Origin of the sequence: Luteimicrobium subarcticum, assembly GCF_002798015.1 — a bacterium.
In the GTDB taxonomy this organism is placed as follows: domain Bacteria; phylum Actinomycetota; class Actinomycetes; order Actinomycetales; family Cellulomonadaceae; genus Luteimicrobium; species Luteimicrobium subarcticum.
The window spans coordinates 287484-344313 of record NZ_PGTZ01000007.1; the positions used below are offsets into that span (position 1 = coordinate 287484).

The following is a 56830-nucleotide window of genomic DNA, read 5'->3' on the forward strand; positions in this document are numbered from 1 at the left end:
GGTCATGTGGTCGGAGCACTGCTCCTACAAGTCGTCCAAGGTGCACCTGCGCAAGTTCGGCGACGCGACGACCGACGAGATGAAGCAGCACCTCCTCGTCGGCATCGGCGAGAACGCCGGCGTCGTCGACATCGGCGACGGCTGGGCGGTGACGTTCAAGGTCGAGTCCCACAACCACCCGTCGTTCGTCGAGCCCTACCAGGGCGCCGCGACGGGTGTCGGCGGCATCGTCCGCGACATCATCTCGATGGGCGCGCGCCCCGTGGCCGTCATGGACCAGCTCCGGTTCGGCGACGTCGACCACCCGGACACGGCGCGCGTCGTGCACGGTGTGGTGTCGGGCGTCGGCGGCTACGGCAACTCGCTCGGCCTGCCGAACATCGGCGGCGAGCTCGTGTTCGACGGCTCCTACCAGGGCAACCCGCTGGTCAACGCGCTCTGCGTGGGCGTGCTGCGCCACGAGGACATCCACCTCGCGAACGCGTCCGGCGTGGGCAACAAGGTCGTGCTGTTCGGTGCGCGCACCGGCGGCGACGGCATCGGCGGCGCGTCGATCCTCGCGTCCGAGACGTTCGAGGACGGTGTCCCCGCGAAGCGGCCGAGCGTCCAGGTGGGCGACCCGTTCATGGAGAAGGTCCTCATCGAGTGCTGCCTGGAGCTGTACGCGGCGCAGGTCGTCGAGGGCATCCAGGACCTCGGTGCGGCCGGCATCTCGTGCGCCACCTCCGAGCTCGCGTCCAACGGCGAGGGCGGCATGCACGTCTGGCTCGACGACGTCCTGCTGCGCGACCCGTCGCTCAACGCCGGCGAGATCCTCATGTCGGAGTCGCAGGAGCGCATGATGGCGGTCGTCACGCCGGACAAGCTCGAGGCGTTCCTCGCCATCACCGGCAAGTGGGACGTCGAGTCGTCCGTCGTGGGCGAGGTCAACGACTCGGGCCGCCTCACGATCGACCACCACGGCCAGCGCATCGTCGACGTCGACCCGCGCACGGTCGCGCACGAGGGCCCGGTCTACGACCGCCCGTACGCGCGCCCGGCGTGGCAGGACGGCCTCAACGCCGACTCGCTCTCCGGCTCGTCCGCGACCGCGCACTACCCGCGCCCGTCGAAGCCGGACGACCTCCGCAAGACGGCCCTGCGCCTGCTCGCGAGCCCGAACCTCGCGTCGAAGGCATGGGTGACCAACCAGTACGACCGCTTCGTCCAGGGCAACACCGCGCTCGCGCAGCCCGACGACTCGGGCGTGATCCGCGTCGACGAGGCCACGGGCCTCGGCGTCGCGATCGCCACGGACGCCAACGGCCGCTACGCCAAGCTCGACCCGCGTACGGGGGCGCAGCTCGCGCTCGCCGAGGCGTACCGCAACGTGGCCGCTTCCGGCGCTCGTCCGCTCGCGGTCACCGACTGCCTGAACTTCGGCTCACCCGAGGACCCCGACTCGATGTGGCAGCTCGTCGAGGCCATCGAGGGCCTCGCGGACGCGTGCCGCGAGCTCGGCGTGCCCGTGACGGGCGGCAACGTGTCCCTCTACAACGGCACGGGCGAGCCGGGCCAGGTCGACTCGTCGATCCACCCGACCCCTGTCGTGGGCGTGCTCGGCGTGCTCGACGACGTGGCCCGCGCGACGCCGTCCGGCTGGCGCACCGAAGGGCAGAGCGTCTTCCTGCTCGGCACCACGCGCGCCGAGCTCGACGGCTCCGCCTGGGCCGACGTCGCCTACGCCCACCTGGGCGGCGTGCCGCCGCGCGTCGACCTCGCGGCCGAGCGAGCGCTCGCGGACGTGCTCGTGCAGGGGGCGCGCGACGAGTTCGTCGAGGCGGCCCACGACCTGTCCGAGGGCGGCCTCGTGCAGGCGCTGCTCGAGTCCTCGCTGCGCTTCGGCGTGGGAGCGACGGTGTCGCTCGACGGGCTGCTCGCCCGGGACGGCGTGACCGCGTTCGAGGCCCTCTTCTCCGAGTCGACGGCCCGTGCGCTCGTCGCGGTGCCCGCGGGCGAGGAGGTCCGGCTCGTGGACGCGTGCACCGCGCGCGGCGTGCCGGTCCTCAAGCTCGGGACGACCGGTTCGGCGGTCGAGGCCGACGCCGGCGCCGCTGAAGGCGGCGCGGACGCGTCGCTCGTCGTCGACGGACTCTTCACGATCCCGCTCGCCGACGCGCGCGACGCGTTCGAGGGCACGCTCCCGCGCCTGTTCGGCTGAGCGCACCGACCGGTTCGAGGCAGGGAGGGGTACCACCGTGGGTCTGTTCGGCCGGCGTCGTCCGCAGGACCCGGCGTCCTGGGACGAGCTCTGGGAGGTCCTGACGCCGCTGGGCGGCCGTCTCGACCCGGTGGTCGTCGCCCGGTGGCGCGATCACGTGGCCCGCTCGGCGCCGGCGGTGATCGAGGCCGCCGGGGTCCAGGTCGGTCATGCGTACCGGCTGCTCGGCACCGAGGCGCACGCGCGGCTCGTCGGACCGGGCGCGTTCGACGGGGTCGACCGCCCGTTCGCGGCGGGCCGGTTCGCCCGGGTGGTGGACGCCGTGGTGGTCGCGGGGCCGGACGCCGTCGCGCGCGTGGCCGCCGACCCGGAGGCGATCCGGTCGTACTCGGCCGGTGTGCCGCTCCTCGACCCCGTCGAGGCGTACCGGCCCGGCGGCCAGGTCGCGCTCGGCATCGAGCTGCTGCGCGTGCTCGAGCTCGCGCGCCTCGCGACGGGGGCGGAGCTTCGGGCCCCGCGCGGCATCTTCTCCTGGACGCTCACGCCGACGTCGTTCGACCGTGCCGCGCTGCGGGAGTGGCCGTCCCTCCGTGGTCGGCGGCCAGACGCGGCGCTGCGTGGGATCCGCGACCCCGAGGAGCCCTGGCTCGAGCTCGACGCCTCGAACCTGGACCCCGCCCCGGACCCTGCTGCCGTCCCGGCGTACCGGGAGGCGGGGCCGGCCCCCGAGGGCGACGGGCCGACCGACTGGTACGCCCTGGGATCCCTTGCGGCGGAGCGGATCGTCGCCGCACTGGGTCCGGACGTGCTCGTCGGGCGTCCGACGGCCGTCGTCATGCTCGAGGTCGTCCGTCCCACGGCGGACGAGGACGGGCCGCAGGGCGGCGGCTCGCCCGACGACGACGCACCGTCCGACTGGGGTGGGGGCGCGCTGCTCGTGCCGGTGCGGGTCGACCTCGCCGACACGCTCGTGACCGACGACGACGCGAGGGTCGGCGTGCTCGTCCGGGCGTCGGCGCGCCGCCTGCTCCGGCTCGACGAGGTGGTGTCCGACGCGACCCGTCCGGTGCTCGAGACCCTGGCAGCCGGCGGCGCGCCGGTATGACCGAGGACGTTCCGCCCGGCCGCGGTGCCGACGCGTTCGTCGCGCCGCTCCCTCGCCGGAGGTACGGCCGGGGGGCTCGCTGGCGGAGCCGGGCGGACGTGGTGCGAGACCTCGTGCTGGGCGCCGTCCTGCTGCCCGCCGTCGCCGTGACGCTGGCGCGCGCCGTGGGGCTCGACCGTCGGACCCCGTTCGCGCAGGTCGTGAGCATGACCCCGTGGTGCGGCGCGCTGGCGCTGCTCGTGCTGCTCGTCGCGCTGGTGCTGCGCGGGTGGTGGGTGTGCAGCGTGGCCGCGGCGGTGGTGGTCGCGCAGGCCGTGTGGCTCGCGCCGCTCGCGGTGGCCCCGAGGTCGCGGCGGGGTCGGACGTGCGCGTCATGACGTTCAACGCGTTCCTCGGCCGTGCGGACGCCGGCACGATCGTGCGCGCGGTGCGCGCGCAGCACGTCGACGTGCTGGCGCTGGAGGAGGTCACGCCCGACCTGCTCGACCGCCTGCGCGCCTCGGGGCTCGACAACGTCCTGCCGCACTCGGTGACGAGCAAGGTCTCCGCGGCCGCGCCGTACTCGGGGACGGGGATCTGGTCCACGCTGCCGCTCGAGGACGTGGACGCGGGGGCGGCGACGTGGTTCGCGATGCCGTCGGCGACGGTCACGGTGGGCGGCGTCCCGGTCCGCGTGCTGGCGGTGCACACCGCGTCGCCCGCGCTCGGCCAGACGTCGGTGTGGGGCGGCGACCTGCGGCACGTGCGGGACGAGCTCGACGCCGGCTCGGGGTCGCAGCTCGCGCTCGGGGACTTCAACGCGACGCGCGACCACTCGGAGCTCCGCGACGTGCTGGGGGACCGCTTCGTCGACGCGGCGGACCGGGCGGGTGCGGGCTTCGCCCCGACGTGGCCGGCGAACCGGTGGTACCCGCCGGTCGTCGCGATCGACCACGTGGTGACGGACCGGTCGACCGCGGTGGGCGACGTGCGCGTCGTCCGGATGGTGGGCTCGGACCACGAGGCGCTCGTCGCGACGGTGTCGCCCGGCACCCGATGACCCCGTCGGGGTGACCTGGGTCACAGGGGGCTCGTAGACTCGGGGGAGAGGCCGACGGGGGCGTCGGCCGGCTCGCCGGCTCCTTCCGGCGGGCGGGGACGGTCGGGCGAGGTGGTCCGTGTGAGCGCTCTGCGGGCGTGGTGGCGCCGCCTGGGCGGGCGCGGCCCCGTCCCGGGACGCTGCGCGGTGGACGTCGTCCTGACGGATCCTCTCGAGACGCTCGCCGTCCAGACCCGGCTGGCCGAGCTGTCCGCCGAGATCCGGCGCATCGAGCTGGCCCCCGACCTGTACGCGCGGGCGCACCACTGGCGGGCCGCCGTCATCGCGTACGACGTGGCGCTGCGGGACGCGTGCCGGCTCGCGGGTGTCGTGCCGACCGAGCCGCCGACGCCGCTGACCGCCGACACCGCAGGCGCGCGGGACGCGCGCCTGAACGAGGAGCTCGAGCTCGCCGCGCACGGGTGGAGCTGGTAGCCGGGCGTTGCATCCGTCCGCCTGGCGGGATCCCCGGCGCAGTTTGTTGACCAAATCGATCAAGATTCTTACGGTCGTACCAGGTCATGAGCTCCAGCCCCTCGGCCCCGGCCGGCTGGACGGCAACCCCGCTCCGCGGCGGGGTGCCCCGGGTGATGACCCGGCCCGTCCTGCGTGACGGGCAACCAGCGCGCGGCCCTCGGGCCAGGAGGTGAACGATGACCCTGCTCGACCGGTGGGACCTCGCCCCGACCCTCTGTCGGCGCCGGTAGGTCGTCCCGGCCGGCCCCGCGCGTCACACGCCGCCGGGCTCCCACCCCCAGCTCCCCCCGCTCCCGCCCCGCACAGGCGACGGGCCGATCCGTCGCGCCCCCGACCTGCCGACCCGGAGGATCCCCATGCCCGTACACCGCACCCTGCACCTCGGCGTCGACCTCACCGACGCCGGCGCACACCCCGGCGCCTGGCGCGCCGGCGGCTCCCGGCCGCCCCGGCCCTTCGACCCTGCCCGGCTCGTCGACCTCGTGGCGACCGCCGCGACCGGGCTGCTCGACTTCGCCCTGTTCGAGGACTCGTTCGCGCTGCAGCCGCGTCGCGGCGCCTCCTACCAGGGTCGCCTCGACGCCGCCCTCGTCGCCGCTCGGCTCGCACCGCGGTCCCACGGCATCGCCCTGGTGCCCGCCGTCGACGTCACCCACACCGAGCCGTTCCACGTCGCCAAGGCCATCCAGACCATCGACCACGTCTCCGAGGGCCGCGCGGCGTGGCAGGTCGCCTGGTCGACGTCCCCGGAGACGGCTGCCGCGTTCGGCCGGCGCACCGCGCCCGACGTCGTCGAGGCGCTCACCGAGGCGGAGGACGCGATCGAGGTCGCCGGTCGGCTGTGGGACTCGTGGGAGGACGACGCCGAGATCCGCGACGTCGCGACCCACCGGTACGTCGACCGCGACAAGCTGCACTACGTCGACTTCGAAGGCGTCCGGTTCGCCGTGAAGGGACCGTCGATCACCCCGCGCTCCCCGCAGGGCCGGCCGCCCGTCGTCGTGGTCGTCGACTCGCCGCTCAGCCTCGACCTCGCGGCCCGCCGCGCCGACGTCGCCCGGGTACGGGTCGAGGACGTCGACGAGGCCGTCCAGGTGCGCCGGACCCTGCGGGACACCGCGACCGACGCCGGTCGGCGACCCGACGAGCTGCGCGTGCTCGTCGACGTGGTCACGGTGGTGGGGGAGGACCTGCGCAGCGCCCAGGAGCGACTCGACCTCCTCACCGAGCTCGCGGCGATCGACGCGGAACCGGGGGCGGCCCCCGTCGCCGGCCCCTTCGACGGTTCGCTCACGCACGTCGGGACCGCGCTCGACCTCGCCGACCTCGTGGCCGCCTGGTCGGCCGCCGGTGCCGCGGACGGCTTCACGATCCGGCCCGCGTCGCTCGCGACCGACCTCGCGGCCGTCGTGCACGGCACCGTGCCCGCCCTCCAGGCGCGCGGCCTGTTCCGGACCGCGTACCCCGGGACGACCTTCCGCGACACCCTCGGCCTGACCCGGCCGGCCAGCCGCTACGCCACCACGACGAGCTGAGCGAGGACCGATGACCCGCCGCGAGACCCGCAAGCAGATCCACCTCGGTGTCCACTTCCCCGGGGTGAACAACACGACCGTGTGGACGGACCCCCGGTCCGGCAGCCAGATCGACTTCGCGTCGTTCGAGGCGCTGGCCCGCAAGGCGGAGGAGGCCAAGCTCGACTTCTTCTTCCTCGCCGAGGGCCTGCGCCTGCGCGAGCACAAGGGGCGCATCCACGACGGCGACGTCGTGGGCCGTCCCGACACCCTGCCCGTCCTCGCCGCGCTGGCGGCCGTGACCGAGCGCATCGGGCTCGTCGGCACCATCAACACGACGTTCAACGAGCCGTTCGAGCTGGCCCGCCAGTTCGCGACGCTCGACATCCTCTCGGGGGGCCGGGCGGCCTGGAACCTCGTGACGTCGTCCGACGCGTTCACGGGCGAGAACTTCCGCCGGGGCGGCTACCTCGATCACGCGGACCGCTACACGCGGGCCGCCGAGGTCGTCGAGGTGGCCCGCGACCTGTGGGACTCGTGGGACGACGACGCCGTGGTGGCCGACCCCGCCACCGGGACGTTCCTGCGGGACGGGGCGGTGCGGCCCTTCGCCCACACCGGACCGCAGGTCGACGTCCGGGGGACGTTCACCACGCCGCGCGGCCCGCAGGGACACCCGGTCCTGTTCCAGGCGGGCGACTCGTCCGACGGGCGCGACTTCGCCGCCTCGACGGCCGACGTGATCTTCTCGATGCACTCGACGTTCGACGACGGCCGCGCGTTCTACGAGGACGTCAAGGGCCGGCTCGTGGCGCGCGGACGAGACCGCGACAGCCTCAAGATCATCCCCGCCACGACCGTCGTCGTCGGCGACACCGACGCCGAGGCGCAGGAGCTCGCCCGCGAGATCCGACGGGCCCAGGTCCCCGGCCACACGGCCGTCGCGTTCGTCGAGCAGGCATGGGGTCGCGACCTGAGCGACCTGGACCCCGACGGCCCGCTGCCCACGCAGGAGCCGGACGACGAGAACCAGTCGATCACCCGCGGCCGGGCGCGCCACGGCGACCCGCGCCGCCTGGTCGAGCAGTGGCGGTCCCTCGCGGAGACGAACCGCTGGTCGGTGCGCGACCTCGTCGTCCACCTGACCTCACGGGGCGGGTTCGTCGGGACGCCCGCGCACGTCGCCGACGAGATCGACCGCTACGTCCAGGAGGACGCCAGCGACGGCTTCATCCTCGTGCCCCACCTCACCCCGCACGGCCTCGACGACGTCCTCGACCGTGTCGTGCCGCTGCTCCAGGAGCGCGGTGCGTTCCGCGCCGAGTACGAGGGCCCGACCCTGCGTGACCACCTCGGTCTCGCCCGCCCCCGCGTCCACCAGACCGTCGCTCTCTGAGGAGGCACCATGACCACCATGACGCCCGCCGCGGCGACCCTCAGGACCGCGCCGCGCCCCAGGACCGCGGTGCCCGGCACCGGCTCGCCGGGCGACCTCGAGCGCGACTGGCAGGCGTGGCGCGCCGCACGCCACGCCGCCCTGCGCGACCCGCGTGGCCCGCTGTCGATCGTCGCCCACCACTGGCTGCCCCCGGAGCCGACCGCGCTCGCCGGGGTGCCCGGGCTGTGGTGGGCCGACCGGCACAGCACGCACGTGACGGTCGGCGACCCGGGTGGCGGACCGGTGCTCCTCGACGCCGAGACGTCGCGGCCCGTGACCGGGACGCGGCGCGTCGTGGTCGCGGAGGCGGGGTCCGCGTCACCGTTCCTCGTCGCCCCGGACGGGACGGGCACCCCGGACGACCCGTCCGGGCTCGTCGCCGTCGAGGTGGCCCTGCGCACGGGCCGGGCGCTGGTCCGCCTGCGCGACCCCGGCTCCGACGCGCTCGCCGCGGCGACCGACCGCGACCCCGTCGAGACGTATCCCTTCGACGCGGCGGCCGTCGTGGACGTGGGCGTGCGCTGGTACGACGTGCCGCGGCCCGCGACCGTCGGTGCCGCGAAGCCCGGGCTCGTGCACCACGTCGAGGTCGTCGGTTCCGTGGACCTCGCCGGACCCGACGGGCCAGTGACCCTGGAGGTCGTCCGCGGCCACCGGGGCGGCGTGACGCTCGCCTTCACCGACACCGCGGACGACGTGCCCGGGTGGCGGGCCGTGCACCTGACCGCGGCCGCCCTCCTCGCGGAGCGTTCCACCGGGCGCCTCCGCATCGACCTCAACCGCGCCTCGGCCTACCCCAGCCACTTCAACGACCACGGGACGTGCCCTCGGCCGCTCGAGGGCAACGCGCTGCCGTTCCCGGTCGTCGCCGGCGAGAAGGACCCGCGGTGAGCGCGCCCGTCCTCGAGGTGCGCAGCGTCCCGCTCGACGACCCCCTCGTCGTCGTGCTCCTCGACGAGCTCTTCCACGAGTACCGCACCCGGTACTCCGACGTCCTGGGCGAGCTCGCCGACGACCGGCACGTCGCCGTGTTCCGGCGTGAGGGTGCCGACGAGTTCGTCGCGCCGGACGGCGACCTCGTCCTGCTGATCGAGGGCGGAGCGCCGGTCGCGGGCGGGGCGCTGCGGCGCCGCACCGAGCCCGAGCTCGGCGACCCGGACCGGCGCCGCCCGGGGTCGGCGCACGACGCCGACGGGCGTCCGCTCGTGCGCACCGCGGAGCTCAAACGCATCTGGACGCACTCCGGCCACCGGCGGCGCGGCCTCGGTCGGCGCGTGCTCGTCGAGCTCGAGACGCGGGCCCTCGCGCTCGGGTACCAGCGCGTCTACCTCACGACCGGGCCGCGCCAGCCCGAGGCCGTCGGCCTGTACCTTGCGGCCGGCTACACGCCCTTGTTCGACCCGGCCGCCGTCGTCGCCGACGCGGTGCTCGGCGCACGTCCCTTCGAGAAGTGGCTCTGAGCCCCGCACCACACCCTCCACGAAAGGAACCTCATGGCCGCGATCTTCGGCCTCGACCTCATCGACGCGACCCCCGGCGCGGACCCCGAGCAGATCAGCGCCCGGCTCCAGGAGGTCGTGCGCAACGCCGTCCTGTTCGAGGACCTCGGCTTCGACGGCTTCGCCGTCGGCGAGCGGCACCACGCGCCGTTCGTGTCGTCGTCGCCACCCGTCGTGCTCTCGCACATCGCGGCCCGCACCTCCCGCATCCGGCTCCTGACCGGCGTCACGCTGCTGTCCGTCCTCGACCCGGTCAGGGTCGCGGAGGACTACGCGACGCTCGACCACCTGTCGGGCGGGCGGCTGGAGATCATCCTCGGCAAGGGGAACGGGCCCGAGCAGGCCGAGCTGTTCGGGATCGGTCGCACCGAGGCGTGGGACACCCTCGAGGAGAACTACCGGCTGCTCCGCCGGCTGTGGTCGGGAGAGCCCGTCACCTGGGACCCGCCCGAGGGTCTCCCGACGATCCGGCGCACGCCGCTGCGCGACGCCACGGTGTTCCCGCCGCCGCTGCAGCGCCGCATCCGGGTCTGGCACGGCTCCGCGACCGCCGAGCGGTCCGTCGAGCTCGCCGCCGAGTACGGCGACCCGATCTTCTCCGCCAACGGGTTCAACCCGGTCGAGTACTACGCCCGTCTCGTGCGGCACTACCGGTCCGCCTGGGAGGCCCGGGGACGCGACCCCGAGCGGGCGCTCGTCGGGGCCGGGCACGGCGCCGTCCACGTCGCCCGCCGCTCCCAGGACGCCGTCGAGGCGTACCGGCCGGTGTACGAGGCGCTCGCCGAGCGGCTGCGCGCGGCCGACAACCACCACCTCGCCGGCACCGCGACCCTGTACGACTCCTACGAGGACTACCTCGAGCGTGGCTCCGCACTGGTGGGCAGCCCCCAGCAGGTCCTCGACAAGGTGCTCCGGTACCACGAGGCGTTCGGCAACAGCGCCATCACGGTCGGCGGCCACGACCCCGGGGTGGGAGGCAGCGCGTGGCGCGACAGCCTCGAGCTGTTCGCGTCCGACGTCGCCCCCGAGGTGCGGCGCCTCCTGCCCGACCTGCCCACGCCCGACGAGAGCGCGGACGTCGCCGCCGCCGTGCCCGTCGCCGCCTGACCCAGAGACCCCAGGAGAAGACCCGTGACCTCCCCGAAGCCCGTCCCGCTGTCCGTCCTCGAGCTCGCGCCGGTCAGCGTGGGCCAGACCGGCGCCGACGCGATCCGTGCGGCGCTCGACGTGGCGACCGCCGCCGACGCCGCCGGGTACCGGCGCATCTGGTTCGCGCAGCACCACCTGTCGCCCGGGGTCGCGTCCGCGCAGCCCGCGGTGCTCGCCGCGCTCGCCGCCGAGCGCACCACGACGATCCGCGTGGGGTCGGGTGCGATCCTGCTCGGCACCACCAGCCCGCTCGTGGGCGCCGAGCAGCTCGGGACGGTCGCCGCCGCCCACCCGGGCCGGGTCGACCTCGGCGTCGGCCGCGCGTTCACGCCGCCGTCTGCCGGGGGACCTGTCGACGCACCTGCGGAGGCGCCGGACGGTGCCTCGGCAGGTGCGCCGGACCGCGGCCGGGTCGTCGACGGGCTCGTCGTCCCGCGTCCCGTGCGGTTCGACCCGAGGGACCCGACCGTGCGTGCCCGCCTGCTCGCGCAGGTCGCCGCCGTCGGTGCGCGGGACGCCGGTGACTTCCGTGCCGAGCTGGAGACCGTGCTCGCGCTGCGGGACGGCACGTTCACGTCGCAGGGTCTGCCGTTCACGAGCCCGCCCGTCGAGGGCGCCGAGCTGGACCTGTGGGTGCTCGCGTCGAGCGGTGGGGAGTCGGCGCGCGTCGCCGGCGAGCTCGGCCTGCCCCTCGCGGCGAACTACCACGTGAGCCCCGGCACGGTGCTCGACACCGTGGCCGCCTACCATGAGGCGTTCCGTCCCGGGGTGCTGGACGCCCCCTACGTCGTCGTGTCGGCCGACGTGCTCGTGGCGCCCACCGGCGACGAGGCCCGCGCCCTGGCCGAGCCGTTCGCGACGTGGGTCCGGTCCATCCGGTCGGGTGCGGGCGGCGCCGTCGCCTACCCGGCGCCGGGCACGTCGGTGCCCTGGACGGAGTGGTCCGACGCGGACCGCGACCTCGTCGCCGACCGCGTCGACTCGCGCCTCGTCGGCTCGCCCGACGAGGTGGTGGCCCGCCTCGAGGCGCTGGCCCGGGCGACGGGAGCCGACGAGCTGCTCGTCACCACCGAGGCGTTCGACCCCGCCGACCGCGTGCGGTCCTTCGAGCTGCTCGCGGCCGCGTGGGCCGAGCGAGCGCCCGTCGAGGGTGCCGCCGACGCGGGCGACCGCGTCGCTGCCGGTGCCGTGCTCGTCGACGTGCGCAGCGCCGCCGGACGCGCCGCGACCGGGGCGATCCCCGGCGCGCGCATCACGGACCGTCACCGCCTCGACTCCCTGTTCGACGAGGCAGGCACGCCGCTCGTCGCGCTCGACACCCCTGTGGTGGTCGTGTGCGGGTCCGTGAACGGCTCGGGTCCGGTCGCCCGCGAGCTGCGCCGTCGCGGGTTCACCGACGTGACCCACGTCGACGGCGGCTTCCCGGCGTGGCAGGCGGCCGGGCTGCCGACGGTCTCGCCGGACGAGCCGGCGCCCGCCCCGGAGCCCGTCGCCCTGGCGCACGCCACCTCCCAGCACGTCCCCGCCTGACCCCGAGAACCCACCGCACGGAAGGCCGCACCATGCCCGTCGAGTTCCTCGGCATCGCCACCACGAGCGACGCCTCCGAGACCACCGCACCCACCACGAAGCCCGTCGACCTGCACTACCTGGAACGCCTCGTGCGTGCCCACGAGGACACCGGCTGGACCCGCGTCCTGTTCGCCTACGGGTCGAGCGGCCTGGAGCCGTCGGCGCTCGCGGGCTGGGTCGCGGCGCGGACGGAGTCGATCGAGCTGCTGCTCGCGCACCGCCCCAACGTCTCGTACCCGACGTTCGCGGCGAAGACCTTCGCGACGCTCGACCAGGTGTCGCAGGGCCGCCTGTCCGTCCACTTCATCACGGGCGGCAGCGACCACGAGCAGGCGCGCGAGGGCGACCGCCTGACCAAGGACGAGCGCTACGCCCGCACGGGGGAGTACATCCGGGTCGTCAAGAAGGCGTGGTCGAGCGCCGAGCCGTTCGACCACCACGGCGAGTTCTACGACTTCGACGACTTCGTGCTCGACGCCAAGCCGTTCGAGGGACGGGTGCCGACGATCTCGTTCGGCGGGTCGTCCGACGCGGCGTTCCGGGTGGGTGCCGCCGAGGCGGACATCTACGCCGTGTGGGGCGAGCCCCTCGCGAGCACCGCCGAGCAGATCGCCCGGGTGGCGGCCGAGGCCCGTGCGGCCGGTCGCGCCACGCCCCCGCGCATCCACGCCGCGTTCCGGCCGATCATCGCGCCGACCGAGGAGCTCGCGTGGGAGAAGGCGCACCGCATCCTCGGGCGGATCGAGGAGCGCAAGGCGTCGGCGGGCGACCTGCTGCGCCGGTTCCGTCCCGGGCCGCCGGAGAACGCGGGCTCGCAGCGGCTCCTCGAGATCGCCGAGCAGGGGGAGCGGTTCGACGCCGCCCTGTGGACCGCGACCGCGAAGGCGACGGGCGGCGGCGGCAACTCGAACGCCCTCGTGGGCACCCCGGAGACGGTCGCCCAGGCGCTCCTCGCGTACTACGACCTCGGCGTGAGCGTCATCTCGGCGCGCGGCTACGACCTGCTCGACGACGCGATCGACTTCGGCCGGTACGTCATCCCGATCGTCCGGGAGGAGGTCGCGAAGCGCGACGCGGCGCGCGCCCTGGGCGCCGGCGACCCGCTCGACGCGGCCGAGCCGGCCGCCTGAACGAGACGCACGAACGGGCCCGGCCGCGCGAGCGGCCGGGCCCGTTCGTCGTCCGGCGTCGTCAGCCCTTGGTCGCGTCGACCAGCAGGTCGAGACGCGAGTCGGCGCCGAGCGTCACGCCGTGGACGTCCTTCTGCGTGCCGAGGATCGACGTGAGCTCGTGCACGGGCACCTGGTGGTGCTGCTCCACGATGCGCTCCTGCGCCTGGGCGAGCAGCGCCGCGCGCTGCGTGTCGTCACCGGCGGCGAGCTGGCCCTGGAGCAGCTTCTCGAGCGTGGGGTCGTCGACGCGGTAGTAGTTCGACGCCGCGGACGAGTACGACGTCCGCAGGATGTCGCCGTCGGCCCGCGACGAGTTCCCCCACGCGGCGTCGAAGTCGCCCGACTGGAGCTTCTGGAGGAAGTCGGGCACAGGCGACGACTCGAGCCGCACGTCGATCCCCACGGCCTTGAGCTGCTGCTGGACGAGCTCGAGCGACGTCTGGTTGGGGGCGAAGTTGCTGATCCACTGGATCGTCAGCGTCAGCGGCTTGCCACCCTTGGAGCGGGCACCGTCGCTCCCGGACGTCCAGCCGTCGGCGTCGAGAACCTTCTTCGCCTCGTCCGGGTCAGCGCCGAGGTGCGCGCTCTCGTCGGCGTACCCGGGGGTCGTGGTGCCGAGCGGGCTCGTCGCGACCGCGAACAGGTCGTCGAGCGCGGCCTGCTGCACCTGCTTCGGGTCGATCGCGAGCGCGACGGCCTTGCGGAGCTCGGGGTCCTTGCCGAACGTGCTCGACTCGTTGAACGTCAGGCCGAACACGACGCCCGGGTTGGCGCGGTGCACGACGGGCAGGCCGGCGGAGTCGAGCTGGGCGACGTCGTTGGGCTGGACGCCGCCGACGACGTCCGACTGCCCGGACGTCAGGGTGCCTGTCCGGACGCCGGCCTCGGGCACCACCCGGAACGTCACCGTGTCGAGGTGCGCCCCCGTCGTGTTGTCGAACGACGCGGGTGCCCACGCGTACCCGGCGCGCTTCGTGAGCACGGCCTCGACGTTCTTCGTGTAGTGGTCGAGGACGAACGGGCCGGACCCGACGACCTTGGTGCCGTCGGCGCGGTCGTCGTACGGCGTCCTGAGGGTCGACTCGGCGAGGATGCCGAGCGCGACCTGCGACGTGGCCTGCGGGAACGCGGCGTTCGGCGTCGTGAAGTCCACCTCGACCGTGTGCTCGTCCTTCGCGACGACCTTGTCGAGCCCGACGAACGAGCCGATCGCGTTGAGGGACTTCGCGCCGTTCTTCACGATGTCGTCGAAGGTGTCCTTCACGGACTGTGCGGTCAGGGGGGTCCCGTCGGAGAACGTCACGTCGTCGCGCAGCGTGAACGTGAACGTCCGGGCGTCCTTGCTGGCCGTCCAGGACGAGGCGAGCCACGGCTCGAGGGAGCCGTCCTTCGGGTCCTGGTACAGCAGCGAGTCGACGAGCTGGCGGGTGACGTACAGGGTGTCGTTGCCGGATCCGGTGCCCGACGGGTTGAGCGAGATGGGGTCGTTCTGGACGGCGAACACGAGGTCTCCGCCGTCCGTCGCGCCCCCGGTGCCGCCGTCGCTCGCGGACGACCCGCCGCTGCAGGCGGCGAGGGCGAGGGCGGTTGCCGACGTCGCGGCGACGAGCAGCGCGGTGCGGGGGCGCCGGGTGCGGCGCGGGAGGTGGGTCATCGGTGTCTCCTGGGTGGTTCCGTCGGGGGTCGTCCCGAGGGTGCTGCGGGTGGGTTCAGGGGTGCGCGAGGGCCCGGGTGCCGGGGATCGCCTCGAGCAGCTCGTGGGTGTACGGGTGCTGCGGGTGGTGCAGCACCTGGTCGGCGGGGCCGTGCTCGACGACGCGCCCGTTCCGCATGACGGCGACGTCGTGCGCGACCTGCCGCACGACGGCGAGGTCGTGCGTGATGAACAGGTAGCTGACGCCGAGGTCGGCCTGGAGCCCGGTGAGGAGCTCGAGGACCTGCGCCTGCACGCGCACGTCGAGGGCTGACACGGGCTCGTCGAGGACGACGACGTCGGGGTCGACCGCGAGGGCTCGGGCGATCGCGACGCGCTGGCGCTGGCCCCCGGAGAGCTCGGCGGGCCGGCGCCCGAGGACCGTGGACGGCAGCGCGACCCGGTCGGCGAGGTCGACGGCACGGGCGTGGCGGCTGCGGCGGTCCCCGATGCCGAACGCGCGCAGGGGGTCTGTGACGATCCGCTCGACCGACAGCCGGGGGTTGAGCGACGCGTACGGATTCTGGTGGACGAGCTGGACGCGGCGGCGCACGGCGCGCAGCGCACCCCCGCGGGCGGCGGTGACGTCCTCCCCGTCGAGCAGGACGCGCCCGCCGGTGGCGTCTGCGAGCCGGACCGCGACGCGTGCCGTCGTGGACTTGCCGGAGCCGGACTCGCCGACCACGCCAAGGGTGCTGCCGCGGCGGAGGGTGAGGTCGACGTCGTCGACGGCCCGGAACGTGCCGCCGCCGACCGAGCGCGGGCGCGGGAACTCCTTGACGATGCCGCGGAGCTCGAGGACGGCGCCCGACCCCGCGCGGTCGGGTCCGGACGGCGTGCGGTCCCTGGTCACAGCGCCGGCCGGCCGGGTGCCCGCCGGGCGACCTGCGCGCCGGTGGGTCAGGCTCGGCGCCGCGTCCAGCAGGGCGCGCGTGTACGGGTCGCGGGGGGCGCCGAGGATCTCGTCCGGCGTCCCGGCCTCGACGACCTGTCCCTGGGACATCACGACGATCCGGTCGGCGCGCTCGGCGGCCACGCCGAGGTCGTGGGTGACGAGCAGCACGCCGGTCCCGGAGCTCGCGGTGAGGTCGTCGAGCCGGTCCAGGATGCGGCGCTGGACGGTGACGTCGAGCGCGCTGGTGGGTTCGTCGGCGATGAGCAGGGCGGGCCGTGCGGCGAGCGCGACGGCGATGAGGGCGCGCTGCCGCATGCCGCCGGACAGCTCGTGGGGGTACTGGTCGGCGACGCCGTCGGGCAGACCGGCGGCGCGCAGGGCCTCGTCGGCGGCGGCCGCGGCGGACACCCGGTCGGCGAGCCCGTGGATGCGCAGCACCTCGGCGACCTGGCGGCCGACGCGGTGCACGGGGTTGAGGGACACGGTCGGGTCCTGGGGCACGAGGCCGATACCGACGCCGCGCACGGACCGCAGCACGCGGGCCGGGGCGCGGGTGAGGTCGGTCCCCTGGAACGTCACGGTCCCGCCGGTGATGCGCGCGCCGGGGGCGAGCAACCGGACGACGGCGTGCGCGGTCGTGGACTTGCCGGAGCCGGACTCGCCGACGAGGGCGACGGTCTCGCCGGCGGCGACGGTGAGCGCGACGCCCCGCACGGCGGGGACGTCGCCGCGCGGGCTGGAGTACGTGACGTGCAGGCCGTCGACGGCCAGGAGGGGAGCGGTCACTGCGGGTTCCCTTCGGTGTCGAGCGCGCGGGCGAGCCGGTTGCCCGCGAGCACGGTCAGAGCGATGACGAGCCCGGGGAGCGTGGTGAGCCACCACTGGCCGGCGAGGTAGTCGCGACCGGCGGCGACGAGGGAGCCCCACTCGGGCTGCGGGGGCTGGGCGCCGTACCCGAGGAAGCTCAGGGACGACACGGCGAGGATCGCGGTGCCGAGCTCGAGCGCCCCGAGGACGAGGACGGGCCCGAGGGAGTTCGGCAGCACGTGCACCCCGAGGACGCGCCACCAGCGCGACCCACCGGCGCGCGCCGCCTCGACGTACGCGGAGGTGCGCACGCGCAGCACCTCGGAGCGCAGGATGCGGGCGACGGTCGCGATGCTCGTGGCGCCGACGGCGAGGGCGACGTTCGTGGTCCCGAAACCGAGCGCGGTGACGACGGCGAGCGAGAGCAGGAGCCCGGGGACGGCGAGCAGGACGTCGGCGGTCCGCATGAGCACCGCGTCGACGGCTCCGCCGACGAACCCGGCGAGCAGCCCGACGACGGTGCCGCCGACGAGCCCGACCGCGATCGCGAGCAGCGCGGCGTGCAGCGTGGTGCCCGTGCCGTGCACGACGCGGGTGTACAGGTCGCGGCCGAGCTGGTCGGTGCCGAACCAGTGCGCGGCGGACGGCCCGGTGAGCCGGTCGTCGGGGTGCGCGGCGAGGGGGTCCCCGGACGCGAGGAGCTGCGGTGCGAGGGCGGCAGCGGCCACCGCGACGAGCCAGAGGACCGCGACGAGCAGCCCGGGGCGGTGCAGGACGAGCCGCAGACCCCAGCGCAGTCGTACCGCCGGCCGGGCGGCCGTGCCGGAGCCCGCGACCTCCGGGGCGGGGAGCGGGGCGCGCGGGCCGACACCGGTCCCGGACGCGTCGGGGGTCCCGGTCGCGGGCGGGACGGTGGTGGCGGGGGCCGCGGCGGCGGGTCGGGCGGCGACGATCTCGGTCATCGTGGTGCTCCTGCGTCGGGGGGTCTCGCCGTCAGGCGGGCTGGGGGACGGCGGCGGGCGTGCCGTGACCGCGGGGCGTGCGTCGCCGGCGCCACTGCTCGACGCGCGGGTCGAGCACGGGGTAGACGAGGTCGACGGCGAGGTTCACGAGGACGAACACCGTCGCGCCGACGAGCACGACGCCCTGCACGACGGGGACGTCCTGGGACTGCACGGCGGTGGCGGTGAGGCGTCCGAGGCCAGGGCGTGAGAACACGGTCTCGGTGACGACGGTCCCGCCGAGCAGCCCGCCGACGAGGAGGCCGGCGGCGGTGAGCGCCGGGAGGGAGGCGTTGCGCAGGGCGTGCCGGAGGTGGACGCGGGCGGGGCTCGCGCCCTTGGCGCGGGCAGTCTCCGCGTACGGCTCGCGCAGGGCCGCGGTGAGGCTCTTGGACAGGAGCTGTGCGATGACGGCGCCCGTGGGCAGGGCGAGCGTGACGGCGGGCAGGACGATCGACGCGAGGCCGTCGTCGCCGATGGCCGGGAACAGGGGGAGGCGGAACGAGAAGCACTGCAGCAGCACGAGCCCGAACCAGAACCCGGGGACGGCGACGCCGAGGGGAGGCAGCCCGAGCAGGGTGCCGGCGAGCCGACGGTTCCGCGTCAGGGTGGCGGCGACAGCGAGCCCGCCGCCGAGGAGCACGGCGAGCAGGAGCCCTGCGGCGGCGATCTGCGCGGTCGGCCCGATGGCGTCCCCGAGGAGCGTGGTCACGGGTTGGCGGGTGCTCACGGAGCGGCCGAGGTCGCCGTGGAGGACGTCGCCGAGCTGGTGGACGTACTGGACCAGGAGGGGCTGGTCGAGCCCGTACTCGTGGCGCACGGCGGCGAGCTGCTCGGGCGTCACGTCGGAGGGGTCGGTGCCGAGGAGCAGGGACACGGGGTCGCTGGGGAGCGCCCACAGGACGAAGAACGACACGGTGTAGGCGGCCCACAGGACGAGCAGAGCCTGGCCGAGCCGGCCGGCGACGTAGCGCAGCATGGGGTGCTCCGTTCAGATCGCGGTGTGGTCGCCGATCCGGTGGTAGGTGCGGTCGTGGTAGACGAGCGGGCCGGTGGCGTCGCCGCGCGTGCCGTGCTCGAGGGCGCGGAGCGAGACGAGGTAGCTCGACCCGACCGGGGTGCGCTGGACGACGCGAGCCCGGACCCAGGTGAGGGCGCCGTCGACGACGGGCTCGCCGGTGGGCAGGGCCGACCAGCCTCCGGCGGCGAAGCGGTCGGTGCCGCTGGTGGCGAACCGGGCGGAGACGTCGTCCTGGTCGTCGGCGAGGAAGCTCACCGCGAGGGTGCGTGCGCGGGAGAGCGCGTCCCAGGACGACGAGGTGGACGCGATGGAGAACGCGAGCAGCGGCGGGGTCGCGGACACCGAGATCACGGAGGTGGCGGTGAAGCCGACGGGGCGGCCGGTGGCGTCGTCGACGAGCGCCACGACGGCCACGCCGGCGGGGTGCTGCCGGAACACGGTCTTGTAGGCGTCGGGGGAGAGCTGCGGCTCGTCCTGCTCGGCGAGGAGGGCGTCGAGCCCGGCGAGGTCGGGGGTGAGGGGTTCGGCGGTCATGGGCATTGTGTAGCAAGACACTCAAGTTTTCTCGCCGTGCGGACGGATTCTTCTCACCCCGTGGACCTCCGTTGCGAAACACGGGACCGGCGGCCCCTCCCGGCCGAGCGCGCTAGCGTGAGCGTCCATGAGCACCGAGAGCGCCGGGGGACCCGGCTCGAGCGTCCGTCCGCCGCACGCCGTCGCGCTGGAGATCGCCGTCCAGGACGTCGCAGGGGTCCTCGCCGCCCGGGCCGCCGGGGCGCAGCGCGTCGAGCTGTGCGCCGCGCTGGGAGCCACGGGCGGTCTCACCCCCAGCATCGGTCTGCTCGACCTGGCCCTGACCGCGGCCGAGGACTTCACGGACCACGACCCGATCGAGGTGCACCCGCTGATCCGGCCGCGGGCCGGGGGCTTCGTGCACGACGCGAGCGAGCTGGCCGTCATGGTGGCCGACGTCCGGGCTGCGGTGGACGCCGGTGCGCACGGCGTCGTGGTCGGCGTGCTCACCGCGGACGGCGAGGTGGACGCCGGGGCGTTGCGGCAGCTCGTCGCGGCCGCAGAGGGGCGCGAGGTGACCTTCCACCGCGCGCTCGACATGGTCCCTGACCCGCTGCACGCGCTCGACGTGCTCGCCGCGCTCGGTGTCGCGCGCGTGCTGACGTCCGGCGGGGCCCAGCGGACGGTCGACGGCCTCGAGCGGCTCGCGCACTGCGTCCGGTACGTGCACGACGAGCACCTCCCGCTCCAGGTGCAGGCGGGCGGCGGCGTCCGCGTGGCCGACATCGCCGCGATCGTGGGGGCGGGGGTCGACGCCGTCCACCTGTCCGCGAAGACGGTGCGGGTCGACGCCGGTGGCCCCGGCGGCGGGTCGGGCGACGGCTACGAGGTGACGGACGAGATCCTCGTGGCGGCCGCTCGGGACGCCCTGGACGCGGCGCTCGAGGGCTGAGCCGCCCGGACCGCCCGGACCGCCCGGCGTGCCGTGAGCGGCGGGGAGAGGTTCGGCCTGATTTCAGTTAGGTAACTTTCCTGTTGAATTGGTAGTCGGCCCTCAGCGCCGTTTGTTAGCGTCCCTGCCACACCTCGCGACGGCGCGTGGACCTGTGGCCGCCGTCCACACCACTGGAAAGGGACCAAGGATGATCCGAAGCACGCGACGCAAGAGCGTCGTCGGTGCCGTGGCGCTCGCGTCCGGCCTCAGCCTCCTGCTCGCCGGTTGCGGCGGCGGCAGCAAGGGCAGCGAGAACACGCCCGCCTCGGCGGGCAAGGCGACCGGTGTCGCCAACTCCACCCGCGTCCTCAACGTGTGGGCCGGCGAGTACACGCCGATGGTCGACAACTTCAACCCCTACTCGCCCACCGTGCTGCACGCCGCCATGGGCCCGATCTACGAGACGCTCTTCTACTTCAACAAGGCCGGCTCGGGGGCGCCGAAGCCGCTGCTCGGCGACTCGTACGAGTTCAACGCGGACGGCACGCAGCTCACCATCAAGGTGAAGTCGGGCGTCAAGTGGAGCGACGGCACGCCGTTCACGGCCAAGGACGTCGCGTACACGTACAACTTCTCGCTCTCCAAGCCGGCCTACCTCAAGTCCGCCGAGGCGACCGACGACACCACCGTCGTGCTGTCCTTCGACGGTCCTCAGTTCACGAACGAGTTCTCCCTCCTCGGTGCCACGGTGATCATCCCGGAGCACATCTGGAAGGACGTCAAGGACCCCGCCAAGTTCACGAACGACGACCCGGTCGGAACCGGCCCCTACGTCGTGAAGAAGGACTCCTTCTCCTCGCAGGCGTACACGGTCGTCGCCAACCCGAACTACCGCGACGCAGGCACGCCGAAGATCAAGGAGGTCCGGTACGTCGCCGTCGACGGCGACCCCCAGGCCGAGAACCTGCTCAAGCAGGGCAAGATCGACTGGACCGGCATGTTCATCCCCGACGTCGACGCGGTCACCGCGACCGGCGCCGGGTACATCAACACGCCGCAGGACCCGACGACGATCTACACCTGCTCGTCGGAGGCCGAGGGCTGCAAGGGTGCGCAGACGGACGTCGCCGTCCGTCAGGCGCTCAACCTCGCGATCGACCGCAAGCAGATCAACGACAAGGCCTTCAAGGGCCTCGGCGGCACGATCTCGCCGACGTTCGCGCAGATCGGTCGCGACGACCAGTGGATCACCAACCCGGACTGGAAGGAGTCGCCCCAGTCCGCGGACGCGGCTGCGGCGTCGAAGATCCTCGAGGAGGCCGGCTACACCAAGGATGCCGACGGCTTCTACGCCAAGGACGGCAAGGAGATCGACCTCACGCTGAAGTCCCCGACGGACTGGACGGACTACAACCAGGCCGCCGAGCTCGTCGCGTCGCAGGCCAAGGCCGCGGGCATCAAGATCACGGCGAGCACCATCTCCCAGCAGGAGTGGTCGGACGCGCGCACCTCGGGGAACTTCGAGCTCCTCGTCGGCGGCGTCGTCGGGACGTCCGTCGCCGACCCGTTCCAGATCTACAAGGACTGGTTCTCGGGCGAGTCGACCACGAAGGTCGGCACGGCCCTCAAGCCGGGCACGTGGAACTTCACGCGCTACTCCAACCCTGAGGTCGACGCTGCCGTCAAGGCCGCTGCGTCCACGCAGGACGAGGCGAAGAAGAAGGAGGCGTACGCGACGATCCAGAAGAACATCGTCAACGACGTCCCGTACATCCCGGTGATCATCAACGCGACGCAGACCTTCTACAACACGAAGGACGTCTCGGGCTGGCCCACGCAGGACGACCTGTACGCCTTCCCGCCGTCGTGGGGTTCGGGGTCGGCCGGTGTGATCCTCGCCAACCTCGTCCCGCTGAGCTGACCTGAGAGTCCGACGCCGAGGATGAGCCTGACGACGATGGGAAGAACGCTGTCATGAAGTACTACGGGCGGCGGGTGGCGTTCTACGCGATCACCCTCTGGGCCGCCATCTCCCTGAACTTCTTCATCCCACGGATGCTGCCGGGTGATCCCGCAGACATCCTCCTGGCGAAGCTCGCCCGCAACGGCGACGTGAGCCCGGCGGTGGTGCAGAACGTCAAGCTCATCCTCGGCGGCTCGGACGAGTCGCTCTGGACGCAGTACTGGACCTACATCAAGAACCTGTTCCACGGCGATCTCGGCATCTCCGTCTCGAAGTTTCCCGAGCCGGTCTGGGACCTCATCCGGGACGCCCTGCCGTGGACCATCTGCCTCGTCGGGATCGCGACGATCCTCTCGTTCGCGATCGGCATCGCCGGCGGGGCGTGGATCGGGTGGAAGCGCGGCACCGCGTGGGACGCCTTCATCCCGTTCACGACGCTCCTCCAGTCCATCCCGTACTTCTGGCTCGCGCTGCTCCTCGTCTACTTCGTCGGGATGCAGATGGGCTGGGCGCCGGTGGCGTGGGGCTGGGACGTCCAGACCTACGACCATCCCGAGCTGTCGTGGCCGTCGATCGTGGACGTGTTCCAGCACGCCGTCCTGCCGGCCACCACGATCATCCTCAGCTCGGTCGGAGGCTGGCTCGTCGGGATGCGCAACATGATGGTCTCGACGCTCTCCGAGGACTACATCGTCACGGCCGAGGCCAAGGGCCTGCGTCCGCGGCGCGTCCTGTGGACGTACGCGGTGCGCAACGCCGCGCTGCCGTCGTTCGCGGGCTTCGGGGTCACGCTCGCCTTCGTGGTGTCCGGCTCGCTCGTCATGGAGCAGGTGTTCAGCTACCCGGGCGTCGGCAAGCTCATGATCACCGCGGTGCAGAACGCCGACTACACGCTCATGCAGGGCGTCTTCCTCCTGACCACGGTGACCGTGCTCGCGGCGAACTTCGTCATGGACATCATCTACGGCTTCATCGACCCGAGGACGCGGCACCATGGCTGACCACAACGACACCATCGGCGAGGACGTCCGCGAGTCCGAGTTCGTCACGCCCGCGGCCACCACGGTCGCGTCCGCGGAGGTCGTGGCCGACGGCCTCCCGACCGAGCAGGAGCTCGGCGAGGTGGTCGGCGACGGCTCGCTCGCCGCCACCATGACCGGTCAGGCCAGCGTGGTCGCACCGCGGAGCCGGATGCGCGACATGCTGCCGTCCGTCTCGCCGAAGCTCGTCATCGGGCTCGTGATCGTCGGTGCGATCGTGCTGTTCGCGATCATCGCGCCGTTCTTCACGCTCGACCCGAGCAACACGGAGTACGACGGGCTCCTGCGGCCGGGCGAGCAGGGGCACCTGCTCGGGACGACCGCGATCGGCAACGACATCTTCGCCCAGCTCGCGCACGGTGCCCGGGGCTCGCTGCTCATCGGGATCGTCGTGGGCGTCATCGCCCTCGTGTTCTCGGTGGTGTTCGGCATCTTCGCCGGCTACCTCGGCGGGTGGGCGGACGAGGGCCTGTCGCTCGTCACCAACATCATGCTCGTCATCCCGGCGCTGCCCCTGACGATCGTGCTCGCCGCGTACTCGTCGAGCCGGTCCATGTGGCTCGTCGCGGGGGTGCTCGGCCTGACGTCCTGGGCGGGCTCCGCGATCGTGCTGCGATCCCAGGCGAAGTCGCTGCGCATCCGCGACTACGTGCTCGCCTCGCGGGTCTCGGGCGAGAAGTCGATCCGCATCATCGCGGTCGAGATCCTGCCGAACCTGCTGCCGCTCGTCGCGGCCCAGTTCATCTTCGCGATCATCTTCGCGATCCTCGGCGAGGCCGGCCTGTCGTACCTCGGGCTCGGTCCGACGGGTGCCGTGACCTGGGGCATCATGCTCTACCAGGCGCAGCAGGGTTCGGCCCTGACCCTCGGGGCGTGGTGGTGGTTCGTGCCGCCGGGCCTGCTCATCGCGGTGCTCGGCTGCGGCCTCTCGCTCATCAACTTCTCCATCGACGAGATCATCAACCCGAAGCTGCGCAACGCCCCGAAGGCCGTCAAGCGGGTCCGCAAGGCCCGCAAGACGGAGGGCGAGGCCGGTTCGGCGACCCTGGAGGCCGGCGCATGAGCCCCGACACCCTGACCACGTCCCGCCCGGTCGAGCAGACCGGTCCGCTCAGCCTGCCCGGCCACGCCGAGTACCTGCGTGGCCTGGAGCCCGTGCTCACCGCGACCGACGTCACGATCGACTACCTCGTCGAGCCGCCGGTGCACGCCGTGAAGAACGTGTCGCTGACGCTGCACCGCGGCGAGATCCTCGGCCTCGCGGGCGAGTCCGGCTGCGGCAAGTCGACGTTCGCGTACGGGCTCGACCGGCTGCTCAAGGCGCCGGCCGACCTGCGCTCGGGGGCCGTCACGTTCCACGACCAGTCCGGCACCGACATCGACGTGCTCGGCCTGTCGGGCGAGCAGCTCCGCGCGTTCCGCTGGGACAAGATCTCCATGGTGTTCCAGGGGGCGATGAACTCGCTCAACCCGGTCATCAGCGTCAAGAAGCAGCTCTTCGACGTCTTCAGCACCCACCGGCCCGGCATGTCGAAGAAGGAGATGCTGGCCGAGTCGCAGGAGCTTCTGCGCATGGTCGGCGTCGACCCGCAGCGCATCGACAGCTTCGCGCACGAGCTGTCCGGCGGCATGCGGCAGCGCGTCATGATCGCCATGGCGCTCGCCCTGCGGCCGCAGGTCATGATCATGGACGAGCCCACGACCGCGCTCGACGTCGTGGTCCAGCGCGGCATCCTGCGCGAGATCATGCGGCTGCGCGAGCAGCTCGGCTTCGCCGTCGTCTTCATCACGCACGACCTACCGCTCCTGCTCGAGATCTCGGACCGCATCGCCGTGATGCTGCAGGGCGAGATCGTCGAGCTCAACACGTCGGCCGACATCTACCGGTCTGCGCAGCACGAGTACACGCGCAAGCTGCTGTCGTCGTTCCCCAGCCTCACCGGGGACCGCGGCTCGTTCATCCGCACGGGAGAGGTGGTCTGAGATGACCGGCACGCTCGAGGTCCGTCACCTGACCAAAGACTTCAAGGTCCGTTCAGGATGGCGCTCGTCGACCCTGCGCGCGGTGGACGACGTGTCGTTCACGCTCGAACCGGGCAAGACGATCGCGCTCGTCGGCGAGTCCGGCTCGGGCAAGTCGACGGTCGCGCGCATGCTGTCGAAGCTCGAGACCCCGACGTCGGGCGAGATCCTGCTCGACGGCACGCCGAGCGCGCGGCGGGGGATCGGCCTCGCGCGGTACCGCAACGACGTCCAGATGGTGTTCCAGGACCCGTTCGCGTCGCTCAACCCGTTCCACACGATCGACCACCACCTCGAGCGCCCCATCAAGATCCACGGGACGGCGAAGGGTCGCGACGCGATCGAGGCCGAGATCGACCGCCTGCTCGAGCGGGTCAACCTCAACCCTCCGCGCCAGATGGCGGCGCGCCGCCCGCACGAGCTCTCGGGCGGCCAGCGTCAGCGCGTCGCCAGTGCGCGTGCGCTGGCGCCGGGCGCGCGGTTCCTCATCGCGGACGAGCCCGTCTCGATGCTCGACGTGTCGATCCGGCTCGGGCTGCTCAACATGTTCGCGCGGCTCCAGCGTGAGGAGAACCTCGGCGTCCTCTACATCACGCACGACCTCGCGACGGCGCGCCACTTCTCCGACGAGATCCTCGTGATGTTCCGCGGGAAGGTCGTCGAGCGGGGTCCGTCGGACCAGGTGATCCTCGACCCGCAGCACGACTACACGAAGCTGCTGCTCTCCGCGGCACCGCAGCCGGAGAACCACGGCAGGCTCCGTGAGGAGGTGCGAGCCGAGCTCGCGGCCGCCGCGGCGGGCGACGGCGGCGCGACCCGCGACCGTTTCGGCACCGCCGGGCTCGACAAGGGCTGAGGCAACCAGGCCACCAGACCACCGGTCCTGCCGGAGACGCACCCCGGCAGGACCGGTCCCTCGGAGGGCCCCCGCGCGGTGTCGGCGCGCTCTCGTCGCTAGCCTCGGGACGTGCATCCCCATCTGTTGCGGATCGCGGGCGCCGACGCCGCGACCTCGCGTGCCGTCCGCCGGTCCCTCGCCGCGCTCCGCGCGGAGATGCAGCTCCCCGACGCGTTCCCGCCCGAGGTCACGGCCGCCGCCCGTGAGGCCGCGGTCCGCGACCTGACGTCCGAGCCGGGCCGCGACGACCTGCGCGACGTCCCGTTCCACACCATCGACCCGGCCGGCTCGATGGACCTCGACCAGGCGATGTTCCTCGCACGGGTCGGCGACGACGGCGCGACGGATCGGCCGGAGACCGGCCCCGACGAGAGCGCCCCGGCCTTCGTCGTCCGGTACGCCATCGCGGACGTCGCCGCGTTCGTCGATGCCGGCGGCCCGGTCGACATCGAGGCGCACGAGCGCGGCAGCACCCTCTACGGGCCCGACGGACGCATCCCGCTGCACCCGCCCGAGCTGTCCGAGGGGGCCGCGAGCCTGCTCCCGGACGTCGACCGCCCGGCCGTCGTCTGGCGGATCGTCCTCGACGGACACGGCGAGATCGTGTCGACCGACGTGCGTCGCGCGGTGGTCCGGTCGGTGGCCCGGCTGAGCTACGACGCGGTGCAGACCGTCCTCGACGGCGGCGCCGCGACGCCACCCACAGCACGGACGCCACCCACAGCACCGACGGCTCCCCCCGCGGCAGCGCTCCCCGACACCGTGCGCACGAGCCTCGGGCTGCTGCGCGAGATCGGCGCCCTGCGGATCGCGCGTGAACGCGACCGCGGTGGCGTCTCCCTCGACGTCCCCGAGCAGGAGTTCGTCGAGCGTGACGACGGCACCACCACGCTCGAGCTGCGCGAGACGCTCCCGGTGGAGAGCTGGAACGCGCAGGTGTCGCTCCTGACCGGGATCGCGGCGGCACAGCTCATGCGGCGCGGTGGCGTCGGCATCCTGCGGACGCTGCCGCCGGCCGACGCGCGCGACGTCGCCCGCCTGCGCCGCACGGCCCGGGCGCTCGGCATCGACTGGCCCGCCGACGCGTCGTACGGGGACGTGCTCGCGACGCTCGACTCGTCCCGGCCGCACGACGCGGCGTTCCTCACGGAGGCGACGTCGTTGTTCCGGGGGGCGTCGTACGTCGCGTTCGGTGGTGACGGCCTGCCGCAGGGCGTGCCGGGCGACCAGCCCGTCGGGCACGCGGCGATCGCAGCCGAGTACGCACACGTGACCGCCCCGCTGCGGCGGCTCGTGGACCGGTTCGGCACCGAGGCGTGCCTCGCGGTCGCCGCGGGCACTCCGGTCCCGGCGTGGGTCCGGACCGGACTGGCGGCCCTGCCGAAGATCATGGCGCGCACAGGACAGCGGGCCGGGTCGTACGAGCGGGCGTGCCTCGACACCGTCGAGGCGGCGCTGGTCCAGGACCGGGTCGGCGACGTGTTCGACGGGGTGGTCGTCGACGTCGCCGAGCCCGGGCCGAGGACGAACGGGATGCCGACGACCGCGAAGGACGGGGCGACCGCGCCGGACGACGGCGTGCAGCGCGGACAGGTCGTGGTCGCCGATCCGGCCCTGCGTGCGCCGGTGACCGGGCGGGTCCTCCCGCTGGGCGAGCCGGTCCGGGTGCGGCTCGCCCGGGCGTCGGTCGAGGAGCGCGTGGTCGCGTTCGAGCTCGCCGGGCCGCACGACTAGCCTCGGACGATGCCTCCTCGTCGCCGGACCGACCCCGCCGCCGGGCGCGCCGCGCTCGCTGCGTACCGTGCCGCGACGGAGGGCGGCACGGCCCCCGCCCGCCAAGACGTCGCGACGGCGGTCCGGTTCACGCTCGAGGAGCTGGCGGACGTCGCACCCGGTCACGCCGTCGAGGTGCGCGTGCCGCCGTGGGGGGCCGTGCAGGCCGTCGACGGACCGCGGCACACGCGCGGCACCCCGCCCAACGTCGTCGAGACCGACCCCGCGACGTGGCTGGCCCTCGTGGGCGGAGAGCTCGGCTGGGACGAGGCCGCCGCGGACGGCCGTGTCCGCGCGTCGGGCGAGCGCGCGGCGGAGGTGGCGCGCCACCTGCCGCTGCAGGCCGCTCGACCCCGCTGACCTGCGGTGCGGCGGCGCCGGTCGCGGTACGGGGTGCCGTCGCGCTGATCGTGCGGCAACGTACCCACTGGTAACCCCGGTCACACAGCCCGTTCATCCGGGCGTCACGCACGTGACCTGGGATGAGGGGGCGCGTGCTCGTCCGGGCCGCGCGCGACGCTGCGAGCGAGGGAGCCGATGTGGACGTCGGACGAGTGACGAGGGGGCGGCGTTCAGCGTCGTCGGTGACGGCGATGGTGGCCGCGGTGGGGCTGGTGGGCGGTGCGGTGGTCGCCGTGGCCGCGGGGGTCGCCGCTGCCGCCGACGACGGGGGAGCGGGGCACGTGGTCGTGTCCGAGGCGTACCTGTCGGGCGGGAGCGCGAACGCGCCGTTCCGCACGAAGTTCGTCGAGCTCTACAACCCGACGTCGGCAGCGGTCGACGTGTCGGGGTGGTCCGTGCAGTACCGGTCGGCCACGGGGACCGCTGCGTCGACGTCGTCGGTCCCGCTGACGGGGAGCATCGCCCCGCACGCGCACTACCTCGTGGCGGGCGGGTCCAACGGCACCGTGGGCGCGGAGCTGCCTGCCCCGGACGCGTCGGGCGCGGCGCTCAACCCGTCGGGGTCGGCCGGCACGATCGCGCTGGTCACGACCACCGACAAGGTGACGCTGCCGACCGGCTCGGTCGTCGGCGACGTCGCGAGAGGTGCGAAGGTCGTGGACCTGCTGGGGTACGGCACGTCGAACACCTTCGAGACGGCCGCGGTCACCGGGCTGCCGTCGAGCAACGCCACGCCGGGCTCGCTCACGCGGACCGACCCGTCGTCGGACGGCGACGCCAACGCGGCGGACTTCGCGTTCGGGTCGGCGGTGACGCCGGAGAACAGCGCGTCGTCCCCGACGACGCCGACGTCCACGCCGACCGACACCCCCACCCCCACGCCGACGCAGACGCCGACTCCGACCGCGACGAGCACCCCGACTGCAGGACCGGTGCGCACGATCGAGGAGATCCAGGGCACCACGGACACCAGCCCGCTCGTGGGCGAGACCGTGACCACGCGCGGTGTCGTCACGGCGACCTACCCGACGGGCGGCTACAACGGCCTCTACATCCAGACGCCCGGGACGGGCGGTGACCTCGACCTCGCGACGCACACGGCGTCCGACGGCCTGTTCGTGTACTCCACGGCGGCCGCAGCGGCGCTGAAGGCGGGCCAGTACGTCGAGGTGACGGGCAAGGTCAGCGAGTTCAGCGGGCTCACCGAGCTCAACGCCACGTCGTGGAGCGTGGTCCCGGACGCGGTCCCGGCGGTCAAGCCGGCGACGGTCGCGTTCCCGTCGTCGGACGCGCGGCGCGAGTCCCTCGAGGGCATGCTCGTCGCCCCGGCCGGCAGCTACGTGGTCGCGGACAACTACTCGACGAACTACTACGGGTCGTTCACGCTCGCCGCGGGCACCACGGCGTTCGTGCAGCCCACGCAGGCGGGCCGTCCGGGCAGCGCCGAGGCCGCGGCCGCGGTGGCCGACCGTGCCGCACGCGCGGTCGTCCTCGACGACGGTGCGACGACGAACTTCTCGTCGGCGGCGAACGCGTCGAAGCCGCTGCCGTACCTCACGGGCGGCAAGCCGGCGCGCGTGGGCGCGGCGGTGACGTTCACGTCCCCGGTCGTCCTCGACTTCCGGTACTCGCTGTGGGCGTTCGAGCCGCTCACCGAGCTCACCCCGGCGAACGCGGACGCCGTGCAGCCGGTGACCTTCGCGGACACGCGGACGCCCGCGCCGACCGTCGCGGGGAACCTGCACGTGTCGAGCTTCAACGTCCTGAACTACTTCACGACGACGGGCGACCAGCTCACCGGGTGCACGTACTACAAGGACCGTGCGGGCAACCCGATCACGGTGAGCGGTGGGTGCGCGGCGCGCGGGGCGGCGAACGCCGAGAACCTGCAGCGGCAGCAGACCAAGATCGTGCACGCGATCAACGGCCTGGGCGCCGACGTCGTCTCGCTCGAGGAGATCGAGAACTCGCTCACGACGGCCGGCCTCGCCCGGGACGCCTCGCTCGCGCAGCTCGTGGACGCGCTCAACGCGGACGCTGGCGCGGGCACCTGGAAATACGTCCCGTCGCCCACGACCGTGCCGACCGGCGAGGACGTCATCCGTGTCGCGTTCATCTACAAGCCGGCCGTGGTCGCGCCGATCGGGGACTCGAAGATCCTCGTGGGTGCGTCCGCGTTCGACCTGGCCCGCGAGCCGCTCGCGCAGACGTGGCGCCCTGTGGGCGGCACGAAGGCCGACGACGTCGTGGTGATCTCGAACCACTTCAAGTCGAAGAGCGCGGACGCGTCGGCTCCTCCCGGCGACCTGGACTCCGGTGACGGCCAGGGCGCGTTCAACGCGACCCGGGTCGCGGAGGCGCACGCGCTGCTCGACTTCGAGTCGTCGTTCGCGGCGGCCGCCGGGACCGACAAGGTGCTCATGGTCGGCGACTTCAACGCCTACGGCCAGGAGGACCCGGTGAAGGTCCTGACCGACGCGGGCTTCACCGACCTGGGCGCGACGACGGGCAAGCAGACGTACCTGTTCGGCGGGTACGTGGGGTCGCTCGACCACGCGTTCGCGTCGCCGGCGCTCGCGAAGGTCGCGCAGGCGGACGTCTGGAACATCAACTCGGTCGAGCCGATCGCCAACGAGTACTCCCGGTACAACTACAACGTGTCGAACCTGTACGACACGACGGCGTTCCGGTCGTCCGACCACGACCCGATCCTCGTCGGGCTCGACCTGCCGCTGAAGGAGCCCGTGCAGGTGCGGGTCAAGGCGCCCACCGCGGTGCCGTTCTGCTCGGGCGGGAAGGTGTTCCTGTCGACGTCGGTCGTGGCGGGTGAGCCCAAGCAGGCGCTCGACATCCGGCTGACGACGCCGTACGGCGACAAGAAGTTCACGAAGGTCGCCCCGCTGACGTCCGTGGCGAACGTGTTCGCGACGGGTCTGGCGTCGGTCCCGGCGGGGACGCTCACGGTGGCGGCGTACTACTGGGACGGCACCGGTCACTACCAGGTCGTGACGAAGGACTACCGGGCCAAGGACTGCTCGTGACGTTCTGACGGTCCGGCCGTGTGATCCCGGTCGCACCCGCGCGGTGCGACCGGGACGACGGGGGGACGACGGCCGGGACGTCCAGCGGGGCGGGATAGGGTCGGCGCGTGAGCACCGAGCCCGTCCCGTCCCGCCCTGCCGCCGACCCCGGCTCCGAGGGAGCCGTCGAGCAGGAGGGCGCGGCGACCGAGCTCCCGGCCGGCGCGGAGGTCGAGGCCGCCGACGTCGACGTCCGTGACGTGGTGGGCTCCGGCGCGGTGCGCCGTGCCCCGAAGTACAAGGCGTTCCTGTGGGCCGGTGCGGTGCTGGGCCTGGTGCTCGGGCTGTTCGTCGGCGGGTCCGTCCTGCGCGACGACGCCGCCCGGTCGCTCGACAAGCCGGGCGTGCTGTTCAGCGTGATCCTCCTGGGCGGGGTGACGGTCGGGATGCTCGTGGCGGGCTTCGTCGCGGTCGTCCTGGACCGCCGCAGCGTCGCACGCGCGAGCCGGGGCGCGGAGCGTCCGGACGCGTAGCACGACGGGTCTGCGGACGCGCGGGGTTACCGACCCGTACGTTTCACACCCTTGACACAGGGAGTTCATCAGGCTCAGGTGGGATGCGTCAGGTCATCCCGACAAAGGAGCCAGCGTGATCCGACCTTCCTTCCGTGCGACGGGCGCAGCCCTCGCGTCCCTCGCGCTCGTGGCCGCCGGTGCCACGGCAGCCCGTGCAGCCGACGGCGACGGCACCACGACGATCGACTTCCTCAGCATCAACGACTTCCACGGCCGCATCGACACCAACACGGTGGCGTTCGCCGGGACGATCGAGCAGCTCAAGGCCCAGGACCCCGACGGGACCGTCTTCCTCTCGGCGGGTGACAACGTCAGCGCGTCGCTGTTCGCGTCCGCGGTCCAGGACGACGCGCCCACGATCGACGTCCTCAACGCACTCGGCCTGCAGGTGTCGTCGGTGGGCAACCACGAGTTCGACAAGGGCTACTCCGACCTCACGGGTCGCATCGACGACCGGGCGGACTGGCCGTACCTCGGCGCGAACGTCTACGAGCACGGCACGACGACGCCCGCGCTCCCCGCCTACCAGGTCGTGACCGTCAAGGGTGTGAAGGTCGGCGTCATCGGCGCCGTCACGGAGGAGACGCCCACCCTGGTGTCCCCGGCGGGAGTCTCGACGCTCGACTTCGGCGACCCGGTCGCCGCGATCAACAAGACCGCGGACGAGCTGACCGACGGCGACCCGTCCAACGGCGAGGCCGACGTCCTCGTCGCGACGATCCACGAGGGCGCGAGCGAGGGCACGCCGGATGGCGCGACCCTCGACCAGGAGGTGGCCGCAGGCGGCGCCTTCGCCGACATCGTGACGAAGACCAGCCCGAAGGTCGCCGCGATCTTCACCGGCCACACGCACAAGGAGTACGCGTGGCAGGCGCCCGTCCCGGGCGCGAGCGGGAAGACCCGCCCGATCATCCAGACGGGCGACTACGGCGCCAACGTCGGGCACGTGTCGCTGACGCTCGACGCGACGACCCACGCGGTCGTGTCGTCCACGGTGGCGAACGTCCCGCGTACGACGACCCCCGCCGCGGACCTCGTCGCGAAGTACCCCGCGGTCGCGAAGGTCGACGGGATCGTCAAGGCCGCGCTCGCGTACGCCGACACGGTCGGCAAGCAGCCGGTCGGGGCGGTCACCGCGGACATCACGACGGCCTACACGGGCGGCTCGTACGTCAAGGGGAAGTACACGCAGCCCGACGCGACCGACCCGACGAAGGGTCGCGACGACCGCGCGTCCGAGTCGGCGCTCGGCAACTTCGTGGCGGACGCCCTGCGCGACACCCTCGCGCCCGAGTCCCGCGGCGGCGCCGACATCGGCGTCGTGAACCCCGGTGGTCTGCGGGCGGAGCTCTTCAAGGGTGACGACGGCGTGATCACGTACGGCGAGGCGAACAGCGTCCTGCCGTTCGTCAACAACCTCTGGACGGTCACGCTCACGGGAGCCCAGTTCAAGGAGCTGCTCGAGCAGCAGTGGCAGACGGACGCGTCCGGCAACCGCCCGACCCGGCCGTACCTGAACCTCGGCCTGTCGGACAACGTCACGTACACCGTCGACACGCTCGACGCGGCGGCGACGCCGGGGAACCACATCACGTCGGTGTACGTCGACGGCAAGCCGCTCGACCCGTCGAAGGAGTACCGGATCGGCACGTTCTCGTTCCTCACGTCCGGGGGCGACAACTTCCGCGAGTTCCTCCAGGGCACGGACGCGAAGGACTCCGGGCTCGTGGACCGGGACGGCTGGATCGAGTACCTCGGCACGCACGACCCGGCGAGCCCGTCGTTCGCCCGGTCGCACGTCGTGGTGAACGCCCTGCCGAAGGCCACCCGAGCGGGCGACGTCGCGAAGGCGAAGGTGTCGAGCCTCAACCTGACGTCGCTCGGCGCACCCCGCAACACCAGCCTCACGGAGTACCTGGTGGCGTCGGGCGGCGCGTTCGACCCGGCGAAGCCGGGCACGTCCCTCGGCACCGCGTCCGTGAACGCGGCGGGCGCGTCGAGCGTGGCCGTCACGGTCCCGACCACGACGAAGCCGGGTGCGTACGACCTGGTGCTCCTCGCGAAGGAGTCGAAGACGGTCGTCCGGCTCCCGCTCACGGTGAAGGCGCCGCTCCCGGCCGTCGTCACGAAGGCCCCGACGGCGGCGCCGTTCTGCTCGGCGGGCCAGGTCTACCTCTCGACCTCGGTGGTCAACGGTGAGGCGGCCCACAAGGTCGACATCCGTCTCACGACGCCGTTCGGGGACAAGAAGTTCAGCGGGGTCGCCCCCCTGACCTCGGTCTCGAACGTCTTCGCCACCGGCAAGACCTCGGTCGAGGCGGGCAGCCTCACCATCGCCGCCTACTACTACGACGGCACGGGCCACTACCAGACGTCGACGAAGGCGTACGCGGCCAGGTCCTGCAGCTGACCCACCTTCCGCCGCCCCGTCCCGCACCCAGCGGGGCGGGGCAGCGCCGTACCCGCCCTTCCCGCCCCCTCCTCCCCACCGCGCCCCAGCCACAGGACCGCAACCCCACCCCCACCCCCACCCCACCTCCGACCCACGAGCACCAGTCGTCCACAGCCCCTGTGAGACACTTGACACGTGGCCCCCCGCGGAGATGGACGTCTGAACCACGATCTGATGCCCAGCGAGAAAGGCCCGCAAGATGCTTGCGGTGTCTTCGGTGTCTGGGCTCCTGGCGAGGAAGTCGCCAAGCTCGCCTACTTCGGCCTGTACTCGTTGCAGCACCGCGGTCAGGAGTCCGCCGGCATCGCGACCAGCAACGGTGAGCAGATCCTCGTCTACAAAGACATGGGTCTGGTCTCGCAGGTGTTCGACGAGACGGCCCTGAACGCGCTGACGGGTCACATGGCCGTGGGTCACTGCCGCTACTCGACGACGGGTGGCGTGACGTGGGAGAACGCGCAGCCGACGCTGGGTGCGACGTCCACGGGCACGGTGGCGCTGGGGCACAACGGCAACCTGACGAACTCGGCGGAGCTGGTGTCGCTCGTCGCGGAGCGCTACGGCGCGCAGCGTCGGGGCGAACTGGCGCGCGGGAACACGACGGACACGGCGCTCATCACGGCGCTGTTCGCGGGCGACGCCGACCACTCGCTCGAGCAGACGGCCCTGGAGGTCCTGCCGCGGCTGCGCGGTGCGTTCAGCCTGGTGTTCATGGACGAGCGGACGCTGTACGCGGCGCGCGACCCGCAGGGTGTGCGCCCGCTGGTGCTGGGCCGGTTGGAACGCGGCTGGGTGGTGGCGTCGGAGACGCCGGCGCTGGACATCGTGGGCGCGTCGTTCGTGCGGGAGGTCGAGCCGGGCGAGCTGATCGCGATCGACGAGGACGGTCTGCGGACGCAGCGCTTCGCGCCGGTGGAGCGCGCGGGCTGCGTGTTCGAGTACGTGTACCTGGCGCGTCCTGACACGACGATCAACGGCCGGTCGGTGCACGCGAGCCGGGTCGACATGGGTCGGGAGCTCGCGAAGGAGCACCCGGTGGACGCGGACCTGGTGATCCCGGTGCCGGAGTCGGGGACGCCCGCGGCGGTCGGGTACGCGCAGGAGTCGGGCATCCCGTTCGGGCAGGGGCTCACCAAGAACGCGTACGTGGGCCGCACGTTCATCCAGCCGTCCGACACGCTGCGCCAGCTCGGCATCCGGCTCAAGCTCAACCCGTTGCGCGAGGTGATCCGCGGCAAGCGACTCGTGGTCGTGGACGACTCGATCGTGCGCGGGAACACGCAGCGCGCGCTGATCCGGATGCTCCGCGAGGCGGGGGCCGCAGAGGTGCACGTGCGGATCAGCTCCCCGCCGGTGAAGTGGCCGTGCTTCTACGGGATCGACTTCGCGTCGCGCGCGGAGCTCATCGCGAACGGTCTGAGCGCCGACGAGATCGCGTCGTCGCTGGGTGCGGACTCCCTGGGCTACATCTCGACGGAGGGCATGATCGCCGCGACGGAGCAGCCGGCCTCGCAGCTCTGCGCGGCGTGCTTCACGGGGAAGTACCCGATCGAGCTGCCGCCGGACGACCAGCTCGGCAAGCACCTGCTGGAGCAGGCGGAGCTGCCGCTCGGCGCCCCGGAGGACGGCCTGGTCTCGCTGACGGTCGCCGGCGGCGGCGCGGGCGCGCTCGACCGTCCCTGACCCCTTCCCGGGCGACGACGACCACCGACAGAACCCACTTCTGGAGCACTTCTCGTGACCGATGGAATGACCTACGCCGCTGCCGGCGTCGACACCGAGGCGGGCGACAAGGCCGTCGAGCTCATGAAGGACGCGGTCCGCCGCACGCAGGGGCCGCAGGTGCTCGGCGGGGTGGGCGGTTTCGCGGGCCTGTACGACGCGAGCGCGCTGACCCGGTTCCGTCGTCCGCTGCTGGCGACGTCGACGGACGGTGTGGGCACGAAGGTCGCGATCGCGCAGGCGCTGGACGTGCACCACACCATCGGGTTCGACCTGGTGGGCATGGTGGTCGACGACATCGTGGTGGTGGGCGCGCAGCCGCTCTTCATGACGGACTACATCGCGTGCGGCAAGGTCGTGCCGGAGCGGATCGCTGACATCGTGCGGGGCATCGCGGCGGCGTGCGAGGTCGCGGGGACGGCCCTGGTGGGTGGCGAGACGGCGGAGCACCCGGGTCTGCTGGCCCCGGACGACTACGACGTCGCGGGCGCGGCGACGGGTGTCGTCGAGGCGGACCGGCTGCTCGGCCCGGACCGGGTGCGGTCGGGTGACGTCCTGATCGGCATGGCCTCGTCGGGCCTGCACTCGAACGGCTACTCGCTGGTGCGGGCGGTCGTGAAGCACGCGGGCTGGGAGCTCGACCGGCACGTCGAGGAGTTCGGCCGGACGCTCGGCGAGGAGCTGCTGGAGCCGACGCGCGTGTACGCGCGGGACTGCCTCGAGCTGGCCCGGGACGAGGCGGCCCAGGTGCACGCGTTCACGCACGTGACGGGCGGGGGCCTCGCGGCGAACCTGGCGCGCGTGCTGCCGGCGGGCACCGTGGCGACGGTGGACCGTGGCTCGTGGGAGGTCCCGGCGGTGTTCGGCACCGTTCGCGATCTGGGCGGGGTGCCGCAGCGCGACCTGGAGAACACCTTGAACCTGGGCGTGGGCATGGTGGCGATCGTCGGCCAGGACGGCGTGGACGCGGCCCTGTCCCGCCTCGCGGCGCAGGGCGTCCCGGCGTGGGTGCTCGGCACCGTCGGCGACCTCGACGAGGCGGCGTCCGGTCAGGACCTGGTCACGGGGACGAAGGGTGTGACGGCCGGTGCGGTGCTCATGACGGGCACGTACCGGGCCTGACAGCCCCTGGGTACGACGAGCGGTGCGCTGCCCCGAGGGGTGGCGCACCGCTTGACGTTCAGGAGCTTCCGACCGGAGCCGGGACCGTTCGTGGCGTCGCGCACGGCGACGGCAGCGAGCGGGTCAGCGCTCGTCGTTCCAGTCGCTGTAGCGATCCTGGAAGTCGTCGTCGTTCGACTCGTACCGGGAGTCGGTTCGCACCTCGGTGCGCGACGTACTGCCACCGAGCGAAGTACTCCCACCGAGCTCTCGCTCGAGCGCCTGATAGTTCGTATCGGGGCTGTAGTACTTCAACTGGCGAGCGACCTTGGTCTGCTTCGCCTTCTGACGGCCGCGTCCCATGGCTCGACCCCCTCAACATGAAAGCCGGGGCAGGCAACGCGCCAGACGCGTGCGGCCCCGGTGGTGTCTCGTCTGTCCAGGGCACAACGGTACACGGCGTTTCGACATTCCGACTACTCGGCTCGCCCTGACGGTGCCGCCGGCGGCCTCCGGACTGTCCGAGATGGACGCTCCAGGGCGGGTTTCGCTGATGGTGAAGCATTTCACCCCGCGTCCGAGGTGTCGACTATGCCAGGACTGTCATGATGGAAGGGTCAGAGATCGTTGTCGTGCGCGCTGTCCGGTGCGCAGAGATCTCCGTCGTGGAGGTGAGCAATGTCCGCACACGGTATGCAGGGGGAGCCTGAAGTCCTGTTGACGCCGGCCGAGGTCGCCACTCTTTTCCGCGTCGACCCGAAGACCGTCACCCGCTGGGCGAAGGCCGGGAAGCTGTCGTACATCCGGACGCTGGGCGGCCACCGTCGCTACCCGGAGGCGGAGGTCCGGGCACTGCTCGGCGCGGCGTCCGGCGACAGCGACGCTCAGCACCAGGAGTGACGCCCTGCGGCGGCCTCAGGGCCGCCGCAGGACGACGCGCAGGCCGAGCGCGAGGACGACCGCAGCGACGCCCAGGGCGACCTTGACGTTGCGTGAGCGGCGCGCCTGGTCGGGCATGCCGCGGCCGGTGAAGAGGCCGCCGGTGTCGGAGACGGTCTGCTTGACGGAGTCCGCGAGGTCCCGTGCCTGGGAGCGCGGGTCGAGGCGCGTGGCGAGGACGTCCACGCTCGCCGCCAGGTCGGAGCGCGCCTTCGCCAGCTCGATCTCGAGCTGCTGCTGCTTGGTGCTCACGACGTGGCCCCTTCCTTGATCGCCGACACGTCCTTCTTCAGCCGCTCCTTGGTCTCGGGCGAGATCGGCGGCGTGCTGCGGTCGAGGCTCTTCTTGCCGACGAGGGCGAGCACCGCGATGATCACGAGCAGCCCGACCGCGGTCAGCAGGGCGGCCAGCCAGTCGGGGAACGCGTGCGCGAGCCCCAGGTAGCCGGCGAAGATCAGGTACACCAGCACGAAGAACGCGAGCAGGGCCGCGACCACGAACAAGCCGATGCCGATCGCCGCCGCGGTGATCTTCGCGGTGAGCTCCGCCTTGATCAGGGCGATCTCGGTCCGCACCACGCGCGAGATGTTCTCGGTGACCTGCTCCAGCAGTCGTCCCACGCTGGGTCGTTGGTCCTTCGCCGGGCTGCCGTCGTCCCAGTCGCTCATCGTCCACCCCTCTCGGTGCGTCAGGTTCGAGCGTATCCACTGGTCGGTCCCGTGGCGCGTCGCGCGCTCCGGGATCGTGGCAGTCACCAGCGAGGACGCGCGTCGCGGGGACGACGAAGGCCCCTCGGGAATCCCGAGGGGCCTTCGTGGCGGTGGCTCCGACCGGCGTCGATCCGGTGACCTTTCGATTTTCAGTCGAACGCTCTACCAACTGAGCTACAGAGCCTCGTGTGACGCGAACACCCGGTGTCCGTCGAGAGACGGTTACCGGGTGTCGGTGTCAGCGACCCTGACGGGACTTGAACCCGCGACCTCCGCCGTGACAGGGCGGCGCGCTAACCAACTGCGCTACAGGGCCATGATGAGAACCTCGGGTGAACCAAAGACTCTTACCGGTGATCCGCTCCGTGAAGCGAACCGAGAGGATCGTATCCCACTCGGGACGTGATCCTGAAATCCGTTCCCCGCACGAGTCGGGTGGCCGGACGGACCGTGTACCCCCAACGGGATTCGAACCCGTGCTACCGCCGTGAAAGGGCGGGGTCCTGGGCCGCTAGACGATGGGGGCCCGTCCTGACCGCGAGGCCGGGACGAGCGCCAGCATACAGGCGAGCGTCGTGGGCGGGCCGTGCGCGGGCCTCGCCCGGCCGGGCCGTCCGCGGGTGCGGCAGAGGGCAGGATAGGGGGATGGTCGAGATGAGCAGGGCGGAGTTCGAGGACGCCGTGCGCGACGCGCTCGACGAGATCCCCGAGGAGCTCGCGGCGCAGATGGACAACGTCGTCGTGCTCGTCGAGGACGACGCCCCCGCTGACGACCCCGAGCTCCTCGGGCTGTACGAGGGCACGCCGCTCACCGAGCGCGGCTCGTGGTGGGCCGCCGGGGCGCTGCCCGACCGGATCACGATCTACCGCAACCCGACGCTCGCGATCTGCGACGACCGCGAGGACGTCGTCGAGGAGGTCGCCGTCACCGTCGTGCACGAGATCGCGCACCACTTCGGCATCGACGACGACCGCCTCCACGCCCTCGGGTGGGACTGACGTGGGTCACGCGCACGGGCCGGGTCACGGCCACGCGCACGGCCCGGGGGCGGGGACGGCGACCGGACGCCACCGTCGGAGGCTCGTCGTCGTCCTGTGCGTGACGCTCGCGGTCATGGTGCTCGAGCTGGTCGGCGCCCTGCTCGCCGGGTCGGTGGCGCTGCTCGCGGACGCCGGGCACATGCTCACCGACGCGTCCGGGGTGGCCGTGGCGCTGTGGGCGTCGTGGCTCGCGACGCGGCCGACGACGGCGGTGCGCACCTTCGGCTGGCAGCGGGCCGAGATCCTCGCGGCGCTCGCCAACGGGCTCGTGCTGGGCGTGGTGGCCGTCGTGGTGCTCGTCGAGGGCGTGCGCCGGACGCTCGACCCCACGGGCGAGGTGCGTCCGGGCCTGATGATCGCGGTCGCGCTCGTCGGGCTGCTCGCGAACGGCGTCAACCTGCGGCTCCTGCACGCCGGGCAGGCGGAGAGCCTCAACGTCCGCGGCGCCTATCTCGAGGTGCTGGGCGACCTGCTGGGGTCGGCCGCGGTGGTCGTGGCGGGCGTGGTGATCGCGACGACCGGCTTCGAGCGCGCCGACGGCATCGCCTCGGTCCTCATCGGGGTGATGATCGCGCCGCGCGCGTGGTCGCTGCTGCGCGACGTCGTCGCGGTGCTGCTCGAGCAGACGCCGCCCGGGGTCGACCTCGACGAGGTGCGCCGGCACATGACCGGCGTCCCCGGCGTCGTCGGGGTGCACGACCTGCACGCGTGGACGATCACGTCGGGCGTGCCCGTGCTGTCCGCGCACGTCGAGGTGGAGCCGGAGCGGCTGGCCCGCGGTGAGGGCACCGAGGTGCTGCGCGCGCTGCGGACGTGCCTGGCCGGGCACTTCGACGTCGAGCACTCGACGTTCCAGGTCGAGCCGCCCGACATGCGCGGCGACGAGCCCGCCGCGCACGCCTGAGCCATGCCCACCTGAGGCGCAGCCCGCCTGCTCAGGACGGGTGAGCCTGCCGGGCCTCCCACGCGGACGCCACCATGTCGTCGAGCGAGTGCCGCATGACCCAGTCCAGGTCGCGGGCCGCGGCCTCGCCCGTCGCGACGATCCGGGCGGGGTCACCGGGCCGTCGCGGCGCGATCTCGGGCGTGAAGTCGATCCCGGTGACGCGCGCCATGGCGTCCATGATCTGGCGGACGGACACGCCGTCGCCCGAGCCGAGGTTGTACACGGGCTGCAGGGGGGTGCCGGCCTCGAGGGCACGGGCCGCGGCGACGTGCGACACCGCGAGGTCGGCGACGTGCACGTAGTCGCGCACGCACGTGCCGTCGGGGGTCGCGTAGTCCGTGCCGTTGATGCGGGGCGTGCGACCGGCGCGCAGGGCGTCGATCACCAGCGGGAACAGGTTGTGCGGCGACGTGTCGTACAGGTCGGGGGAGCCCGAGCCGACGACGTTGAAGTACCGCAGCGAGGTGTGCCGCAGCACGGGGACGGGGGCGCCGGCCTCGTCGACGTTGCCGGCGACGGCACCTGCGGTCGCGACGTCCGCGAGCAGCCGCTCGCCGATCAGCTTCGACTCGCCGTAGGGCGACTCGGGGGCCGTGGGGGTGTCCTCGGTGACGAGGTCGACGTCCGGCGTGCCGAACGTGGCCGCGGACGACGAGAAGACGATCTTGTCGACACCGGTCGCCGCCATCGCCTCGAGCAGGTGGACCATCGCCGTGACGTTCTGCGTGTACGTGTGCAGGGGGCGCTTCACGGACTCGCCCGCGTACTTGTACCCGGCGAGGTGGATGACGCCCGTGACGTCGTGCTCCTTCAGGGTCGCGGTGACCGTGTCGGTGTCGAGCAGGTTCGTCTCGACGAACGGGACGCCGTCGGGCACGAACTCGCGGTGCCCGGACGACAGGTCGTCCACCACCACGGGGTCCGTGCCTGCGTCGAGCAGCGCCTTCACCACGTGCGAACCGATGTACCCGGCACCGCCGGTCACGAGCCATGACATGGCCACACCCTACCCACACCGCACGGCCGGTGTGGTTCGGATCTGTGCGAAGTTGTGAAGTGTTGTGAGGCGTTTCCCGGCTACGCCGTCTCCACCGCGGACCGCACCAGCGCCAGGAGCGCCTCCGCGTACGCGTCCTCGCACACCGGCGCGTCGAACGCGCGCGCGTCGCCGCTGCCCGCCGGAGCCGACGTCGTCACCCGGAAGCCCTCCGCCGTGCGCTCCAGCGCCGCGAACGTCCCGCCCAGCAACGCTCGGAGCTGGTGCTCGGCAGGGAGCCACAACGCGTCCTCGAGCGCGACCGAGTCGAGCGCCCACTCCGTCGTCCCGTTGAAGCCCAGCACCGAGCCCGTCTCGTAGCGGTGCTCCTCGATCGTCATCTCCGACACCGTGAAGACGTTCGGCTCCGCGCCCTCGTCCAGCAGCGACTCGACGACGAACCGGTCGCCGTCCGCGGGCGTCCACCGCACCCCGGCATCACGGAGGGACAGGGCCAGCGCCACGGAGATCACCCGTCCAGTATCACCGCGCCGACAGCCACGTGCGCAGCCGGCCCGGGTCGTTCGTGATGATCCCGTCCGCCCCGGCGTCCACCGCGAGCGTCCAGTCCGCCGGGTCGTCCAGCGTCCAGGGCGTCGCCGTGAACCCCGCCGCGTGCAGGTCGCCGGGCAGCCCCGGCCGGCGCTGGAGGATCCGCAGCGACGGGTTGCACGACGTGACTGCGAGGCGCTCGCACGCCCGCAGGACGCCGGGCGTCCACACCTCGACCAGCAGTCCGCGGGGGATCTCCGGCGCGGCCTCGCGCGCCGCGCGCACCGTCCGGCGACGGAACGACTGGAGCAGCGTCCGTCCGGCCATCCCGGCGCCGTCGAGCACCGCCACGACGTCCGCCACCTCGCGCGGCGACCAGCCGCCCTTGAGCTCGCACAGCAGCCCCACGTCGTGCGCGGCCAGGAGCGCCAGGACGTCCGCGAGGAACGGGACCCGCTCGCCCGCGAACGCGGGGGAGAACGACGCCCCGGCGTCGAGCGCACCGACCTGCGCGGCGCTCAGCGCCCGCACCCGCCCCGAGCCGTCCGTCGTCGCGTCGACCCGCGCGTCGTGCAGCACCACCAGGGCACCGTCGGCCGTCCGGCGGACGTCCAGCTCGACCGCGTCCGCGCCCGCGCGGCACGCCGCCCCGAACGCCGCGAGAGTGTTCTGCGGGGCGACCGCCGACGCGCCGCGATGGCCGATGACCTGCACGCGGACCAGTCTGCCCGCCCCACGGGCCGGGCGTGTCCCGAGGGGCGGACGGGCCCCGGTTCCGTCAGTCTGGAGGCATGGACACACGTCATGGTGCGCTGCGCGTCTTCGGCGCTCCCGACGGCGTCGTGCCGGCGCTGGTCGTCATCGGCACACGCCCCGAGGCCATCAAGCTGCTGCCCCTCGTCCGGGCGATGACCGACCACCCCCGGATCCAGCCGATCGTGGTCGCGACCGGGCAGCACGGCGACGTCGTCGAGGACGTGCTCGCCCTGGACGGGCTCTCCGTGCAGGCAAACCTCCGCGTGGGACGACAGGGGCTCACGCTCAACGCCCTGTTCGGCGCCGTGATGACCGGTCTCGAGGACCTGGTGGTCGACCGGTGGGGACCGCCCACCCAGAGCGTGACCGAGCGGCGCTACGACACCTACCCCGTGGCCTGCATCGTCCACGGCGACACGTCGAGCGCCGCGGCGGGGGCGCTCGCGGCCTTCCACCTGCGCATCCCGGTCGTCCACGTCGAGGCCGGGCTGCGCACCCGCTCCACGCTGTCGCCCTTCCCCGAGGAGCTCAACCGGCAGCTCGTGGCACGCATCGCGACGTTCCACCTCGCGCCGACCGACGAGAACGAGCAGAACCTCGTGCGGGAGCGCGTCGACATCGACCGCGTGTTCGTCACGGGGAACACCGCGATCGACGCGCTGCGGTGGGCCGCCGAGCGGCACGAGCCGTACGGCGTGCCCGAGCTCGCCGACCTCGAGGACGACGAGACCACGCCCGTCGTCACCGTCACCGCGCACCGGCGCGAGAACTGGGGCGGCGGCCTCCGCCGCATCGCCGCCGCGGTGCACCGGCTCGCCGAGAGCTACCCCAAGGTGCGTTTCGTCCTGCCCGTGCACCCCAACCCCGCCGTGGCGTCGGTCCTGCGCGAGTCGCTGGACCAGCTGCCGAACCTCACGCTCGTCCCGCCCATGGAGTACCTCGGGTTCGCCCGGCTGCTCGCACGCTCGACGATCGTGCTCACCGACTCCGGCGGCGTCCAGGAGGAGGCGCCGGCGCTCGGCGTGCCCGTGCTCGTGCTGCGGGCGACCACCGAGCGCACCGAGGGCGTCGAGGCGGGCACGCTCGAGCTCGTCGGGACGGACCCTGACACCGTCGTCGAGGCGGCGTCCCGGCTGCTCGACCACCCCGAGCTCCGTGCCGAGATCTCGATGCGGCCCAACCCGTACGGCGACGGGCACGCCGTCGCGCGCATCATCGGCGCCTTCGAGAACCTGCTCTTCGACGGCCCGCGGCCCGAGCCGTTCGGCCCCGGCTACTCGCGCGCAGCCGTGCTGGACGCTGCCGGGTACGACCGCGTGGAGGAGGTCGTCGTGCCGCCCGAGGCGGGACGCGGCATCGCGCCCGCCCCGACCGAGCCCCTCATCGAGGATCTCGACGTCCGATGATCGCTGCCCAGGTACGCCCCGTCGACTGGTGGGACCCGTACCACTCGGTGCCGGCGTGGGCCGACGCCCTCATGTGGGTGCTGCTGGGTGCCACCGTGGTGTCCTACGTCGCGATCTTCGTGCTCATGCTGCACGCGGTCGGGGAACCTCGCCGGCAGCGCAGGGTGTTCGAGCGCGGCGACATGCCGGGCGAGGAGGAGTACCTCTGGGTGTTCCTGGTCCCCGCGCTCGACGAGGAGGTCACGATCGCCGACAGCGTGGGGCGCCTCGCCGGTGTCGAGGCGACGCACCGCGTCATCCTCGTCATCGACGACGGCTCCGAGGACCGCACCCCGGAGATCCTCGCGGGCCTCGACGTGCCCGGGCTCACCGTGCTGCGCCGCGACCCCCCGAACGCCCGCAAGGGCAAGGCCGCGGGTCTCGATGCGGCGTGGGACCACCTGGAGCGGAACGTCCTGACCCTGCCCGAGCACGTCGGCCGGTCGCGCGACCACGTCATCGTGTGCGTCGTGGACGCCGACGGCCGGCTCAGCCCGGAGGCGCCGCACATCGTCGCGCCGTACTTCGGCGACCCGTGGACGGGCGGGGTGCAGGTGCTCGTGCGGATCTACAACCGGCGGCACTACCTCACGTGGAGCCAGGACCTCGAGTTCGGCGTCTTCGGGTACATCTACCAGCTCGGCCGGTCCCGCTGGGGGACCGCGAACATGGGCGGCAACGGTCAGTTCAACCGGCTCAGCGCCCTCGACGACGTCGTCGCCACCGAGGACCTGCCCGAGGGCGTCGAGCGCGGGCCGTGGCGCGACCGGCTCACCGAGGACCAGGACATCGGCGTGCGCCTGCTCCAGTACGGGTGGCACGGGCACCAGACCGTGCGGACCACCGTCGAGCAGCAGGGCGTGACGAACCTGCGGCGCCTCTACCGGCAACGGACGCGCTGGGCGCAGGGGGCGTGGCAGTCGATCGCCCTGCTCTGGCGCACCGGACGCATCTCCGCGTCCTGGCTCGCGCGGGCCGACGCGTTCGTCTACCTGATCATGCCGATCCTGCAGGTCGCCATGGGGCTGGGGCTCGTGCTCGCCGTCGTGTTCTGGGGGTTCTTCCACGTCGCGTTCTACAGCCTCTGGTGGCCCGTGCTGATCTTCGCGCTGGGGCTGTCGTTCTTCGCGGGGTTCGCGGGGCTGTTCGTGGGGATCCGGCGCGGGTGGCGCGGACTGCTGTTCGCCGTCGTCGGGATCGTGCCGTACATGTTCTACACGTGGCTCATCTATCCGGCGCTGGTGCGCGCGCTGTTCCGCTGGGCGTTCGGGTCGGGGACGTGGGCGAAGACCGCGCGCGAGCCGATGGACGAGAACCTGCCTGCCGTGAGCGAGGACGCCGAGGTGACGACAGAGGGGACGGAAGGGCCGAAAGGTAGCGCATCGAACCCGTCGTCGCCCGTGTGACGGACGAGTCAGTGATATCCGGGACCCGGCGTACCGAACACCCCTCGGAACCATGTAAAGTAATCAATCGGCGGCGCGGTATCCCCCCTGCACCGCGCCGCCACCTACGTCGCGAAGCCCCCGGACTCCTGAGTCCGGGGGCTTCGTCGTGCGCCGGGGCACGATGCGGGGTGAGCCGTCGAAGGGACGCGGAGTGCGGCGTCACAGGGTGGGCCCCCCGGGGTTCGAACCCGGAACCTACGGATTAAAAGTCCGCAGCTCTGCCAGTTGAGCTAGAGGCCCGCCGTACCGTGGCACGACGCGTCCACTCTAGGGTGTCGGCGGCGGAACATACGCAGGTGGGCGGCGGCTCGCACCTCGGGAGCATCTCGATCGGCGGAAGGGGCCAGGTCGGGGCTGTCGACTTGATCGACCCCCGGGGTCGTGTGGTCGGGTGGAAGACGTCCGGGAACACCCGACCTTCGAGAGGAGCACCACCATGCTCACCCTGACCGAGAGTGCACGGACCGCAGTCGCCGACCTCGCCGAGCAGGCCGGCGTCGCCCCCGAGGGCGGCCTCCGCATCGCGGAGTCGCCCGCCACCGAGGGCAGCCTCGAGCTCACGCTCGTCGCGACCCCGCAGCCGGACGACCAGGTGGTCGACGACCAGGACGCGCACGTGTTCGTGGCCGCGACCACGGCGCCCGTGCTGACGAACCTGACGCTCGACACCGACCCGGCGCAGCCGGGACCGGCGTTCGTGCTCGCGCCGCAGCGCTGACTGCGCCGCTCGACGTCCCCCCGTCGAGCATCGAAGGCCCGGTGCCGGGCCCTGGTCGTGTCCCGGCACCGGGCCTTCGTCATGCCCGGCACCTCCGCGCTCCGAATCCTCCGCCGAGCCGCACGTTGCGCACGCCACGCGGACGAGATGAGGGGCGAAACGTGCGCCTCGGCGGGGGCGTCAGGCGGGGAGAAGGTGCGCCTCGGCGGGAGGGGTCAGCGGCGGAGCCAGCTCCCGCCGAGGACGAGGCAGCCGAGCGTCACGAGCCCGAACACGACGACCCAGAACAGCCCGGGCAGCCGGGTGAGGTGCGCGAGCAGGTCCGCGTCGGACGTCCGCGCCCGTCCGCGGCGGCGTTCCGCCTGGAGCTCGACGACAGGTCGGACCGCGCCCAGCAGCAAGAACCACGTCACGGTGTACGCGACCTCGACCTGCCACTGCACGTCGAGCCACCACGTCACGACGAACAGCAGCGCGCCCGTCACCACGACCGACAGGAGGCCGAACCAGTTGCGGATCTGCACGAGCAGCAGCACGAGCGCCACGAGCAGCAGCCACAGGACGCCGACGCCGTACCCACGGCTCGTGAGCCACGCGGCGCCCAGCCCGAGGACGCCCGGCCCGACGTACCCGGCGAACGCGGTCGCGACCATGCCCGGCCCGCGGGCCTTGCCGCGCGAGACCGTGAGCCCCGACGTGTCGGAGTGCAGCCGGATGCCGGCGAGCGATCGTCCGCACAGCAGCGCGACGACGCCGTGGGCGCCCTCGTGGGCGATGGTCACGACGTTCCGGGCGACCCGCCACACGGGCGTCACGACGACGACGGCGAGCGCGACCAGCGCCGTCACCAGCACGACGGCCGACGAGGGCGCGGGCGCGGCGGAGGTCGCGCGGTCCCAGACCTCTCCGAAGAAGTCACCGACGGTCGCGAGGACGGACGTGTCGCTCATGGCGCACATCGAACCATGCGTTCCTGCGCGTCCCCGGTCCGACGTTCCTACGCTGGGAGGGTGCTGACCTTGGGGCCGACCGTGCTGACAGTAGCTCTGACGCGGGCGTTGAGCGGAGGGCTCGCGGTCGCGCCGCCCGCGGACGCCCCCGTCGAGCCGACGACGGAGAAGGCCACCGACCTGCTCGTCACGCTCGTCGCGTGCGCGGGGGCGGTCGTGGTCGCGTACCTCGTGGGGACGTTGATATCCGTGCTGGTGCGCCGCCTCGGACGCCGCAGCGCGCTGTGGCGGGACGTGTCGCGCCGCCTGCGCCGCCCGGACCGCGTGATCCTCATGATCGTCGCGGTGTGGATCGCGGTGCGCGCGACCACGGACCCCGACAAGGCGTGGCGAGCTCCCGTGGAGCACCTGCTGCTCATCGGCCTCATCGTCGCGCTCGCGTGGTGGGTGGGCGCGCTCGCGTTCGTCCTCGAGGACTCGGCCCTCAGCCGCTACCAGGTCGACACGACCGACAACCGGCACGCGCGACGGGTCCGCACGCAGATCACCGTCATCCGGCGGCTCACCGTGTCGGTCATCGTCGTGTGCGCCATCGCGGGCGTCCTGCTCACGTTCTCGGCGGCGCGCGCGGCCGGTGCGAGCCTGCTGGCGTCCGCGGGCCTCATCTCGATCATCGCGGGCCTCGCGGCCCAGACGTCGCTCGCGAACGTGTTCGCCGGCATGCAGATCGTGTTCACCGACGCGATCCGCGTCGACGACGTCGTCGTGCTCGAGCAGGAGTGGGGTCGCATCGAGGAGATCACCCTCACCTACGTGGTGGTGCACCTGTGGGACGACCGGCGCCTCATCCTGCCGTCCACCTACTTCACGACGACCCCGTACCAGAACTGGACGCGGCGGGCCTCGCAGCTGCTCGGCACGGTCGAGATGGACCTGGACTTCCGCGCCCCGCTCGGCGACATGCGTGCCGAGCTGGAGCGGCTGCTGGCCGCGAGCGAGCTGTGGGACCACCGTGTCGGCATCCTGCAGGTCACCGACGCCGTCGGCGGGTTCGCGCACGTCCGGGCCCTCGTCTCGGCGCCCGACGCACCTTCCCTGTTCGACCTGCGCTGCTACGTCCGCGAGGGGCTCGTGGACTGGCTGCAGCGCTCCGCCCCGTACGCCCTGCCGCAGACGAGGCTGCTCGGCGCCCAGGACGACGGGGGCGTGCGCACCCCCGAGCAGGCGGCCGCGACCTCGCCGGCGGCGGTCCCCGCGAGCACGACAGCGGAGAGCACCGCCGCGCAGCCCGAGCTCCCCGAGCCGCGCGGGCACGCCCCCCACGTCCCCGTCGTGCCGCCCGACGTCACGCCCGTCGGTCCGCGGCGCACCAAGGGGCCCGTCCGGGTACCGGCGCTCCAGCAGCCCGCGCGGCGTGCGGCGGCGAGGTCGTCCGCTGACACGGCGCGGGACACCGACGAGACGATGCTCCTGACCCGCGTCAGCGACCCGTCGCAGTCCGCCCTGTTCACCGGCAGCCCCGAGGCGCGCGAACGGTCCCGGCACTTCGAGGGCCCCGGCCAGGACGTCATCGACGAGCGCGAGCGCACGGCCGAGCAGCCCGCCGTCGAGGCGGACGACGACCGGTCCGACGCCGCGGGCGACTCCGTGCACGACTCCGCGGCCCACCCCCCGCGCGACCCCGCCGACGAGACGGGCCGGGCGAACCGGCCGGAATGAACCGGGCGCCCGGCGGGGTTGCGCCGGGGTGACCGCTCTCTCCGTGCTCGACCTCGTGCCCGTCCGCTCCGACCAGACGACGTCCGACGCCCTCGCCGCGTCGCTCGCCCTCGCACGCACCGCCGACGACCTCGGCTTCGCGCGCTACTGGCTCGCCGAGCACCACAACATGCGCGCCGTCGCGGCGACCAACCCACCCGTCCTGGTGGCTCTGTTCGCGTCCGCGACGCGGCGCATCGTCGTCGGCTCGGGTGGCGTCATGCTGCCCAACCACCCGGCGCTCGTCGTCGCCGAGCAGTTCGGGCTGCTCGAGGCGGCGTTCCCCGGCCGCATCGACCTGGGTATCGGGCGCGCGCCCGGGTCCGACCCGGTGACGAGCTACCTGCTGCGTGGCGGTCGTGCCGCCGACGGCGTCGACCCCGCCGAGCAGTTCCCCGAGGAGGTCGCGACCGTCGTCGGGCTGCTCCAGCCGGGTGGTGTCTCGCTCGCGCTCGGGGCGCGCTCCTACGACCTCGCGGCCACCCCGGCCGCCACGTCCGCGCCGACGGTCTGGCTGCTCGGCTCGTCCATGTACTCGGCGCAGCTCGCCGCCGCCCGCGGCCTGCCGTACGTGTTCGCGAGCCACTTCGGAGGTGGGGGAGCGCACGAGGCGCTCGCGGCCTACCGCTCCGGCTTCCGCCCGTCCGAGGCGCTCGCCGCACCCCGGACGATCGGCGTCGTCAACGCCGTCGTGGCGGCCGACGCCGACGAGGCGCACCGCCTCGCCCTCCCGCAGCAGCGCTCCATGTACCGGCTGCGGTCGGGCGGTCCGCTCGTCCCGGGCGAGCTCGTCGAGGACGCCGAGGCATCCCCGCTCGACCCGCGCGCCGCCGCGACCGCGACCGCGATGTCCGCCACCTGGGTGGTCGGCGACGCCGCGTCCGCGGCCGAGCAGGTTCGGGCGTTCGCCGACGACCTGCGTGTCGACGAGGTCATGGTCTCGCCCGTCGCCGGCGCCTTCACCGGCACCCCCGCCGACGCGTCCCCGGCCCGCGAGGAGACGCTGCGGCTGCTCGCCCAGGAGCTCCTGCCCTGATCGCCGCACCCGCCGCGAGAGCGGCGTGTGCGACAATGGGGACGAGGGCTTGCGCGACATCCCGCGCGCCCCACGTCGTGGAGATCCCCCGATCACTCGCGCGGCGACCCACGACCCATCACACCCGTCCGTCCCTCTGCCCTGCCACGTCCGGCCCCTCGCCGGTGCCCGGCGCGGCGGCCGGCGGACGCGAGAGGTAGACATGACATCTCGTTTCACCGACTTCGCCCTGCCCGCCGTCGTCCTGCGTGCGCTCGCCGACCAGGGCATCGAGTCCCCGTTCCCCATCCAGTCGGCCACGCTGCCCGACACCCTCGCCGGCCGTGACGTGCTCGGCCGCGGCCGCACCGGCTCCGGCAAGACGCTCGCGTTCTCGCTGCCCGTCGTGACGCGGCTCGCCGAGCCCGGCCGCGACGGCCGTCCGGTGCGCCGCCAGCCGCGTCGCCCCCGCGCGCTCGTGCTCTGCCCGACGCGCGAGCTCGCCAACCAGATCGCCGCGACCCTCGAGCCGCTCGCGTCCGCGCTCGGCCTGCGCACCACGACCGTGTTCGGCGGCGTCGCGCAGTCCCGCCAGGTCACCGCGCTCGACGCCGGCGTCGACGTCCTCGTCGCCTGCCCGGGCCGGCTCGAGGACCTGCTCAAGCAGGGCCTGCTCACGCTCGACGGCGTCGAGATCACCGTGCTCGACGAGGCCGACCACATGGCCGACCTCGGCTTCCTGCCGGGCGTCAAGCGGATCATGGACCGCACCCCGGCCAAGGGCCAGCGCCTCCTGTTCTCCGCGACGCTCGACAACGGCGTGGACCAGCTCGTCCGCCGCTACCTGCACGAGCCGCAGAGCCACTCGGTCGACTCCGCCGAGTCGCCGGTCGCCGCGATGACGCACCACGTGCTCCTGGTCTCCGACGCCGGTGCCAAGAAGCAGCTCGTGCACGACCTCGCGTCCGGCACCGGGCGTCGCGTGCTCTTCATGCGCACCAAGCACCAGGCCAAGAAGCTCGCCAAGCAGCTCACGGCCGACGGCGTCCCCGCCGTCGACCTGCACGGCAACCTCGGCCAGGGCGCGCGCGAGCGCAACCTCGAGGCGTTCTCGTCGGGCGCAGTCAAGGTGCTCGTCGCGACCGACATCGCGGCGCGCGGCATCCACGTCGACGAGGTCGAGCTCGTCGTGCACGTCGACCCGCCGGCCGAGCACAAGGCGTACCTCCACCGGTCGGGCCGCACCGCGCGCGCCGGCTCCGGCGGCGACGTCGTCACGCTCGTCCTGCCCGAGCAGACCGGTGACGTCCGGACGCTGCTCCGGCAGGCGAAGATCACCGCGCAGCCGCGCAAGGTCGTCGTCGGCGACGCCGGTGTCGAGGCCCTCGTCGGCGAGCGTGCCGCGTACGTGACGCCCACCGCGCCGGCGCCCGTGCAACAGCAGGGCAAGAAGGGCGGCGCGGGCCGTCAGGGTTCGCGCGGCGCGCAGGGCGACGGCGCGCGCGACGCGTCGGCCCCGGCCGGCGGCGGCTCGGGTCGTCGTCGCGGCGGTCGCGGCCGCGGCGCCGCGGGGACGGGCAGCCAGTCCGGTCAGCAGTCGTCGCAGCAGTCGCAGCGGTCGGGCCGTCCGGCGGGCCAGTCCGGTCGTCCGGCCCGTGCGGGCGAGGGTGCCTCGCGCGGCAACGGCGGGTCCGGGGCGGGCACCTTGGCGGCCCGTTCGGGTGGCGCTCCGCGCCGCGGCGGTCGCGGTCGCGTCCAGCGCGGCGCGGGCAGCCCGACCGTCTACTCGACGTCCTCGCCGCAGCGCTGAGGACGTCCCCCGCTGACGGCGACGTCTGCCGTCGCCGTCAGCGGGGGGTCGGCAGCGGGGGGGGGTCAGCGGCACCCGGGTGGCGGGGAACACCTCGCACGCCCGTCCCGTTGGACGGGGTGGAGGTGGACCACATGTCCCTGAGGAACCTGTTCGACAGCCCGAGCCCGGCGAACGGCTACGAGGTCACCAAGTCCGACGACGCGTGGCGCGAGGAGCTCTCGCGCGAGGAGTACCAGGTGCTCCGCCACGCCGGCACGGAACGCCCCTGGACGGGTGAGCTGCTCGACGAGAAGCGCACCGGCGTGTACCGCTGTCGCGGGTGCGGCAACGAGCTCTTCCGGTCCGACACGAAGTTCGACTCGCACTGCGGCTGGCCGAGCTTCTTCGCCGCGAAGGACTCCGACGCCGTCGAGCTCATCGAGGACCGCAGCCACGGCATGGTCCGCGTCGAGGTGCGCTGCGCCCGGTGCGGGTCCCACCTGGGGCACGTCTTCGACGACGCGCCGCAGACCCCGACGGGGGACCGGTACTGCATGAACTCGGTCTCGCTGACGTTCGAGCCGGCTCAGGCCTGACGGGCGCGCCAGGCCTCGACCGACGCGGAGTAGCGGGCGAGCAGGTCGGCGAACTGGTCGACGTCGTCGTCCGGCCACTCGGTCAGGACGTCGTCGAGCCACTGGAGCCGGTTGGCCTGCGCGTCGGAGATGCGCTGCGTGCCGACCGCGGTGAGCGAGATGAGCTGGCCGCGCGAGTCCGCCGGGTCGACCGTCCGCGTGATGATCTCGAGGTCCTCGAGGCGCGAGAGCTGGCGCGAGATGGTCGCCCGGCCGATGCCGAACCGCTGGGCGAGCTCGGTGGCGTGGACCCCGGGCTCGTCGCGGATCACCATGAGCAGCGGGTAGGCGCTGGCCTCGAGGTCCGGGTGGACGCGTCGGGCGAGCTCCGCGGACGCCGCGGTGGCCCGACGCAGGACCAGGCGCAGCTCCTGCTCGACCCGGGGGAGGGGGATACGTCGGCCCGTCTCGGGGGCGTCAAGTCCTGGCATGCGCTCATTGTGGCGCCTCCGTGGCCTCTTGCGCGACGTCTGCCCGTCCTGCCGGGAGGGATGCGAGGCTGGACCCGTGACCGGAGACACCCCGCGCCGCCCGCGGCGCCCCGCGATGCTCGACCCCCGCGACGCCGACGAGCTCCCCGGCGAGCTCGATCCCGCCCTGCGCGACCAGGTCGCGCACACCACCGCGGCCGCGATGGTGCACGGTGCGCGGGCGAGCGAGGATCCCGTGGTCGTCGAGCGGCTCGTGACCCTCGTCGAGCGCGAGGGGCTCGACACGGTGGCGGGGCTGTGGGCCGACAGCGCGCCGGCGACCCTCCCCGGCGCCCTGTGGCGGCTGTACGCGCTGCGCGACTGGGTGCGGCGCGACCCCGAGGTCGTCGCGCTGCGGTACCGCCTCGGCGTCCACGCGGCACCCGTCGCGGAGGTCGTGGCCGGCGTCGAGAGCCCGCCCGGCCCCGACGAGGTCCGGTCGGTCGCCGACGCGGTGCTGTCCGGCGTCTTCGCGGGCGACCTCGCCGTCGCGCTCGAGCGGGCCGCCTCGTTCTGCCGCGTCGTGGCCGTGGGTGCGACGCACGACGCCGACGAGCGCGAGACGACCGACCCCGACGCGGCGCTCCGGCTCACGCGCGGCGCCTCCGCGCTCCTGCGCACGGCGGAGGACCTCGAGCACGCCGCGGCGCTGTGGCGCACCGACCGCCTCGAGTGACGGGTGCGCGCGCTCTGCGCGACGGGCGGCCCACGAGGAGACGTAGACTGGTCGGGCGACGCCGGGCCGCGGTAGCCCCGGGCTCCACATTCAGCCGCTACGAGCGGCCTTCGCGCCGACAGGCGCTCCCGGTCCGGCGTCGCGCACCTCCCCGACGCACGGTTTCACGGCGTCTTCACCGTCACGTGGCCTTCAGTTCTGCCTGTGCCCGCTGCTCGGTTAGATTGGAGGCGCCCCGTCGGGCTACGACGGGACGAGACCGTCCCCACACCGGAGCCCACCGTGCCCTTGCGCTTCACCCCGCGCGACACGTCGTTCTTCGACCTCCTCGCGGAGCTGGCCACCCACCTCGTCACCGGTGCGGACCTCCTGGCCCAGCTGCTGGGCGCGGACCGCCCCGAGCGCAAGGCGCTCGCCAAGCAGCTCGGCGACGTCGAGCACGACGCGGACGAGACGACCCACGCGATCATGCGTCGCCTCAACCAGACCTTCGTGACCCCGTTCGACCGTGACGACATCTACGCGCTGGCGTCGGCGCTCGACGACTGCATGGACTTCATGGAGGAGGCGGCGGACCTCATCGTCCTGTACCGGATCGGCGAGCTGCCGGCCCGGGTCTCCGACCAGGTGCAGGTCCTCCAGCGGGCCGCCGAGCTCACCGCCGACGCGATGCCTCGGCTGCGCTCGATGAGCGACCTCGCCGACTTCTGGGTCGAGGTCAACCGCCTCGAGAACCAGGCCGACAAGCTGCACCGCAAGCTCCTCGCGGAGCTCTTCGACAACGTGGCCGACCCCATCGAGCTCATGAAGCTCAAGGAGGTCGTCGAGATCCTCGAGGCCGCCGCCGACGCGTTCGAGAAGGTCGCCAACACCGTCGAGACCATCGCGCTCAAGGAGTCCTGAGACCGGTGGAAGCGGCACTCGTCGTCGCGGTGGTCGCGCTCGCCCTGGGCTTCGACTACACGAACGGCTTCCACGACGCGGCCAACGCGATCGCGACCTCGGTGTCCACCCGGGCGCTCACGCCGCGCATCGCGCTGCTCATGGCCGCCGTCATGAACTTCGTCGGCGCGCTGCTGGGCACCGCGGTCGCCGAGACCATCGCGAAGTCGATCGTCGACCTGGGCGACGCGTCCGACCGGGAGTCGCTCGTCGTGATCCTGTGCGCCCTCGGCGGCGCGATCACGTGGAACCTCATCACCTGGTGGTTCGGGCTCCCGTCGTCGTCCACGCACGCGCTGATCGGCGGGCTCGTGGGTGCCGGCCTGGTCGGCGGGCTCGGGATCTACTGGGCGAGCGTGTGGGACAAGGTCGTCCTGCCGATGGTGTTCTCGCCCCTCGTCGGGTTCTGCCTCGCGTTCGCGGTGATGGTCGGGGTCATGTGGCTGTTCCGGAACGCGGCCCCTGCCAAGACGTTCCGGCGGTTCCGGCTCGCGCAGACGGTGTCGTCCTCCGCGATGGCGCTGGGCCACGGTCTGCAGGACGCGCAGAAGACCATGGGTGTCATCTACCTGGCGCTCATCACCGTCGGGTGGGCCGACCCCGACAAGGGCATCCCGCTGTGGGTCAAGATCTGCGCGGCCTCCGCGATCTCGCTGGGCACCTACTCGGGCGGCTGGCGCATCATGCGCACGCTGGGCCGCCGCATCATCGAGCTCGACCCGGCGCGCGGCTTCGTCGCCGAGTCGGTGTCCGCCGGGGTGCTGTACGTCAACGCGTTCGTCCTGCACGCCCCCGTCTCGACGACGCACACGGTGACGTCCGCGATCATGGGCGTCGGCGCGACCAAGCGGCTCTCCGCGGTCCGCTGGGGCGTCGCCAAGAACATCGCGGCCGCGTGGGTGCTGACCCTCCCGGCCGCCGCGGCGGTCGCCGCGCTGATCTTCGCGATCCTCAACCCGATCCTGACCTGACAGGTCAGACGACGGGACGCACCGTCTCGGCCGCCACCACCCGCGGCCCCTTCGCCGTCGTCGCGACGTGCGCCACGACGGCGTCGCCCGGCTCGAGGAACGGGTCGTGCTGCGGCAGGGCGTCCGCGACCGGGCGGCGGGAGTGCTCCGCCAGCACGTCGAGCACCGTCGGGAGCACCGGCCGGTGCGTGCACAGGGCTGCGGGGATCGGCGAGTCGAGCAGGTCGCGCACGATCGCGGCGACCAGCGCGGGCGACCGCTTGTGGTCCGCCTCCGTCAGCCGGTCGTGCTGGTGCGGCTCGAGGCCGGCGGCGCGTGCGTAGAGCGCGACCGTCTGCGCACAGCGCGTCCACTCGCTCGTCACCAGGTCGACCACCCCGTACGCGGCGAGGATCGGCACGAGTGCGGCCGCCTGGGCCCACCCGGCGGGCAGCAGCGGGCGCGTGAGCTCGGTGCCGGCCCAGTAGGCCCGCTGCATCGCGGTGCCGTGGCGCACGACCACCAGGGGACGCGTGACGAGGCGCTCGTGCTCGTGCTCGCGCACGAGAGCCACGAGCGGCTGACGGTCGGCCTGCCGGGTGAGTGCTTCCGCGGCGTCGTCGACGTCCAGCCAGCGGCTCTCGTCGATCTCCGCGGGGTCGACGGGCGCGACGGGGAAGCGCGCCGCCAGCGCCGCCTCGTGCCGGTGCTTCGCGGGCGTCGCCGCCCAGTAGTGCACGCGCTTCACCCGGCCGTCGGGCACCAGGTACTGCAGCCCGGGGAGCGGAGTGCCGAGGACGACGTGGACCCCGGTCTCCTCCATGACCTCGCGCACCGCGGTGACCGCCTGCGTCTCCCCGGGGTCGACCTTGCCCTTCGGCCAGGACCAGTCGTCGTACCGCGGACGGTGCACCAGGAGGACCTGCAACCGCCCCTTGCGCTCGCGCCACACGAGCGCCCCGGCCGACTCGATGACCCGCGACCGCGGCGCCTTGTGCACGCGCCGCAGGGACATCTCGGCCGACGGCAGGACGAGCGGCCGCGACGCCGTCGCCCGGGAGGGCTTCGGCGACGT

51 protein-coding genes, 4 tRNA genes, 1 pseudogene and 1 riboswitch (2 of these 57 only partly in view) are annotated in these 56830 nt (G+C 73.2%); of the genes and pseudogenes, 38 read left to right on the forward strand and 18 right to left on the reverse strand.

Annotated features, from left to right (window positions below):
- The 12 genes from purL to CLV34_RS06455 form a co-directional block, all read left to right on the forward strand.
- Nucleotides 1–2200: the 3' portion of a phosphoribosylformylglycinamidine synthase subunit PurL gene (gene purL / locus CLV34_RS06400; protein ID WP_100349448.1), read on the forward strand. Its footprint begins 203 nt before the window's first position; the window shows 2200 of its 2403 coding nt (coding positions 204–2403); its start codon lies beyond the left edge, outside the window; it ends in the stop codon at nucleotides 2198–2200.
- Between the two features lie 37 nt (nucleotides 2201–2237).
- Nucleotides 2238–3305, forward strand: a complete 1068-nt coding sequence (locus CLV34_RS06405; protein WP_100349449.1) for a hypothetical protein — start codon at nucleotides 2238–2240, stop codon at nucleotides 3303–3305.
- Nucleotides 3306–3403: 98 nt separating this feature from the next.
- Nucleotides 3404–3682, forward strand: coding sequence for a hypothetical protein (locus tag CLV34_RS06410; protein ID WP_157803734.1), 279 nt, complete (start codon nucleotides 3404–3406; stop codon nucleotides 3680–3682).
- A complete protein-coding gene (locus tag CLV34_RS06415; RefSeq protein ID WP_157803735.1) occupies nucleotides 3679–4344 on the forward strand; it encodes an endonuclease/exonuclease/phosphatase family protein in 666 nt (221 codons plus the stop codon). Before CLV34_RS06410 ends, CLV34_RS06415 begins: the two co-directional genes overlap by 4 nt.
- Before the next feature lie 120 nt (nucleotides 4345–4464).
- Nucleotides 4465–4818: a hypothetical protein gene (locus CLV34_RS06420; protein ID WP_245859058.1), complete on the forward strand. Its 354-nt coding sequence runs from the start codon at nucleotides 4465–4467 to the stop codon at nucleotides 4816–4818.
- An 82-nt stretch (nucleotides 4819–4900) separates the two neighbouring features.
- Nucleotides 4901–5012, forward strand: a riboswitch (SAM riboswitch).
- Between the two features lie 204 nt (nucleotides 5013–5216).
- A complete protein-coding gene (locus CLV34_RS06425; RefSeq protein ID WP_100349453.1) occupies nucleotides 5217–6395 on the forward strand; it encodes an LLM class flavin-dependent oxidoreductase in 1179 nt (392 codons plus the stop codon).
- Nucleotides 6396–6405: 10 nt separating this feature from the next.
- Complete coding sequence (locus tag CLV34_RS06430) at nucleotides 6406–7770, forward strand: NtaA/DmoA family FMN-dependent monooxygenase (protein ID WP_100349454.1); 1365 nt, start codon at nucleotides 6406–6408, stop codon at nucleotides 7768–7770.
- Between the two features lie 9 nt (nucleotides 7771–7779).
- Nucleotides 7780–8703 (forward strand): DUF1684 domain-containing protein, encoded by a 924-nt coding sequence (locus tag CLV34_RS06435; protein WP_100349455.1) that lies wholly within the window; start codon nucleotides 7780–7782, stop codon nucleotides 8701–8703.
- On the forward strand, nucleotides 8700–9272 hold the full coding sequence (locus CLV34_RS06440; RefSeq protein WP_100349456.1) for a GNAT family N-acetyltransferase: 573 nt from the start codon (nucleotides 8700–8702) through the stop codon (nucleotides 9270–9272). Before CLV34_RS06435 ends, CLV34_RS06440 begins: the two co-directional genes overlap by 4 nt.
- 33 nt (nucleotides 9273–9305) lie before the next feature.
- On the forward strand, nucleotides 9306–10418 hold the full coding sequence (locus CLV34_RS06445) for an LLM class flavin-dependent oxidoreductase (protein ID WP_100349457.1): 1113 nt from the start codon (nucleotides 9306–9308) through the stop codon (nucleotides 10416–10418).
- A gap of 24 nt (nucleotides 10419–10442) precedes the next feature.
- On the forward strand, nucleotides 10443–11990 hold the full coding sequence (locus CLV34_RS06450; protein WP_100349458.1) for an LLM class flavin-dependent oxidoreductase: 1548 nt from the start codon (nucleotides 10443–10445) through the stop codon (nucleotides 11988–11990).
- A 32-nt stretch (nucleotides 11991–12022) separates the two neighbouring features.
- A complete protein-coding gene (locus CLV34_RS06455) occupies nucleotides 12023–13162 on the forward strand; it encodes an LLM class flavin-dependent oxidoreductase (protein WP_100349459.1) in 1140 nt (379 codons plus the stop codon).
- Between the two features lie 61 nt (nucleotides 13163–13223).
- Here the strand turns inward: CLV34_RS06455 and CLV34_RS06460 are convergent, their stop codons facing one another.
- The 5 genes from CLV34_RS06460 to CLV34_RS06480 are packed head-to-tail and all read right to left on the reverse strand — an operon-like array spanning nucleotide 13224 to nucleotide 19155.
- Nucleotides 13224–14858 (reverse strand): ABC transporter substrate-binding protein, encoded by a 1635-nt coding sequence (locus CLV34_RS06460; RefSeq protein WP_100349460.1) that lies wholly within the window; start codon nucleotides 14856–14858, stop codon nucleotides 13224–13226.
- 55 nt (nucleotides 14859–14913) lie between these two features.
- Nucleotides 14914–16578: a dipeptide ABC transporter ATP-binding protein gene (locus tag CLV34_RS06465; RefSeq protein WP_100349461.1), complete on the reverse strand. Its 1665-nt coding sequence runs from the start codon at nucleotides 16576–16578 to the stop codon at nucleotides 14914–14916.
- Nucleotides 16575–17561: an ABC transporter permease gene (locus tag CLV34_RS06470; RefSeq protein WP_100349462.1), complete on the reverse strand. Its 987-nt coding sequence runs from the start codon at nucleotides 17559–17561 to the stop codon at nucleotides 16575–16577. Before CLV34_RS06470 ends, CLV34_RS06465 begins: the two co-directional genes overlap by 4 nt.
- A gap of 31 nt (nucleotides 17562–17592) precedes the next feature.
- On the reverse strand, nucleotides 17593–18579 hold the full coding sequence (locus CLV34_RS06475; RefSeq protein WP_100349463.1) for an ABC transporter permease: 987 nt from the start codon (nucleotides 18577–18579) through the stop codon (nucleotides 17593–17595).
- Nucleotides 18580–18591: 12 nt separating this feature from the next.
- Nucleotides 18592–19155: a flavin reductase family protein gene (locus CLV34_RS06480; RefSeq protein ID WP_100349464.1), complete on the reverse strand. Its 564-nt coding sequence runs from the start codon at nucleotides 19153–19155 to the stop codon at nucleotides 18592–18594.
- 127 nt (nucleotides 19156–19282) lie between these two features.
- Here CLV34_RS06480 and CLV34_RS06485 point away from each other — a divergent pair, with 127 nt between their 5' ends.
- The 13 genes and pseudogenes from CLV34_RS06485 (at nucleotide 19283) to purM (ending at nucleotide 37057) form a co-directional block, all read left to right on the forward strand.
- Nucleotides 19283–20086, forward strand: a complete 804-nt coding sequence (locus CLV34_RS06485) for a copper homeostasis protein CutC (RefSeq protein WP_100349465.1) — start codon at nucleotides 19283–19285, stop codon at nucleotides 20084–20086.
- A 190-nt stretch (nucleotides 20087–20276) separates the two neighbouring features.
- Nucleotides 20277–21989, forward strand: a complete 1713-nt coding sequence (locus tag CLV34_RS06490; RefSeq protein ID WP_100349466.1) for an ABC transporter substrate-binding protein — start codon at nucleotides 20277–20279, stop codon at nucleotides 21987–21989.
- Between the two features lie 53 nt (nucleotides 21990–22042).
- Complete coding sequence (locus CLV34_RS06495) at nucleotides 22043–23032, forward strand: ABC transporter permease (RefSeq protein WP_100349467.1); 990 nt, start codon at nucleotides 22043–22045, stop codon at nucleotides 23030–23032.
- Entirely contained in the window at nucleotides 23025–24134 is a 1110-nt protein-coding gene (locus CLV34_RS06500) for an ABC transporter permease (RefSeq protein ID WP_342747202.1), read from the forward strand. Before CLV34_RS06495 ends, CLV34_RS06500 begins: the two co-directional genes overlap by 8 nt.
- Entirely contained in the window at nucleotides 24131–25054 is a 924-nt protein-coding gene (locus tag CLV34_RS06505; protein WP_100349468.1) for an ABC transporter ATP-binding protein, read from the forward strand. The genes CLV34_RS06500 and CLV34_RS06505 overlap by 4 nt, the downstream gene beginning before the upstream one ends.
- 1 nt (nucleotide 25055) lies before the next feature.
- Nucleotides 25056–25949, forward strand: a complete 894-nt coding sequence (locus CLV34_RS06510; RefSeq protein WP_100349469.1) for an ABC transporter ATP-binding protein — start codon at nucleotides 25056–25058, stop codon at nucleotides 25947–25949.
- 111 nt (nucleotides 25950–26060) lie between these two features.
- A complete protein-coding gene (locus CLV34_RS06515) occupies nucleotides 26061–27725 on the forward strand; it encodes an RNB domain-containing ribonuclease (protein ID WP_342747203.1) in 1665 nt (554 codons plus the stop codon).
- A gap of 9 nt (nucleotides 27726–27734) precedes the next feature.
- Nucleotides 27735–28124 carry a sterol carrier family protein gene (locus CLV34_RS06520; protein WP_100349470.1) on the forward strand — a complete coding sequence of 130 codons (390 nt, stop codon included), beginning with the start codon at nucleotides 27735–27737 and terminating at the stop codon, nucleotides 28122–28124.
- A 233-nt stretch (nucleotides 28125–28357) separates the two neighbouring features.
- Entirely contained in the window at nucleotides 28358–31207 is a 2850-nt protein-coding gene (locus tag CLV34_RS06525; protein ID WP_100349471.1) for an ExeM/NucH family extracellular endonuclease, read from the forward strand.
- Between the two features lie 107 nt (nucleotides 31208–31314).
- On the forward strand, nucleotides 31315–31719 hold the full coding sequence (locus CLV34_RS06530; protein ID WP_100349472.1) for a hypothetical protein: 405 nt from the start codon (nucleotides 31315–31317) through the stop codon (nucleotides 31717–31719).
- A 202-nt stretch (nucleotides 31720–31921) separates the two neighbouring features.
- Nucleotides 31922–34171 (forward strand): annotated as a pseudogene (locus CLV34_RS06535) (bifunctional metallophosphatase/5'-nucleotidase); the annotation flags it as partial.
- Between the two features lie 177 nt (nucleotides 34172–34348).
- Complete coding sequence (gene purF, locus CLV34_RS06540) at nucleotides 34349–35896, forward strand: amidophosphoribosyltransferase (protein WP_100349474.1); 1548 nt, start codon at nucleotides 34349–34351, stop codon at nucleotides 35894–35896.
- A gap of 66 nt (nucleotides 35897–35962) precedes the next feature.
- Nucleotides 35963–37057 carry a phosphoribosylformylglycinamidine cyclo-ligase gene (gene purM, locus CLV34_RS06545; protein ID WP_100349475.1) on the forward strand — a complete coding sequence of 365 codons (1095 nt, stop codon included), beginning with the start codon at nucleotides 35963–35965 and terminating at the stop codon, nucleotides 37055–37057.
- Between the two features lie 123 nt (nucleotides 37058–37180).
- On the opposite strand, the gene CLV34_RS06550 is transcribed toward purM, so the two are convergent.
- On the reverse strand, nucleotides 37181–37399 hold the full coding sequence (locus CLV34_RS06550) for a DUF3073 domain-containing protein (protein WP_100349476.1): 219 nt from the start codon (nucleotides 37397–37399) through the stop codon (nucleotides 37181–37183).
- A 330-nt stretch (nucleotides 37400–37729) separates the two neighbouring features.
- On the opposite strand from CLV34_RS06550, the gene CLV34_RS06555 reads away from it, so the two are divergent.
- A complete protein-coding gene (locus CLV34_RS06555) occupies nucleotides 37730–37936 on the forward strand; it encodes a BldC family transcriptional regulator (RefSeq protein WP_425436212.1) in 207 nt (68 codons plus the stop codon).
- Between the two features lie 15 nt (nucleotides 37937–37951).
- Here CLV34_RS06555 and CLV34_RS06560 read toward each other — a convergent pair whose 3' ends face one another.
- The 5 genes from CLV34_RS06560 to CLV34_RS06580 form a co-directional block, all read right to left on the reverse strand.
- The gene (locus CLV34_RS06560) at nucleotides 37952–38227 is read right to left on the reverse strand and encodes a DUF3618 domain-containing protein (protein WP_100349478.1); all 276 of its coding nucleotides are present in this window, start codon (nucleotides 38225–38227) and stop codon (nucleotides 37952–37954) included.
- The gene (locus tag CLV34_RS06565) at nucleotides 38224–38643 is read right to left on the reverse strand and encodes a phage holin family protein (RefSeq protein WP_157803736.1); all 420 of its coding nucleotides are present in this window, start codon (nucleotides 38641–38643) and stop codon (nucleotides 38224–38226) included. Before CLV34_RS06565 ends, CLV34_RS06560 begins: the two co-directional genes overlap by 4 nt.
- Nucleotides 38644–38796: 153 nt before the next feature.
- Nucleotides 38797–38869: transfer RNA gene (locus CLV34_RS06570), tRNA-Phe, on the reverse strand.
- 58 nt (nucleotides 38870–38927) lie between these two features.
- Nucleotides 38928–39001, reverse strand: a tRNA-Asp gene (locus tag CLV34_RS06575).
- 137 nt (nucleotides 39002–39138) lie between these two features.
- Nucleotides 39139–39211, reverse strand: a tRNA-Glu gene (locus CLV34_RS06580).
- Between the two features lie 119 nt (nucleotides 39212–39330).
- Here CLV34_RS06580 and CLV34_RS06585 point away from each other — a divergent pair.
- Nucleotides 39331–39684: a metallopeptidase family protein gene (locus tag CLV34_RS06585; RefSeq protein WP_100349480.1), complete on the forward strand. Its 354-nt coding sequence runs from the start codon at nucleotides 39331–39333 to the stop codon at nucleotides 39682–39684.
- 1 nt (nucleotide 39685) lies between these two features.
- The gene (locus tag CLV34_RS06590; RefSeq protein WP_100349481.1) at nucleotides 39686–40630 is read left to right on the forward strand and encodes a cation diffusion facilitator family transporter; all 945 of its coding nucleotides are present in this window, start codon (nucleotides 39686–39688) and stop codon (nucleotides 40628–40630) included.
- Nucleotides 40631–40661: 31 nt separating this feature from the next.
- Here the strand turns inward: CLV34_RS06590 and galE are convergent, their stop codons facing one another.
- The 3 genes from galE to CLV34_RS06605 all read right to left on the reverse strand — a co-directional run bounded on the left by galE (nucleotide 40662) and on the right by CLV34_RS06605 (nucleotide 42914).
- Nucleotides 40662–41669, reverse strand: coding sequence for a UDP-glucose 4-epimerase GalE (gene galE / locus CLV34_RS06595; RefSeq protein ID WP_100349874.1), 1008 nt, complete (start codon nucleotides 41667–41669; stop codon nucleotides 40662–40664).
- An 80-nt stretch (nucleotides 41670–41749) separates the two neighbouring features.
- Complete coding sequence (locus tag CLV34_RS06600; RefSeq protein WP_100349482.1) at nucleotides 41750–42181, reverse strand: pilus assembly protein CpaE; 432 nt, start codon at nucleotides 42179–42181, stop codon at nucleotides 41750–41752.
- Between the two features lie 10 nt (nucleotides 42182–42191).
- A complete protein-coding gene (locus CLV34_RS06605) occupies nucleotides 42192–42914 on the reverse strand; it encodes a glycerophosphodiester phosphodiesterase (RefSeq protein WP_100349483.1) in 723 nt (240 codons plus the stop codon).
- Nucleotides 42915–42991: 77 nt separating this feature from the next.
- Here CLV34_RS06605 and wecB point away from each other — a divergent pair, with 77 nt between their 5' ends.
- Both wecB and CLV34_RS06615 read left to right on the forward strand, forming a co-directional pair.
- Nucleotides 42992–44362, forward strand: coding sequence for a non-hydrolyzing UDP-N-acetylglucosamine 2-epimerase (wecB, locus tag CLV34_RS06610; protein WP_100349484.1), 1371 nt, complete (start codon nucleotides 42992–42994; stop codon nucleotides 44360–44362).
- Nucleotides 44359–45807: a glycosyltransferase gene (locus CLV34_RS06615; protein ID WP_100349485.1), complete on the forward strand. Its 1449-nt coding sequence runs from the start codon at nucleotides 44359–44361 to the stop codon at nucleotides 45805–45807. Before wecB ends, CLV34_RS06615 begins: the two co-directional genes overlap by 4 nt.
- A gap of 209 nt (nucleotides 45808–46016) precedes the next feature.
- Here CLV34_RS06615 and CLV34_RS06620 read toward each other — a convergent pair.
- Nucleotides 46017–46089, reverse strand: a tRNA-Lys gene (locus tag CLV34_RS06620).
- 196 nt (nucleotides 46090–46285) lie between these two features.
- Between CLV34_RS06620 and CLV34_RS06625 the strand changes: the two genes are divergently transcribed.
- Nucleotides 46286–46567, forward strand: a complete 282-nt coding sequence (locus tag CLV34_RS06625; protein ID WP_100349486.1) for a Fe-S cluster assembly protein HesB — start codon at nucleotides 46286–46288, stop codon at nucleotides 46565–46567.
- A gap of 215 nt (nucleotides 46568–46782) precedes the next feature.
- Here the strand turns inward: CLV34_RS06625 and CLV34_RS06630 are convergent, their stop codons facing one another.
- On the reverse strand, nucleotides 46783–47517 hold the full coding sequence (locus CLV34_RS06630) for a M50 family metallopeptidase (protein ID WP_342747204.1): 735 nt from the start codon (nucleotides 47515–47517) through the stop codon (nucleotides 46783–46785).
- A 60-nt stretch (nucleotides 47518–47577) separates the two neighbouring features.
- On the opposite strand from CLV34_RS06630, the gene CLV34_RS06635 reads away from it, so the two are divergent.
- From CLV34_RS06635 to msrB, 4 genes are all read left to right on the forward strand, one after another.
- Nucleotides 47578–49236 (forward strand): mechanosensitive ion channel family protein, encoded by a 1659-nt coding sequence (locus tag CLV34_RS06635; RefSeq protein ID WP_245859060.1) that lies wholly within the window; start codon nucleotides 47578–47580, stop codon nucleotides 49234–49236.
- A gap of 28 nt (nucleotides 49237–49264) precedes the next feature.
- A complete protein-coding gene (locus tag CLV34_RS06640; protein ID WP_100349489.1) occupies nucleotides 49265–50311 on the forward strand; it encodes an MsnO8 family LLM class oxidoreductase in 1047 nt (348 codons plus the stop codon).
- 202 nt (nucleotides 50312–50513) lie between these two features.
- Nucleotides 50514–52100, forward strand: a complete 1587-nt coding sequence (locus tag CLV34_RS06645) for a DEAD/DEAH box helicase (RefSeq protein ID WP_100349490.1) — start codon at nucleotides 50514–50516, stop codon at nucleotides 52098–52100.
- Between the two features lie 134 nt (nucleotides 52101–52234).
- Nucleotides 52235–52678, forward strand: a complete 444-nt coding sequence (msrB, locus tag CLV34_RS06650; RefSeq protein WP_100349875.1) for a peptide-methionine (R)-S-oxide reductase MsrB — start codon at nucleotides 52235–52237, stop codon at nucleotides 52676–52678.
- Here the strand turns inward: msrB and CLV34_RS06655 are convergent.
- Nucleotides 52669–53148: a MarR family winged helix-turn-helix transcriptional regulator gene (locus tag CLV34_RS06655; RefSeq protein ID WP_100349491.1), complete on the reverse strand. Its 480-nt coding sequence runs from the start codon at nucleotides 53146–53148 to the stop codon at nucleotides 52669–52671. The genes msrB and CLV34_RS06655 overlap by 10 nt on opposite strands.
- A 115-nt stretch (nucleotides 53149–53263) precedes the next feature.
- Between CLV34_RS06655 and CLV34_RS06660 the strand changes: the two genes are divergently transcribed.
- The 3 genes from CLV34_RS06660 to CLV34_RS06670 all read left to right on the forward strand — a co-directional run bounded on the left by CLV34_RS06660 (nucleotide 53264) and on the right by CLV34_RS06670 (nucleotide 55776).
- Entirely contained in the window at nucleotides 53264–53863 is a 600-nt protein-coding gene (locus CLV34_RS06660) for a hypothetical protein (RefSeq protein ID WP_100349876.1), read from the forward strand.
- Nucleotides 53864–54145: 282 nt separating this feature from the next.
- Entirely contained in the window at nucleotides 54146–54766 is a 621-nt protein-coding gene (locus tag CLV34_RS06665) for a DUF47 domain-containing protein (RefSeq protein ID WP_100349492.1), read from the forward strand.
- Between the two features lie 5 nt (nucleotides 54767–54771).
- Entirely contained in the window at nucleotides 54772–55776 is a 1005-nt protein-coding gene (locus CLV34_RS06670) for an inorganic phosphate transporter (RefSeq protein ID WP_100349493.1), read from the forward strand.
- A gap of 4 nt (nucleotides 55777–55780) precedes the next feature.
- On the opposite strand, the gene CLV34_RS06675 is transcribed toward CLV34_RS06670, so the two are convergent.
- Nucleotides 55781–56830: the 3' portion of an NUDIX hydrolase gene (locus tag CLV34_RS06675; RefSeq protein ID WP_342747205.1), read on the reverse strand. The gene runs 27 nt beyond the window's last position; the window shows 1050 of its 1077 coding nt (coding positions 28–1077); its start codon lies beyond the right edge, outside the window — the gene reads right to left on this strand; the stop codon is at nucleotides 55781–55783.

What these genes read in the sequence shown, in the direction of transcription:
- CLV34_RS06655 (WP_100349491.1), bottom strand. Translation starts at nt 53,148, where the DNA reads ATGCCAGGACTTGACGCCCCCGAGACGGGCCGACGTATCCCCCTCCCC.
- wecB (WP_100349484.1), top strand. Translation starts at nt 42,992, where the DNA reads ATGGACACACGTCATGGTGCGCTGCGCGTCTTCGGCGCTCCCGACGGC.
- CLV34_RS06430 (WP_100349454.1), top strand. Translation starts at nt 6,406, where the DNA reads ATGACCCGCCGCGAGACCCGCAAGCAGATCCACCTCGGTGTCCACTTC.
- CLV34_RS06415 (WP_157803735.1), top strand. Translation starts at nt 3,679, where the DNA reads ATGACGTTCAACGCGTTCCTCGGCCGTGCGGACGCCGGCACGATCGTG.
- purM (WP_100349475.1), top strand. Translation starts at nt 35,963, where the DNA reads ATGACCTACGCCGCTGCCGGCGTCGACACCGAGGCGGGCGACAAGGCC.
- CLV34_RS06660 (WP_100349876.1), top strand. Translation starts at nt 53,264, where the DNA reads ATGCTCGACCCCCGCGACGCCGACGAGCTCCCCGGCGAGCTCGATCCC.
- CLV34_RS06480 (WP_100349464.1), bottom strand. Translation starts at nt 19,155, where the DNA reads ATGACCGCCGAACCCCTCACCCCCGACCTCGCCGGGCTCGACGCCCTC.
- CLV34_RS06630 (WP_342747204.1), bottom strand. Translation starts at nt 47,517, where the DNA reads ATGAGCGACACGTCCGTCCTCGCGACCGTCGGTGACTTCTTCGGAGAG.
- CLV34_RS06585 (WP_100349480.1), top strand. Translation starts at nt 39,331, where the DNA reads ATGGTCGAGATGAGCAGGGCGGAGTTCGAGGACGCCGTGCGCGACGCG.
- CLV34_RS06510 (WP_100349469.1), top strand. Translation starts at nt 25,056, where the DNA reads ATGACCGGCACGCTCGAGGTCCGTCACCTGACCAAAGACTTCAAGGTC.
- CLV34_RS06500 (WP_342747202.1), top strand. Translation starts at nt 23,025, where the DNA reads ATGGCTGACCACAACGACACCATCGGCGAGGACGTCCGCGAGTCCGAG.
- CLV34_RS06550 (WP_100349476.1), bottom strand. Translation starts at nt 37,399, where the DNA reads ATGGGACGCGGCCGTCAGAAGGCGAAGCAGACCAAGGTCGCTCGCCAG.
- CLV34_RS06490 (WP_100349466.1), top strand. Translation starts at nt 20,277, where the DNA reads ATGATCCGAAGCACGCGACGCAAGAGCGTCGTCGGTGCCGTGGCGCTC.
- CLV34_RS06505 (WP_100349468.1), top strand. Translation starts at nt 24,131, where the DNA reads ATGAGCCCCGACACCCTGACCACGTCCCGCCCGGTCGAGCAGACCGGT.
- CLV34_RS06475 (WP_100349463.1), bottom strand. Translation starts at nt 18,579, where the DNA reads ATGCTGCGCTACGTCGCCGGCCGGCTCGGCCAGGCTCTGCTCGTCCTG.
- CLV34_RS06455 (WP_100349459.1), top strand. Translation starts at nt 12,023, where the DNA reads ATGCCCGTCGAGTTCCTCGGCATCGCCACCACGAGCGACGCCTCCGAG.
- CLV34_RS06615 (WP_100349485.1), top strand. Translation starts at nt 44,359, where the DNA reads ATGATCGCTGCCCAGGTACGCCCCGTCGACTGGTGGGACCCGTACCAC.
- CLV34_RS06525 (WP_100349471.1), top strand. Translation starts at nt 28,358, where the DNA reads ATGGTGGCCGCGGTGGGGCTGGTGGGCGGTGCGGTGGTCGCCGTGGCC.
- CLV34_RS06645 (WP_100349490.1), top strand. Translation starts at nt 50,514, where the DNA reads ATGACATCTCGTTTCACCGACTTCGCCCTGCCCGCCGTCGTCCTGCGT.
- CLV34_RS06495 (WP_100349467.1), top strand. Translation starts at nt 22,043, where the DNA reads ATGAAGTACTACGGGCGGCGGGTGGCGTTCTACGCGATCACCCTCTGG.
- msrB (WP_100349875.1), top strand. Translation starts at nt 52,235, where the DNA reads ATGTCCCTGAGGAACCTGTTCGACAGCCCGAGCCCGGCGAACGGCTAC.
- CLV34_RS06425 (WP_100349453.1), top strand. Translation starts at nt 5,217, where the DNA reads ATGCCCGTACACCGCACCCTGCACCTCGGCGTCGACCTCACCGACGCC.
- CLV34_RS06555 (WP_425436212.1), top strand. Translation starts at nt 37,730, where the DNA reads ATGCAGGGGGAGCCTGAAGTCCTGTTGACGCCGGCCGAGGTCGCCACT.
- CLV34_RS06435 (WP_100349455.1), top strand. Translation starts at nt 7,780, where the DNA reads ATGACCACCATGACGCCCGCCGCGGCGACCCTCAGGACCGCGCCGCGC.
- CLV34_RS06470 (WP_100349462.1), bottom strand. Translation starts at nt 17,561, where the DNA reads ATGACCGAGATCGTCGCCGCCCGACCCGCCGCCGCGGCCCCCGCCACC.
- CLV34_RS06485 (WP_100349465.1), top strand. Translation starts at nt 19,283, where the DNA reads ATGAGCACCGAGAGCGCCGGGGGACCCGGCTCGAGCGTCCGTCCGCCG.
- CLV34_RS06565 (WP_157803736.1), bottom strand. Translation starts at nt 38,643, where the DNA reads ATGAGCGACTGGGACGACGGCAGCCCGGCGAAGGACCAACGACCCAGC.
- CLV34_RS06460 (WP_100349460.1), bottom strand. Translation starts at nt 14,858, where the DNA reads ATGACCCACCTCCCGCGCCGCACCCGGCGCCCCCGCACCGCGCTGCTC.
- CLV34_RS06445 (WP_100349457.1), top strand. Translation starts at nt 9,306, where the DNA reads ATGGCCGCGATCTTCGGCCTCGACCTCATCGACGCGACCCCCGGCGCG.
- CLV34_RS06625 (WP_100349486.1), top strand. Translation starts at nt 46,286, where the DNA reads ATGCTCACCCTGACCGAGAGTGCACGGACCGCAGTCGCCGACCTCGCC.
- CLV34_RS06520 (WP_100349470.1), top strand. Translation starts at nt 27,735, where the DNA reads ATGCCTCCTCGTCGCCGGACCGACCCCGCCGCCGGGCGCGCCGCGCTC.
- galE (WP_100349874.1), bottom strand. Translation starts at nt 41,669, where the DNA reads ATGTCATGGCTCGTGACCGGCGGTGCCGGGTACATCGGTTCGCACGTG.